This is a genomic window from Chromatocurvus halotolerans, assembly GCF_004340525.1.
GTDB classification, from domain to species: Bacteria; Pseudomonadota; Gammaproteobacteria; order Pseudomonadales; family Halieaceae; genus Chromatocurvus; species Chromatocurvus halotolerans.
The window spans coordinates 1-57,482 of the sequence record NZ_SLWX01000011.1; the positions used below are offsets into that span (position 1 = coordinate 1).

At 63.1% G+C, this 57,482-nt stretch carries 52 protein-coding genes and 1 rRNA gene; 15 read left to right on the forward strand and 38 right to left on the reverse strand.

Annotated elements, in window-relative coordinates; translation table 11 throughout:
• The 3 genes from EV688_RS12185 to ilvY all read right to left on the reverse strand — a co-directional run.
• Nucleotides 1-275, reverse strand: a 16S ribosomal RNA gene (locus EV688_RS12185); the annotation flags it as partial.
• A 302-nt stretch (nt 276-577) separates the two neighbouring features.
• On the reverse strand, nt 578-1,357 hold the full coding sequence (gene pssA / locus EV688_RS12190) for a CDP-diacylglycerol--serine O-phosphatidyltransferase (RefSeq protein ID WP_240624408.1): 780 nt from the start codon (nt 1,355-1,357) through the stop codon (nt 578-580).
• 165 nt (nt 1,358-1,522) lie between these two features.
• On the reverse strand, nt 1,523-2,434 hold the full coding sequence (ilvY, locus tag EV688_RS12195) for an HTH-type transcriptional activator IlvY (protein WP_117318874.1): 912 nt from the start codon (nt 2,432-2,434) through the stop codon (nt 1,523-1,525).
• 104 nt (nt 2,435-2,538) lie between these two features.
• On the opposite strand from ilvY, the gene ilvC reads away from it, so the two are divergent.
• Nucleotides 2,539-4,014 (forward strand): ketol-acid reductoisomerase, encoded by a 1,476-nt coding sequence (gene ilvC / locus EV688_RS12200; RefSeq protein WP_117318875.1) that lies wholly within the window; start codon nt 2,539-2,541, stop codon nt 4,012-4,014.
• Between the two features lie 421 nt (nt 4,015-4,435).
• Here the strand turns inward: ilvC and ilvN are convergent, their stop codons facing one another.
• Together ilvN and EV688_RS12210 are read right to left on the reverse strand one after the other, a co-directional pair.
• A complete protein-coding gene (gene ilvN, locus EV688_RS12205; RefSeq protein WP_117318876.1) occupies nt 4,436-4,927 on the reverse strand; it encodes an acetolactate synthase small subunit in 492 nt (163 codons plus the stop codon).
• Nucleotide 4,928: 1 nt separating this feature from the next.
• The gene (locus tag EV688_RS12210) at nt 4,929-6,680 is read right to left on the reverse strand and encodes an acetolactate synthase 3 large subunit (RefSeq protein ID WP_117318877.1); all 1,752 of its coding nucleotides are present in this window, start codon (nt 6,678-6,680) and stop codon (nt 4,929-4,931) included.
• 574 nt (nt 6,681-7,254) lie between these two features.
• Between EV688_RS12210 and EV688_RS12215 the strand changes: the two genes are divergently transcribed.
• Nucleotides 7,255-7,701 carry a DUF4124 domain-containing protein gene (locus tag EV688_RS12215; protein WP_240624398.1) on the forward strand — a complete coding sequence of 149 codons (447 nt, stop codon included), beginning with the start codon at nt 7,255-7,257 and terminating at the stop codon, nt 7,699-7,701.
• Between the two features lie 107 nt (nt 7,702-7,808).
• On the opposite strand, the gene clpB is transcribed toward EV688_RS12215, so the two are convergent.
• The 3 genes from clpB to rluD form a co-directional block, all read right to left on the reverse strand.
• On the reverse strand, nt 7,809-10,406 hold the full coding sequence (gene clpB / locus EV688_RS12220; protein WP_117318878.1) for an ATP-dependent chaperone ClpB: 2,598 nt from the start codon (nt 10,404-10,406) through the stop codon (nt 7,809-7,811).
• A gap of 114 nt (nt 10,407-10,520) precedes the next feature.
• On the reverse strand, nt 10,521-11,267 hold the full coding sequence (gene pgeF / locus EV688_RS12225) for a peptidoglycan editing factor PgeF (RefSeq protein ID WP_117318879.1): 747 nt from the start codon (nt 11,265-11,267) through the stop codon (nt 10,521-10,523).
• On the reverse strand, nt 11,257-12,228 hold the full coding sequence (rluD, locus tag EV688_RS12230) for a 23S rRNA pseudouridine(1911/1915/1917) synthase RluD (protein ID WP_117318880.1): 972 nt from the start codon (nt 12,226-12,228) through the stop codon (nt 11,257-11,259). The genes pgeF and rluD overlap by 11 nt, the downstream gene beginning before the upstream one ends.
• 109 nt (nt 12,229-12,337) lie before the next feature.
• Between rluD and EV688_RS12235 the strand changes: the two genes are divergently transcribed.
• Nucleotides 12,338-13,252 carry an outer membrane protein assembly factor BamD gene (locus tag EV688_RS12235; protein WP_240624399.1) on the forward strand — a complete coding sequence of 305 codons (915 nt, stop codon included), beginning with the start codon at nt 12,338-12,340 and terminating at the stop codon, nt 13,250-13,252.
• A gap of 18 nt (nt 13,253-13,270) precedes the next feature.
• On the opposite strand, the gene EV688_RS12240 is transcribed toward EV688_RS12235, so the two are convergent.
• Nucleotides 13,271-14,905 carry an NAD+ synthase gene (locus EV688_RS12240; RefSeq protein WP_117318882.1) on the reverse strand — a complete coding sequence of 545 codons (1,635 nt, stop codon included), beginning with the start codon at nt 14,903-14,905 and terminating at the stop codon, nt 13,271-13,273.
• Between the two features lie 210 nt (nt 14,906-15,115).
• Between EV688_RS12240 and EV688_RS12245 the strand changes: the two genes are divergently transcribed.
• The gene (locus EV688_RS12245; protein WP_117318883.1) at nt 15,116-16,693 is read left to right on the forward strand and encodes a sensor histidine kinase; all 1,578 of its coding nucleotides are present in this window, start codon (nt 15,116-15,118) and stop codon (nt 16,691-16,693) included.
• Between the two features lie 6 nt (nt 16,694-16,699).
• The gene (locus EV688_RS12250; RefSeq protein WP_117318884.1) at nt 16,700-18,076 is read left to right on the forward strand and encodes a sigma-54-dependent transcriptional regulator; all 1,377 of its coding nucleotides are present in this window, start codon (nt 16,700-16,702) and stop codon (nt 18,074-18,076) included.
• 10 nt (nt 18,077-18,086) lie between these two features.
• Here EV688_RS12250 and EV688_RS12255 read toward each other — a convergent pair whose 3' ends face one another.
• The 17 genes from EV688_RS12255 to EV688_RS12335 all read right to left on the reverse strand — a co-directional run bounded on the left by EV688_RS12255 (nt 18,087) and on the right by EV688_RS12335 (nt 35,662).
• Nucleotides 18,087-19,337, reverse strand: coding sequence for a pilus assembly protein (locus EV688_RS12255; protein ID WP_117318885.1), 1,251 nt, complete (start codon nt 19,335-19,337; stop codon nt 18,087-18,089).
• Nucleotides 19,334-19,870: a pilus assembly PilX N-terminal domain-containing protein gene (locus tag EV688_RS12260; protein WP_117318886.1), complete on the reverse strand. Its 537-nt coding sequence runs from the start codon at nt 19,868-19,870 to the stop codon at nt 19,334-19,336. Before EV688_RS12260 ends, EV688_RS12255 begins: the two co-directional genes overlap by 4 nt.
• The gene (locus tag EV688_RS12265; protein WP_117318887.1) at nt 19,857-20,840 is read right to left on the reverse strand and encodes a PilW family protein; all 984 of its coding nucleotides are present in this window, start codon (nt 20,838-20,840) and stop codon (nt 19,857-19,859) included. The genes EV688_RS12260 and EV688_RS12265 overlap by 14 nt, the downstream gene beginning before the upstream one ends.
• Nucleotides 20,837-21,406, reverse strand: a complete 570-nt coding sequence (pilV, locus tag EV688_RS12270) for a type IV pilus modification protein PilV (protein ID WP_117318888.1) — start codon at nt 21,404-21,406, stop codon at nt 20,837-20,839. Before pilV ends, EV688_RS12265 begins: the two co-directional genes overlap by 4 nt.
• Complete coding sequence (locus EV688_RS12275) at nt 21,403-21,942, reverse strand: GspH/FimT family pseudopilin (RefSeq protein WP_162883951.1); 540 nt, start codon at nt 21,940-21,942, stop codon at nt 21,403-21,405. The genes pilV and EV688_RS12275 overlap by 4 nt, the downstream gene beginning before the upstream one ends.
• Nucleotides 21,943-22,033: 91 nt before the next feature.
• Nucleotides 22,034-22,456 (reverse strand): type IV pilin protein, encoded by a 423-nt coding sequence (locus EV688_RS12280; protein WP_117318890.1) that lies wholly within the window; start codon nt 22,454-22,456, stop codon nt 22,034-22,036.
• A 170-nt stretch (nt 22,457-22,626) separates the two neighbouring features.
• On the reverse strand, nt 22,627-23,574 hold the full coding sequence (ispH, locus tag EV688_RS12285; protein ID WP_117318891.1) for a 4-hydroxy-3-methylbut-2-enyl diphosphate reductase: 948 nt from the start codon (nt 23,572-23,574) through the stop codon (nt 22,627-22,629).
• Nucleotides 23,574-24,038 carry an FKBP-type peptidyl-prolyl cis-trans isomerase gene (locus EV688_RS12290; protein ID WP_117318945.1) on the reverse strand — a complete coding sequence of 155 codons (465 nt, stop codon included), beginning with the start codon at nt 24,036-24,038 and terminating at the stop codon, nt 23,574-23,576. The genes ispH and EV688_RS12290 overlap by 1 nt, the downstream gene beginning before the upstream one ends.
• 88 nt (nt 24,039-24,126) lie before the next feature.
• On the reverse strand, nt 24,127-24,609 hold the full coding sequence (lspA, locus tag EV688_RS12295) for a signal peptidase II (RefSeq protein WP_240624400.1): 483 nt from the start codon (nt 24,607-24,609) through the stop codon (nt 24,127-24,129).
• Nucleotides 24,602-27,406: an isoleucine--tRNA ligase gene (ileS, locus tag EV688_RS12300; protein ID WP_117318893.1), complete on the reverse strand. Its 2,805-nt coding sequence runs from the start codon at nt 27,404-27,406 to the stop codon at nt 24,602-24,604. Before ileS ends, lspA begins: the two co-directional genes overlap by 8 nt.
• Nucleotides 27,403-28,374 carry a bifunctional riboflavin kinase/FAD synthetase gene (ribF, locus tag EV688_RS12305; RefSeq protein WP_117318894.1) on the reverse strand — a complete coding sequence of 324 codons (972 nt, stop codon included), beginning with the start codon at nt 28,372-28,374 and terminating at the stop codon, nt 27,403-27,405. The genes ileS and ribF overlap by 4 nt, the downstream gene beginning before the upstream one ends.
• Nucleotides 28,375-28,471: 97 nt before the next feature.
• Nucleotides 28,472-30,058 carry a murein biosynthesis integral membrane protein MurJ gene (gene murJ, locus EV688_RS12310; protein WP_117318895.1) on the reverse strand — a complete coding sequence of 529 codons (1,587 nt, stop codon included), beginning with the start codon at nt 30,056-30,058 and terminating at the stop codon, nt 28,472-28,474.
• On the reverse strand, nt 30,055-30,705 hold the full coding sequence (locus tag EV688_RS12315) for an NUDIX domain-containing protein (RefSeq protein ID WP_117318896.1): 651 nt from the start codon (nt 30,703-30,705) through the stop codon (nt 30,055-30,057). The genes murJ and EV688_RS12315 overlap by 4 nt, the downstream gene beginning before the upstream one ends.
• Nucleotides 30,702-31,718 (reverse strand): aspartate carbamoyltransferase, encoded by a 1,017-nt coding sequence (locus tag EV688_RS12320; protein WP_117318897.1) that lies wholly within the window; start codon nt 31,716-31,718, stop codon nt 30,702-30,704. Before EV688_RS12320 ends, EV688_RS12315 begins: the two co-directional genes overlap by 4 nt.
• Before the next feature lie 118 nt (nt 31,719-31,836).
• On the reverse strand, nt 31,837-33,288 hold the full coding sequence (sbcB, locus tag EV688_RS12325; RefSeq protein ID WP_117318898.1) for an exodeoxyribonuclease I: 1,452 nt from the start codon (nt 33,286-33,288) through the stop codon (nt 31,837-31,839).
• Nucleotides 33,289-33,306: 18 nt separating this feature from the next.
• Entirely contained in the window at nt 33,307-34,830 is a 1,524-nt protein-coding gene (locus tag EV688_RS12330) for a fumarate hydratase (RefSeq protein WP_117318899.1), read from the reverse strand.
• Nucleotides 34,831-34,843: 13 nt separating this feature from the next.
• Complete coding sequence (locus tag EV688_RS12335; RefSeq protein WP_240624401.1) at nt 34,844-35,662, reverse strand: hypothetical protein; 819 nt, start codon at nt 35,660-35,662, stop codon at nt 34,844-34,846.
• A 286-nt stretch (nt 35,663-35,948) separates the two neighbouring features.
• On the opposite strand from EV688_RS12335, the gene EV688_RS12340 reads away from it, so the two are divergent.
• The 3 genes from EV688_RS12340 (at nt 35,949) to EV688_RS12350 (ending at nt 37,407) form a co-directional block, all read left to right on the forward strand.
• A complete protein-coding gene (locus tag EV688_RS12340; protein WP_117318900.1) occupies nt 35,949-36,530 on the forward strand; it encodes a superoxide dismutase in 582 nt (193 codons plus the stop codon).
• Between the two features lie 311 nt (nt 36,531-36,841).
• Complete coding sequence (locus EV688_RS12345) at nt 36,842-37,039, forward strand: type II toxin-antitoxin system VapB family antitoxin (RefSeq protein WP_117318901.1); 198 nt, start codon at nt 36,842-36,844, stop codon at nt 37,037-37,039.
• Complete coding sequence (locus EV688_RS12350; RefSeq protein ID WP_117318902.1) at nt 37,036-37,407, forward strand: type II toxin-antitoxin system VapC family toxin; 372 nt, start codon at nt 37,036-37,038, stop codon at nt 37,405-37,407. Before EV688_RS12345 ends, EV688_RS12350 begins: the two co-directional genes overlap by 4 nt.
• Nucleotides 37,408-37,534: 127 nt before the next feature.
• Here the strand turns inward: EV688_RS12350 and groL are convergent, their stop codons facing one another.
• The 3 genes from groL to EV688_RS12365 form a co-directional block, all read right to left on the reverse strand.
• On the reverse strand, nt 37,535-39,184 hold the full coding sequence (groL, locus tag EV688_RS12355) for a chaperonin GroEL (RefSeq protein ID WP_117318903.1): 1,650 nt from the start codon (nt 39,182-39,184) through the stop codon (nt 37,535-37,537).
• Between the two features lie 61 nt (nt 39,185-39,245).
• Nucleotides 39,246-39,536 carry a co-chaperone GroES gene (groES, locus tag EV688_RS12360; RefSeq protein WP_117318904.1) on the reverse strand — a complete coding sequence of 97 codons (291 nt, stop codon included), beginning with the start codon at nt 39,534-39,536 and terminating at the stop codon, nt 39,246-39,248.
• A gap of 233 nt (nt 39,537-39,769) precedes the next feature.
• A complete protein-coding gene (locus EV688_RS12365; RefSeq protein ID WP_240624402.1) occupies nt 39,770-40,207 on the reverse strand; it encodes an FxsA family protein in 438 nt (145 codons plus the stop codon).
• A gap of 143 nt (nt 40,208-40,350) precedes the next feature.
• Here EV688_RS12365 and EV688_RS12370 point away from each other — a divergent pair, with 143 nt between their 5' ends.
• On the forward strand, nt 40,351-41,133 hold the full coding sequence (locus EV688_RS12370; protein ID WP_117318906.1) for a sulfite exporter TauE/SafE family protein: 783 nt from the start codon (nt 40,351-40,353) through the stop codon (nt 41,131-41,133).
• Nucleotides 41,130-41,441 (forward strand): MGMT family protein, encoded by a 312-nt coding sequence (locus tag EV688_RS12375; protein WP_117318907.1) that lies wholly within the window; start codon nt 41,130-41,132, stop codon nt 41,439-41,441. The genes EV688_RS12370 and EV688_RS12375 overlap by 4 nt, the downstream gene beginning before the upstream one ends.
• Before the next feature lie 7 nt (nt 41,442-41,448).
• Here the strand turns inward: EV688_RS12375 and EV688_RS12380 are convergent, their stop codons facing one another.
• Nucleotides 41,449-43,485, reverse strand: coding sequence for a TonB-dependent receptor family protein (locus tag EV688_RS12380; RefSeq protein WP_117318908.1), 2,037 nt, complete (start codon nt 43,483-43,485; stop codon nt 41,449-41,451).
• A gap of 243 nt (nt 43,486-43,728) precedes the next feature.
• On the opposite strand from EV688_RS12380, the gene dgcA reads away from it, so the two are divergent.
• Both dgcA and EV688_RS12390 read left to right on the forward strand, forming a co-directional pair.
• Nucleotides 43,729-44,703 carry an N-acetyl-D-Glu racemase DgcA gene (gene dgcA / locus EV688_RS12385; protein WP_117318909.1) on the forward strand — a complete coding sequence of 325 codons (975 nt, stop codon included), beginning with the start codon at nt 43,729-43,731 and terminating at the stop codon, nt 44,701-44,703.
• A 5-nt stretch (nt 44,704-44,708) separates the two neighbouring features.
• Entirely contained in the window at nt 44,709-45,734 is a 1,026-nt protein-coding gene (locus EV688_RS12390) for an N-acetyltransferase DgcN family protein (RefSeq protein WP_117318947.1), read from the forward strand.
• Here the strand turns inward: EV688_RS12390 and EV688_RS12395 are convergent.
• From EV688_RS12395 to EV688_RS17905, 4 genes are all read right to left on the reverse strand, one after another.
• Nucleotides 45,721-46,470: an RES family NAD+ phosphorylase gene (locus EV688_RS12395; protein WP_117318910.1), complete on the reverse strand. Its 750-nt coding sequence runs from the start codon at nt 46,468-46,470 to the stop codon at nt 45,721-45,723. The genes EV688_RS12390 and EV688_RS12395 overlap by 14 nt on opposite strands.
• Complete coding sequence (locus EV688_RS12400) at nt 46,467-46,847, reverse strand: MbcA/ParS/Xre antitoxin family protein (protein ID WP_240624403.1); 381 nt, start codon at nt 46,845-46,847, stop codon at nt 46,467-46,469. Before EV688_RS12400 ends, EV688_RS12395 begins: the two co-directional genes overlap by 4 nt.
• A 77-nt stretch (nt 46,848-46,924) precedes the next feature.
• Entirely contained in the window at nt 46,925-48,220 is a 1,296-nt protein-coding gene (locus EV688_RS12405) for an AmpG family muropeptide MFS transporter (protein ID WP_240624404.1), read from the reverse strand.
• Nucleotides 48,217-48,477, reverse strand: a complete 261-nt coding sequence (locus tag EV688_RS17905; RefSeq protein ID WP_117318912.1) for a type II toxin-antitoxin system RelE/ParE family toxin — start codon at nt 48,475-48,477, stop codon at nt 48,217-48,219. Before EV688_RS17905 ends, EV688_RS12405 begins: the two co-directional genes overlap by 4 nt.
• Nucleotides 48,478-48,703: 226 nt before the next feature.
• On the opposite strand from EV688_RS17905, the gene EV688_RS12415 reads away from it, so the two are divergent.
• The gene (locus EV688_RS12415) at nt 48,704-50,734 is read left to right on the forward strand and encodes an alkaline phosphatase family protein (RefSeq protein WP_162883945.1); all 2,031 of its coding nucleotides are present in this window, start codon (nt 48,704-48,706) and stop codon (nt 50,732-50,734) included.
• 75 nt (nt 50,735-50,809) lie between these two features.
• Here the strand turns inward: EV688_RS12415 and EV688_RS12420 are convergent, their stop codons facing one another.
• The 3 genes from EV688_RS12420 to EV688_RS17450 form a co-directional block, all read right to left on the reverse strand.
• Nucleotides 50,810-54,085, reverse strand: a complete 3,276-nt coding sequence (locus tag EV688_RS12420; protein ID WP_162883946.1) for a TonB-dependent receptor — start codon at nt 54,083-54,085, stop codon at nt 50,810-50,812.
• A gap of 281 nt (nt 54,086-54,366) precedes the next feature.
• Nucleotides 54,367-55,071: a sulfotransferase family protein gene (locus EV688_RS12425; protein ID WP_162883947.1), complete on the reverse strand. Its 705-nt coding sequence runs from the start codon at nt 55,069-55,071 to the stop codon at nt 54,367-54,369.
• A gap of 1 nt (nt 55,072) precedes the next feature.
• The gene (locus EV688_RS17450; protein ID WP_162883948.1) at nt 55,073-55,897 is read right to left on the reverse strand and encodes a hypothetical protein; all 825 of its coding nucleotides are present in this window, start codon (nt 55,895-55,897) and stop codon (nt 55,073-55,075) included.
• A gap of 78 nt (nt 55,898-55,975) precedes the next feature.
• Here EV688_RS17450 and EV688_RS12430 point away from each other — a divergent pair, with 78 nt between their 5' ends.
• Together EV688_RS12430 and EV688_RS12435 are read left to right on the forward strand one after the other, a co-directional pair.
• Nucleotides 55,976-56,740, forward strand: a complete 765-nt coding sequence (locus EV688_RS12430) for an acyltransferase (RefSeq protein WP_117318916.1) — start codon at nt 55,976-55,978, stop codon at nt 56,738-56,740.
• Between the two features lie 6 nt (nt 56,741-56,746).
• Nucleotides 56,747-57,208, forward strand: coding sequence for an acyltransferase family protein (locus EV688_RS12435; protein ID WP_117318917.1), 462 nt, complete (start codon nt 56,747-56,749; stop codon nt 57,206-57,208).
• 67 nt (nt 57,209-57,275) lie between these two features.
• On the opposite strand, the gene EV688_RS12440 is transcribed toward EV688_RS12435, so the two are convergent.
• Nucleotides 57,276-57,473 carry a hypothetical protein gene (locus tag EV688_RS12440; RefSeq protein ID WP_131917646.1) on the reverse strand — a complete coding sequence of 66 codons (198 nt, stop codon included), beginning with the start codon at nt 57,471-57,473 and terminating at the stop codon, nt 57,276-57,278.
• Nucleotides 57,474-57,482: the final 9 nt, after the last annotated feature.

Genomic DNA, 57,482 nt, shown 5'->3' on the forward strand with positions numbered 1-57,482 from the left:
GATCGTTGCCTTGGTAGGCCTTTACCCCACCAACTAGCTAATCCAACGCAGGCTCATCCGATAGCACGAGGTCCGAAGATCCCCCGCTTTCCCCCATAGGGCGTATGCGGTATTAGCTCGAGTTTCCCCGAGTTGTCCCCCACTACCAGGTAGATTCCTACGCGTTACTCACCCGTCCGCCGCTCTACTCAACCCGAAGGCCTTTCGCGCTCGACTTGCATGTGTTAGGCCTGCCGCCAGCGTTCAATCTGAGCCATGATCAAACTCTTCAGTTCAATCTTTTACCTCCACCTCTCGGCAGGAGGGCCGGGTTGCGCAAAACCTGCGAACCCCGACAAATCTCGGCTCAGACACAATTCGAAATCATTTATCCATCTGCATGAATCGATGAGTCACTTGTTGTGTCTGAATAGTCATCAGCAACTATCCCAACAAGTGCCCACACATCTGTCTTCATCTGATTGTTAACTAACACCTGACCGCCAGGGGCAGGTTTGTCCCGGTGGGCTATGCCCGACCGAGGAGGCGCATTATACGCAGGTCGGATGACCCCGCAAGGGCTTTTCGGAAAAAAGATTTATTTTTTTTCGTCAGCCCCAGAGGGCCTGCCCCGACGCGCCAGCATCACCGGCCCTGAAATGGCATATGCCAGGAAACCGATGAGGAAAACACTCGGCGGATCCACGGTCACCAGACCAAACACGAGCACGATAAGCAGTATAACAACGAACGGCACGCGCCCATGCAGGTCGACCATCTTGAAGCTGTAGTAGGGGATGTTGGCAACCATCAGCAGCCCCACCACCGCGGTCAGAACTGCCATCAGCACGGCGACCTCCTCGGGAAGACCCGGTCCAACCCAGCCGAGATCATGGGACACCCAGACGGCACTGGCAATGATACATGCGGCAGCGGGACTGGCCAGTCCCGTAAAATAGTTGCCGTCTGTCGTGTCGACCTGGGTATTGAAGCGGGCCAGGCGCAATGCCGCGCAGGCCACATAGATGAATGCGGCGCTCCACCCGAACTTGCCCAGGTCACCGAGCGCCCAGCTGAACATCACCAACGCTGGCGCAACGCCGAAGGACACCATGTCTGACAGACTGTCGTACTCGGCGCCGAACTTGCTGGCCGTGTTGGTCAGGCGCGCTATTCGTCCATCGAGACCGTCGAATACGAGCGCGAAGAAAATCGCGATCGGGGCGCTCTCGAAATCACCGCGCATCGCCGCCACCACCGCATAAAACCCACAGAAAAGCGCCCCCGTGGTGAACAGGTTGGGCAGCAGGTAGACGCCGCGCCGCTTCACGGTCCGGCCACCCTCGGAAACCTCTTCCTCGTGATCATCCACCAACATGTCAAAACTTGCCGCAACGCGAGCCGCGTCGATTTCAACTGGCTCTGTCACCACGGACTCAGTGGGCAGTGGCGGCGAATCATCACTTTCCTTCCGGACATCGTCGCTTGCGTCATCGCGCTCAGTCATGCCGTGCGCTCCTCCCTTGTTGCGTGACCCATCATATCAAACCGGCAGGTCGTACGTCCGGGCCGCAACCCGCCACAAGGATCGGACCAGCGGACTTCTGAGTCGGCGCCGCAGCGCGCATAGCCCGATCCGCAGGTCCGGCAACGGCGGGTCCAGCGGCAACCGCTCGATGCCCGCCTCAAAACCACTGTTACGCACGACGATCTCGGGCGCAAAACCCACCCCCAGCCCCAGAGCCACCATCGCCACAATCGCCTCGTGCCCCGCTACCTGCGCGTACAGGCGGGGCCGCGTGACACCGCGCCCGATAAACCAGGCATCGATCATGTCACGGGTAATGCCGCGCTCGGGAACAATGAACGGCACGTCCGACCAGAAGTCTGGCGCCGCGAGCTGCCCGTCAAGCTTCAACGCCTGCCGTGTGGCGCAATCTGCCGCCGGGATACACAGGCACATGGACGATTCTGTCAATGTCAGGAAGTCGAGACGGGCGGCGAGGGTGTCGGGGCGCACCGTGACCGCAACGTCATCGCGACCCTCCAGCACACGGCCGACGCCATCCGCCTGGTCGCCGGCATGGAGCATGATATGAACACCGGGATGCGCCTGGCGAAAACTCTCCAGCACCGGTGAAAGTACGCTGAAACTGGCGGTCACCGAACAGAACAGACTGACCTCGCCGACCAGATCGCGCTCGCTCGTCAGATCACGTCGCACACGATCCCAGTCGTCGACCGCCTGCTCGGCATAGTGCTTCAGGGTTGATCCGGCGGACGTCAGGCGCATGCTGCGACGGTCGCGCTCAAACAGTGACTGGCCAACAGATGCCTCAAGGCGCTGCACACAGCGGCTGACCGCAGACACGCTCATGTGCTGGAGATCCGCCGTCCGGCTGAAATTGAGTGTGCTGCAGACTGACAGAAAAACCGTTAAAGATTTTGTATCCATAAACCTGATTTGCGGTTAAATCAAAACAGTTTTGATCATATAGCGTTTTACGCAAATAAAAACCTGATCTATCCTCGCGGTCCACGCAAAAAGGAACACTCACCATGGGTCAGAATTACTTCAACACGCTCCCGCTGCGCCTGCAGCTGCAGCAACTGGGCAAGTGCCGCTTCATGCAGCAGTCAGAATTTGCCGATGGCGTGGAACGCCTTCGCGGGAAAAAACTGGTGATCGTCGGCTGCGGCGCGCAGGGCCTGAATCAGGGGCTCAACCTGCGGGACAGCGGCCTCAATGTCGCCTACACCCTGCGCGAATCCGCCATCAAGGAGCAGCGCCAGTCCTTCAAAAATGCAGACGGCAACGGTTTCACCGTCGGCACTTACGAACAGATGATTCCCGATGCCGATCTGGTGCTCAACCTCACGCCGGACAAGCAACACAGCGCCGTCGTCGCCGAGATCATGCCCCTGATGAAGCACGGTGCCTGCCTGGCCTACTCCCACGGCTTCAATATCGTTGAAGAGGGCATGCAGATCCGGGAGGACATCACGGTCATCATGGTGGCGCCGAAATGCCCCGGCACCGAGGTCCGCGAGGAATACAGGCGCGGTTTCGGCGTACCGACGCTGATTGCCGTGCACCGCGAAAACGATCCACGCGGCGAGGGCCTGGAAATCGCCAAGGCCTACGCTGCCGGCACCGGTGGACATCGCGCCGGCGTGCTCGAATCTTCATTCATCGCGGAAGTGAAGTCCGACCTGATGGGGGAACAGACAATACTTTGCGGCATGCTGCAGACCGGCTCCCTGCTCTGCTTCGACAAGATGATCGAGAAGGGCATCGACGAAGGCTATGCGTCACGCCTGATTCAGTACGGCTGGGAAACCATCACCGAAGGGCTGAAGCACGGCGGCATCACCAACATGATGGACCGGCTGAGCAATCCGGCCAAGATCCGCGCCTTTCACCTCGCCGGGGAGCTGAAGACGCTCATGCGGCCGCTTTACGAAAAGCACCAGGACGACATCATGACCGGCCACTTCTCGAAGACCATGATGGAAGACTGGGCCAACGACGATGCCAACCTGCTCAAATGGCGCGCCGCCACCGCAGAGACCGCCTTCGAAAAATCCGTCACCTCGGACCGGGAGATCCCCGAGCAGGAGTTCTACGATCACGGCATCCTGATGGTCGCCATGGTCAAGGCCGGCGTGGAACTGGCCTTCGAAGTCATGGTCTCCGCGGGCATCATCGCCGAATCCGCGTATTACGAGTCGCTGCACGAAACGCCATTGATTGCCAATACCATTGCGCGCAAGAAACTGTACGAAATGAACGTGGTGATTTCGGACACGGCGGAGTACGGCTGCTACCTCTTCGACCACGCCTGCCGCCCACTGCTTGCGGATTTCATGCAGGACATCGAGACGGATGTTATCGGCAACGGGATTGGCGGCGACAACACGGTGGACAATCGCGAGCTTATCGAGGTGAACGAGTCGATACGCTCGCACCCGGTAGAGACGGTTGGCAAAACACTGAGGGGGTATATGACGGCGATGAAGCGCATCGAGCGCTAGTCGGAGACGCTCCTTTACCAGTTCGGGGCGATACGTCAACTGGGAAGGGGGGTGGCGGACACGCTGCGAGGGCGTCCTGCCCGCTCGGCGCCGGCCATCCATGGCCGGCGACGGTCCGCCACCCCCTTCCCAGCCGACGTATCTTCGCGTCGGCGAAGGTGCGTTCGTCAGCTATCGCGTTTTTCCGCATCATTGAGCGGGAGTAGCACAACCGCCTGCCACATAGCACTTATGGCCAGTTTGCGCCTCCACACCCCAGACGTTTTCGGCGGCACGCTGTGGGAGGGGAAGAGCGCGGCGTGGTTTCCCGCAACGGGACCGTCGACGGCCATGGATGGCCGGCGCCGAGCGCACAGGGATGTGCTTGCAGCGTGTCCCGTTGCGGGAAACCACGCCGCGCTCGCCACCAAACCCGAAAAAACTAAAGCCGCAACACTCGATCCCCACGCGATATCCCCGCCACCCCGGAGCGCACCACCTCGAGAATATCCATCTCCGCCATCGCAGAGACAAAGGAGTCCAGCTTGTCCGTCGTCCCCGTCAGCTGAATCGTGTAGACATTCGGTGCCACATCAACCACCTGGCCGCGGAAGATATCCGTGGTTCGCTTGATTTCCTCCCGCTGCGCGCCCACGGCCCGCACCTTGATCAGCATGAGATCACGCTCGACGTGGGCGCCGCCGGTCAGGTCTATCACCTTCACCACATCCACCAGGCGATGCAGATGCTTGGTGATCTGTTCTATGTGTTTGTCGTCACCGACGGTGGTCAGGGTGAGACGCGACAGCGTGGGGTCCTCGGTCGGGGCCACGTTCAATGTCTCGATGTTGTACCCGCGCTGGGAAAACAGGCCGACAACCCGTGACAGCGCACCGGGCTCGTTCTCCAGAAGGATCGCTATGATACGCCGCATGTCAGCTCCTCTCGTTCTTGCTTAACCACATGTCCTTCATGGAGCCATTCGGCGCCACGTGCATGGGGTAAACGTGTTCCATGGGATCGACAAAGACATCGAGAAACACCAGCCGATCGCGCATGGCGAAGGCTTCGTCCATCGCCGCATCAAGATCGGCCAGCTTGCGCACCTGCATGCCGACATGGCCATAGGCCTCTACAAGCTTGATGAAGTCGGGCAATGAATCCTCGTAGGTGCTCATGGCGTATCGGCCTTCATACTGCATGTCCTGCCACTGTTTAACCATGCCGAGATAGTTGTTGCGCAGGTTGATGATCTTGATTGGCGTGTTGTACTGCTTGCAGGTGGAAAGCTCCTGGATGTTCATCTGGATGCTGCCCTCGCCCGTCACGCAGGCCACATCGCTGTCGGGGAACGCCAGCTTCACGCCCATCGCGGCGGGCAGGCCGAAACCCATGGTGCCAAGCCCCCCCGAGTTGATCCAGCGTCGCGGCTTGTCAAAGCGATAGTACTGCGCGGCAAACATCTGATGCTGGCCGACATCGGAGGTGACATAGGCATCGCCGGCGGTTGCGCGATACAGGCTCTCGATGACCTGCTGCGGCATGATGTAGTCGCTTTCGCCGTAGCGACGCCCGCTCCACAGGCCATGTTTGCCCCGCCACTCCTCTATCTGCTGCCACCAGCGCGCGAGCGCATCGGGATCGGGCAGGGGCTCGGGCTCACCGGCCTGAATCTTGTCCAGCTGGGCGATAAGTTCGGTCAGCACCTCCCTGACCGGCCCCACGATCGGAATGTCCGCCGGTACCGTCTTGGAAATGGACGCCGGGTCGATATCGATATGAATGATCTTTGCGCCGGGGCAGAACTTGCTCACGGTGTTGGTGACCCGATCATCAAAGCGGGCGCCCACGGCGAGGATGACGTCCGCGTTGTGCATGGCCGTATTCGCTTCGTAGAAGCCGTGCATGCCGAGCATACCGAGGAACTGCGGGTCGCTGCCCGGGTAGGCGCCAAGACCCATGAGGGTATTGGTCACCGGATAATTGAGGTGTTTTGCCAGCGCGACCAGCAGGTCGCTTGCCTCGCCAAGAATCACGCCGCCGCCACTGTAGATCATGGGACGCCTGGCGCCGAGCAGCATGCGTGCGGCTTTCTTGATCTGCCCCGTGTGCCCACGCTGCGCCGGCGAATAGGAGCGCATGCGCACGGACTCAGGGTAGTGATACTCGAATTTCTCGTCAGGACGCGTGATGTCCTTGGGAATGTCGATCACAACAGGGCCGGGCCGACCGGTCGTGGCGAGCGTAAAGGCCTTCTTGATGGTTTCGGGCAGCTCGCTGGCGTGCCGGACCATGAAACTGTGCTTCACGATAGGGCGCGAGACCCCCACCATGTCGGTTTCCTGAAACGCATCCTCACCAATCAGGTGCGAGGCAACCTGACCCGAGAAAACCACCATCGGGATCGAATCCATGTAGGCCGTCGCAATACCGGTGATGGCGTTGGTGGCGCCGGGACCGGAGGTCACCAGCACCACACCCGGCCTGCCCGTGGCGCGCGCGTAGCCATCCGCCGCATGCGTCGCCGCCTGCTCGTGCCGCACCAGTACATGCGGAACGCCGCCGTCTGACTTGAACAGGGCATCGTAGATGTGCAGGACTGCACCGCCCGGATACCCGAAAATAAACTCGACGCCCTCGTCTTTGAGGGCCTGGGCGATCATCTCACCGCCTGACAACAGCTCCACTGTATCTCTCCCGTTCGCAAAGCCACACGCGTATCCCTCGCGGGCAAGTGCCTGAAAGCGGTATGGCAGGAGGGATCAGAGAGGATGTCACTGTGCCCTGCCACTCCCGGGGGTCGACGCCGGCCGCTTGCCGGTGATGCGCCTCAAAGGAATGACAGTCACGAAAACCCGTGCATGTGTCGCCCTGCGGGGTAGCGCAGTGTCGAACCCGTGACTGTCGGCAAAGGCCGGACAGCCACTTACGGGACATGCCAGCAGCCTCACCCGCTATCATCCGCGGGTGCGGTGGACCAGGGGCCGAGGGTACTCGGCAGTGATCGTTGCCACTTGCATGACTTCCCCGATTGTCTTGACAGATACCGTGGAAGTCAAACCCTCATGCGCCGTTATGTGACTTATTCCCGGCCACAGATGACGTTGCGCGCCCTGCGTATGTCAGGTATTTTGACAGTCAACCTCTACTCATCCCGGAGTCACCGTGCGCTATCAGCCTGCTCAGGGTTCCGCATTCGCCTCAATCGGTCGCCTCGCGCGCCGGGCAGGATGCTCCACTCGTCTATTTTGCGCGTTACTGGTGCTGGCCGCAGGTGTCAGCACCACACTCCACGCCGCCGACAGCTACTACCGCTGGAAAGATGAGCGCGGCAACATGGTCGTCAGCGATCGCCCTCCCGAAGCGTCAATCGAGTACGAGGTCTTTTCCACCGGGTCGAGCCGATTCCGACGGGTTTCCCCCGGTGAGGGTGCGGTGCCGGCTGAGATAAGTTCGCGACCCGGCAACCGCTTTGAGACCCGTGATAACGCGGACGAAAACGGCAGCATGGATACCGTCGCTGTGGAGGTTCTGCCGGAAAAGGACCCGGAAATCTGCGATCGTGCGAGGCAGAACCTTGAAACACTGGAAACCGCGGCACGTATCCGTGTCCGCGACGAAGCCGGTGAGCTGCGCTACCTTACGGAGGACGAAATCGCGGTTCAGCGCCAGAACGCGCTGGATAACATCGACGTGCACTGCGAATAGTACACACGACGTCACGCAGACTGACAAGCAGTGCGCCACCGCCCCTGAACGCCTCGGCAGCGCGCCCAGGAATCGATTGAGCGGCTAGCTAGCAGGCCCCCCAACTGTCACGCAGCGGCGTCAGTGGCGCGAGCGCTGAAGACGCTCGCATCGTCCTGCAGGTCAACAACAATCACATCGCCGGCGCTGAACTCCCCGGACAGAATACGCTGGGCCAGAGGATTTTCGAGCTCCTGCTGGATGGCCCGCTTGAGCGGTCGCGCACCATACACCGGGTCGTAGCCCGCCGCGACCAGCCTGTCCATGAACGCATCGCTGATCTCGATCTCAAGCTCGCGTTCCCGCAGTCGACTGCGCAGGCCCTTGAGCTGGATATCGGCAATACCGCGTATCTGCGATTGCTGCAGCGGATGGAACACCACGGTCTCGTCGATGCGGTTGATGAACTCCGGCCGGAAGTGACGACCTACCACCTCCATCACGGCGGACTTCATGCGATCGTAGTTTTCCTCGCCAGCGAGCTCCTGAATGACGTCCGAGCCCAGATTGGAGGTCATTACGATCACCGTGTTGCGAAAGTCCACGGTGCGCCCCTGGCCGTCGGTCAGGCGACCATCTTCCAGCACCTGCAGCAGGATATTGAAAACATCCGGGTGGGCTTTCTCCACCTCGTCCAGCAGTAGCAGTGAGTAGGGACGACGGCGCACGGCCTCGGTCAGGTAGCCGCCCTCCTCGTATCCCACATAGCCCGGGGGCGCACCGATCATGCGCGCCACGGAATGCTTCTCCATGAACTCGGACATATCGATACGGACCATGGCCTGCTCGCTGTCGAACAGAAATTCGGCAAGCGCCTTGCACAGCTCTGTCTTGCCGACGCCGGTGGGGCCCAGAAAGAGAAACGAGCCATTCGGTCGCATCGGGTCGGAAAGCCCGGCGCGGGAGCGACGCACGGCATTGGCCACGGCGCCGACGGCTTCGCCCTGACCGACAACCCGTTGATGCAGGGAGTCTTCCATGCGCAGCAGTTTGTCGCGGTCGCCTTCCAGCATCTTGGCAACCGGAATTCCTGTCCAGCGGGAGACAACTTCGGCCACTTCTTCTTCGGTCACCTTGTTGCGCAGCAGCGTACGCTCGACATTCTCCGCTTCCTGCGCCTGTGTCAGCTGCTTTTCCAGTTCCGGCAGACGACCGTACTGCAGCTCGGACATCCGCGTCAGGTCACCACTGCGACCCGCCGCCTCAAGCTCCAGCTTGGCCTGCTCGATTTCGCTCTTGATCTGCGCGGCACCCTGCAGGGACGCTTTCTCGGCCTTCCAGATCTCTTCCAGGTCGGAATATTCCCGACCCACTTTCTCGATCTGCTCGTTCAGCAGCTCCAGCTGCTTCACGGCCCCGGCATCCTCGTCCTTCTTGACCGCCTCACGCTCGATCTTGAGCTGGATCAGGCGCCTCTCAAGACGATCCATCGCCTCGGGCTTGGAGTCGATTTCCATGCGAATGCGGCTGGCCGCCTCATCCACGAGATCGATGGCCTTGTCGGGCAGCTGGCGATCGGTAATGTAGCGCTGCGACAGCTTGGCCGCAGCGATGATCGCGCCATCCGTGATGTCGACACCGTGGTGAACCTCATAGCGCTCCTTGAGACCGCGCAGAATGGCGATGGTGTCTTCCTCGTTGGGCTCCTCCACCAGCACTTTCTGAAAGCGCCTCTCAAGCGCCGCATCCTTTTCCACGTATTGCCGGTATTCGTTGAGCGTGGTCGCTCCCACGCAGTGCAATTCACCGCGGGCCAGGGCGGGCTTGAGCATATTGCCGGCATCCATCGAGCCCTCCGCCTTGCCGGCACCCACCATGGTATGCAGTTCGTCGATAAACAGAATCACGCGGCCCTCCTCCTTGGAGAGCTCGTTGAGAACCGCCTTCAGACGTTCCTCGAAATCACCGCGGAACTTGGCGCCCGCAAGGAGTGAGCCGAGATCCAGCGAAAGAATGCGCTTGTCACGCAGGCCCTCTGGCACCTCGCCGTTCACCACCCGCTGGGCAAGGCCCTCGATAATGGCGGTCTTGCCGACGCCGGGTTCGCCGATCAACACCGGATTGTTCTTGGTTCGCCGCTGTAGTACCTGGATGGTCCGGCGGATCTCGTCATCACGACCGATTACCGGATCGAGCTTGCCGTCACGGGCACGCTCCGTGAGATCAATGGTGTACTTTTCCAGCGCCTGGCGCGACTCTTCCGCCTCCGGGTTGTCCACCGACTGGCCGCCGCGAACAGAGGCGATCGCCTGCTTGAGTCCTTCGGGTGTAACACCGGACTGACGCAGCAGCTTCGAGACCTCTGAACCGCTGCTCTCGAGCATTGCCCGCAGCACGAGCTCACTGGAGACGTAGGCATCGCCTGTCTGCTGCGCAAGCTTGTCAGTCATGTTCAGAATGCGGCTGAGCTCATTGGAAATGTGAATATCACCACCGCTGCCTGACACGGTCGGCAACGCGGCGATGGCACCGGCCACGGCCGCCCCCAACGCCGTCGTATCAGCACCCGCCTTCTGTAGCAGGGGTCGTGCTGAACCACCCTGCTGGGTCAGCAATGCCGACAGCAGGTGCGCCGGCTCTATGAAGTTGTGGTCCTTGCCCAGTGCCAGCGACTGGGCGTCGGCCAGTGCGTTCTGCAGCTGGTTGGTCAGTTTGTCCATTCTCATGCGTCTGTCTCCTGTCCGACAACCCCCGAAAAACGGCAATTGCAACGGCTCTGTTGATACTCAGGTTATGGGGACAGGATAGACCGCTTTCAAGCAGGGTTACCGGACAATGCGTCAGGGATTGACCAGGATCAAGGACGCCATGCGGCCGGTTTCACCGTCACGGCGGTAGGAGAAGAAGGACTCGGGCGATGACCGGGTGCAGCGCGCGTCAACGGTGATGTGACTGACCCCCAGAGCTTCCAAGCGCTGGCGGGCAAGTGATTGCAGGTCGGCCAGGTAATGGTTCGGCCGATGGGACGGCTGGAAGCACGCACGGACGGCGGCAACGTCCGCGGTCGCCGCGTGGTCGCAGAACGCCGACAGCACCTCCGGACCCACCTCGAATGCCGCGGGACCGATACAGGGGCCAAGCCAGGCCATCAGTTCCGCGGGCGCGGCTTTCATGGCAGCCACGGCGGCCTCAAGCACACCGTCGGCGAGTCCTCGCCAGCCGGCGTGCGCGGCAGCCACAACCGTCCCGGCGCGATCGCAAAGCAGAACCGGCAGGCAGTCCGCCGTCAGAATCGCACAGGCAATACCCGGCTCCTGACACACCGACGCATCGGCAGGAACCCCGGGATGGCTCGCCGCGTCGATCACGTTCGTGCCATGTACCTGGTCGAGCCAGGCTATGCGGGAACCGGCTGGCAGAGACGACCGCAGCGTCTCCCGATTCAGCACGACGGCTTGACGATCATCGCCAACATGGGAGGCCAGATTGAAACTCCGCCACGGTCCGCGGCCGACGCCGCCGCCGCGCGTCGTCGTCAGCGCGGTGAGGGTGCGCGGGAACCCTGCCGCTACCCGTTCAACCGACAAGACCGTCCACCGGGTCCTCGGTCGCCAGCACCGCAAGCAGTTCCTGCATGTCGTCGGGCAGCGGGCATTCGAACGTCATCTCCCGCATCTCGCGGGGGTGGACGAGCCGCAGCTTGCGAGCATGCAGGGCCTGCCGCGGAAATCGCCGCAGGGCGTCGACCAGCGACTGCGAGGCACCCGCAGGTATGCGGGGCCGTCCCCCGTACACCGGGTCGCCGATCAGCGGATAGTGCCGGTGAGACAGGTGCACACGTATCTGGTGGGTGCGACCGGTCTCGAGGCGCACTGTAATGTGGGTATGATGCGCGAAGCGCTGCGCGACCCGGTAATGCGTTACCGCATTCTTGCCCCCCTGGGCGACAACCGCCATTTTCTTGCGCTGCCGGGGGTGGCGCCCCATCGGCGCGTCGACGGTGGCACCGCCGGTCATGGCGCCGACGCACACGGCATCGTATTCGCGACCAACCGTGCGGGCCTGCAGCTGCTCCACCAGGTGGGCGTGGGCCTGCAGGGTTTTCGCGGCAACCATGATACCGGAGGTATCCTTGTCGAGGCGGTGCACAATGCCGCCCCGGGGCAGCTGGCTCATCGCCCCATGGTGGTTGATGAGGGCATTCACCAGTGTTCCATCGTGATGGCCCGCCGCCGGGTGAACCACCAGCCCTGCAGGCTTGTTCAGCACCAGGATACTGTCGTCTTCATGGACAATGTCGAGTGCGATCGGCTGGCCCTGCCAGCCGACTGCATCTTCCAGCTCCGCTGAAATCCTGAGAGTAGCTCCGGCTGCCACCTTTTCGCGCGGGCGGAGCAAGGCGCCGTCCACGGTCAGGGCGCCGTCGCGAATCCAGGCCTGCAGGCGGGACCGGGAGTAGTCCGGAAACAGACGTGCAGCCACCTGGTCAAGGCGCTCTCCCGCCGCGACCTCCTCGGCGACAGCACTCAACTCTATACGCTCAATCATTCACGCGCCTGCCCATCTTTGCCTGCCTGCCTCATACCCGCTGCGGTTTCAGCAGGCCAGTGTCTGTGATTAAATGGCGACCCGCTTGAATCATGGTAACACGCAGCCTGTGAGTACATTACCCGACCGCGTCGCGACGCCGCTACGGCACACACCGCGCGCCCTGCTGGCATCTCTGGTACTGGCACTGCTGGCCGCCTGCGCTGGCAATGACGAGATGCCCGATATCGCCGCAGACAGCGGCGAGGCGCAGATCTACCGCCAGGCGGAACGTTTTCTCGACAGCCGCAACTACAACATGGCCGTGCGCAGCCTGCAGGCGCTTGAGTCGCGCTATCCGTTCGGCAAGTACGCCGAACAGGCGCAGCTCGAGCTGATCTATGCGCATTACGGGGCACTCGAGACAGAAGCGGCGATAGAAGCGGCCAACCGCTTCATTCGCCTGCACCCTCAGCATCCCAACGTCGACTACGCCTATTATATGAAAGGCCTGGCCGCCACCGCCGCCGACCAGGACATCCTGTCCCGCTTTCTGCCCCTGGACAAGACCACGCGTGACGTGACCTACGCCCGAGAGGCCTTTGCCGAGTTCTCCCAGCTGGTATCGCGCTATCCGGACAGTGCCTACGCCGCTGACGCGAAGGCGCGCATGGTCTACCTTCGCAACCTGCTGGCCCGCCATGAGATCAATGTCGCCAACTATTACTTCCGGCGCGGCGCCTATCTCGCCGCCGCCAACCGGGGCCGCTACGTGGTAGAGAACTTCCAGCGAACGCCGGCGGTGGCCGACGGGCTGGCGGTCATGGCACAGGGCTACATCCTGCTGGGCAAGGACGACCTGGCGAAGCAGGCAACGGAAACGCTGGCGCTGAACTTTCCGGACCATCCGGCGCTGGAGAAGGGCGGCAGCCTGCGCAGCGAGTACACCCTCGAAGGCGAGCAGCGGTCACTGATCAACCGGCTGTCTTTCGGCCTGTTCGATCCACCGCGCCCACCACAGTTTGACAGCCGCGATTCCGATTGACGGACATCGCCGCGTCGCTCAATCACCCACGACCCAGCCTGAGGTAATCGGATAGCGGCGATCCCGCCCGAAGCCCCGGCGGGTGATACGCACGCCGACCGGGGCCTGCCGCCGCTTGTATTCATTGCGGTCCACCAGCCTCACCACGCGCTCGACATCCTCACGCTGGAAACCGCTGCCAACAATATCGTCGGCGCTTTCATCGTTCTCGATATAACGCTCGAGTATCGCGTCCAGTACCGGGTACGGCGGCAGGCTGTCCTCGTCCTTCTGATCCGGCGCCAGCTCCGCAGAGGGCGCTCGCTCAATGACCCTTTCGGGTATACAGAGACCCCGCTGATTGCGGAAGCGGCTGAGCTCATAGACCAGGGTCTTGGGCACGTCCTTGATCGGGTCAAAGCCGCCCGCCATGTCGCCGTAGAGAGTGGAGTAGCCGACCGCGAGTTCACTCTTGTTGCCCGTGGTCAGCACCAGGCTGCCTGTCTTGTTCGAGATCGACATCAGGATGACGCCGCGACAGCGCGCCTGCAGATTCTCCTCCGTGGTATCCGGCGCGCGCCCGGCAAAGGCGTCGGCAAGGCTATTCATGAAAGCGTCGTAGATCGCCTCGATGGAGATCACCGAATGCCTGACACCCAGCAGGCGACTCTGCTCCGCGGCGTCGTCAATACTCATCGCCGCCGTGTAACGAAATGGCATCATGATGGCCTGAACGCGCTCTGCGCCGAAGGCATCCACAGCAATGGCAAGCGTCAGCGCGGAATCGATACCGCCGGACAGCCCCAGCACCACACCGGGAAAGCCGTTCTTGTCGATATAGTCCCGCAGTCCCAAAACCAGGGCCTGGTAAGTGGCATCCAGTTCATTATCCGGCTGGGGCGCGCGCAACCCGTCGACCGCCACATCGCCCGCCGGGTCCAGGGTGACGCCAACCCAGTGCTCCGCCTCCACAAAGCGCGGGGCGACGACGCGCAATGCCCCCTTCGCGTCAACGGCAAAAGAGCCACCATCAAACACGAGTTCATCCTGCCCGCCCACCTGATTGACGTAGACGATGGGCACGCCCGCAGACTGCGCCCGCCGCGCTACCAGCGCCTCGCGCTCTGCTTGCTTGCCGCGGTGGTAGGGCGAGGAATTCAGGTTCAGCACCAGCTGTGCCCCCGCCGCCGCCGAGTCCGCCACCGGGGCCGACTCCCAGATATCCTCACAGATACTCAGCGCAACCTGCACCCCTCCCAGAGGCACGACGACGGCCGATGCTCCCGGAGCGAAATACCGCTTTTCATCGAAAACCTGGTAGTTGGGCAGGCAGCGCTTGGCGTACTCGGCCACGACCCCACCGCCGCTGATCACGCCGGCGAGGTTCATCAGCGCTCCGCTGCGAAAGGCCGGATAGCCCAGCACCACAGTCACGCCCGGCGGCAGCTCCCGGGAAAGCCGGTCCAGCGCCCGCTGCACGCGTCGCTCGATACTGGGGCGCAGCAGCAGATCCTCGGGGGGATACCCGGTGAGCGTCAGTTCGGGGAACACGCAGATAGCGTCGGGATGCGTGTCGGCCGCCCGCTGTGCCACCGCCAGAATGCGCGCCACGTTGCCATCAAAATCGCCAACGCGCGTATTGATCTGGGCCATGAGAATATTCAGGGTTGCCATAACTCGCTGCCGCCGGAAAAAAGGACGTATTGTGGTGGAAACACCGGAGCAAGACCAGTGGGCCCGCACCCCGCGGAACGCACATCGTGGCAACAGCGTGGACGTCATCCGGCTGGTACACTTGCCGCTGATTTCAATCGCAGGCAGAGCAACGTGAGCACCCCGGCTACCCTGACCCGACCAGGCCCGAAACCGCCGCCGCAGAACCGCATGCTCTACCGCATCTATATCGGCTATCGGTGGCTGCTGTCGGCCGTCTTCCTGCTGCTGATGATCATCCCCAGCGCGCGCGAACTTGTGGGCAGTCTCAACCCGGGGCAATACCTGTTCACCACCGTCCTGTTCCTGTTCAGCAATATTTTCCTGCTGCTCACGCTGAGCCGTGACTGGCAGCGATCAAACACCTTTCTCGTGCTGCTGTTCAGCGTCGACATGGCCGGCATCATGCTGCTCGCGGATGCCAGCGGCGGCATGAGCAGCGGCCTGCCGCTGCTGCTTGCCATCACTGTGGCCTCGAGCGCTATCCTGATCAGCAAACGCACGCTGGCGACGCTGGTCGCGGCCCTCGGCGTGATCGCCATCCTGGCCGACACAGTGCGGCTGATATCCATCGACAAGCAGACGATCAACGACCTGCTGCCCGCGGGCCTGCTGGGACTGCTGCTGTTCGTCGTTTCCACCCTGGTACAGATTATCGCCTCACGTCTTGGTCGCGCGGAGGCGCTTGCCCAGGAGCGCACCTCGGATCTCTACAGCCTGCAACGGCTGAATGAGCTGATAGTACAGAACCTGCAGACCGGCATTCTTCTGGTGGACGAATCGGACCGGGTGCGGGTCATGAATCAGGCCGCCACCGGATTGCTGACGGCGGAGCGACCGCGATCGGTCGAGCAGGGACGGCAGCTGCGCGACTACAGTGAAACCCTGCAACAGCGTCTGCAGACCTTTCGCGACCGCAATACGCAGAATCGCGCGCCATTTCGGATAGAGCCGGATGGTCGCGAAGTCGTGCCGCGCTTTCGCGCCCTCGATGCGGGCACAGGACCCTCCAGCAGGGAGACACTGGTGTTCCTCGAGGACTACACGCCGGTTGCCCAGTATGCCCAATCGCTCAAGCTGGGATCACTCGGCAGATTGACGGCCAGCATCGCACACGAGATACGCAACCCGCTCGGCGCGATCAGTCATGCCGCCCAGCTGCTGGTAGAGTCGCCGCACGCCGATGCCGCTGACCGGCGCATGATCGACATCATTGTTACCAACAGCCAGCGGGTGAATGATATCGTCGAAAGCATTCTGCAGATCTCCCGACGCGAACCCCCCCGTCCGGAGCTGCTGCAAATGCCGGACTGGCTGCACACACAGCTTGACCGCTACCAGTCGACGCGGGGGTTGCGCGGGGCACTGCGCTGCGAGGTCGCAGAGCCCATGCAACTGGAATTCGATCCCGAGCATCTGCAGCGAATCCTGACCAACCTGCTCGACAATGCCTTGCGGCACAGTGCACAGAAAACCGGGCGCGAAACCGCAAGCCTGGGCCTGCGTTCGGACACGGCCCGCAACCTTGCCATTATCGATGTTGTCGATGAGGGCGACGGCGTTGCCGCAGATGACGTGCCGCGCCTGTTCGAGCCATTCTTCAGCCGCAGCAAGGGTGGCAGCGGCATGGGCCTTTACTTGTGCAGGGAACTCTGCGAACTCAACCACGCCGACCTTTTCTACCATCCCACCGCGACAGGCGAGAGCTGCTTTCGCATAAGCGTCGCCCTGCACGCAAGCCAGCAGTAGTGTGCCATGACTGAAAAAACCGTACTCATCGTTGACGACGAACCCGATATCCGCGAACTACTCGAGATCACCCTGAGTCGCATGGGTCTGTTGACGCGGTCCGCGGCAAACCTGACCGAGGCCGTTGCGCTCCTTGCGGAGGCCGCGCCCGACCTCTGTCTGACGGATATGCGCCTGCCCGACGGCAACGGGATAGACCTGGTCGCGCACATTCAGTCCGACTATCCACAGGTTCCGGTCGCCGTGATCACTGCCCATGGCAGCGTGGATGCGGCGATTGCCGCGCTCAAGGCGGGCGCCTTCGACTTCATCAGCAAACCGGTGGAGCTGGAGAACCTGCGCAACCTTGTGCTTTCTGCCCTGGAGCTCGGCGCGGAATCCAGCGACGGCGTCGACGACGACCACGGCGGCCTGATCGGCGAAACACCCCAGATGCAGCGCCTGCGCCAGCAGATCGACAAGCTGGCCCGCAGCCAGGCGCCGGTGCACATCCACGGTGAGTCGGGCACGGGAAAAGAAGTTGTCGCGCGTCTGATACACCGCCGGGGACCGCGCGCCTCGGGCCCCTTCATTGCCGTCAACTGCGGCGCCATTCCGGCGGAGCTGATGGAAAGCGAGCTGTTCGGGCATGTGAAAGGCAGTTTCACCGGTGCGCATCGTGACAAATCGGGCCTGTTTCAGGCGGCGAGCGGCGGCACCCTGTTCCTGGATGAGGTCGCCGACCTGCCCCTGTCCATGCAGGTCAAATTGCTGCGTGCCATCCAGGAAAAAACCATCCGTCCGGTGGGCAGCAGTGAGGAAACCGGTACCGACATACGCCTGCTGAGCGCCACCCACAAGGACCTGACTGGCGAGGTGGAAGCGGAAAGATTCCGGGAAGACCTGTATTTCCGCATCAACGTCATCGGCCTCAAGGTACCCGCTCTGCGCGAACGTCTGGATGACATCCCCAGGCTGGCAACAACGCTCCTGCAGCGTATTGCGTCTGACATGGGCATCAGCGCGCCGGTGCTTCAGCCGGCCGCCATCGATCGGCTTCAGGCCTATCACTTTCCCGGCAATGTGCGGGAACTGGAGAACATTCTCGAGCGTGCACTGGCGCTGGCAGAGGGCAGCGAACTGACCGCCGACGACCTGCAGCTGCAGGCGGCACCGCGCGCGCCCGGGGGGCAGCAGCTGAATCGTCGCCGCGACGATCGCGACCGGTTGCAGGCGGTCGCAGGTGATCTGCCCGGCTACATGGACAGCATTGAACGCGAGGTGCTTGGCGCGGCGCTGGAGCGCTACCAGTGGAATCGCACCGAGGCGGCGTCGGCACTGGGGATATCCTTTCGCAGCCTCCGCTACCGGCTGAAAAAACTGGGACTCGATCAGTCGGATTAAGCCGGCGCGCTCAATCAGCGTCGAGCAGTAAATTGCGCCAGTATGCGACTCTGGCAAAGACCCCTTCGGCCGTGAATCGTGACCGGAAACGCCGAGTGCCATCGTCAGCGGTCGCTGGCAGCGCAATTCCGAGTCCCGGCAGAATGATCTCTCTGCCAGTTACCGTCGGCCCGCTAAGGGGCCCCACGCCGGCAATCGAGCCCGGAATCGTTTTCTCGAAGGGCCGGCCATCGGACAGATTGAAGACATAGGTCAGGGCGAGCGGCGGTTCATCGCATCCGGCCGCCCATGACGCAGTGACGAGAAACACCCGCCCCCCGTCGGTGACGGGACGGCTGCGCGCCACCTCGGCAGCATTCCGGAAAGGCGCAAACCATCCGGCACCCACACCGCTTGCCGACTGCGACTGTGACAGCGACAGGTCCGGCCAGGTGATCACGCCGCGGGACGCCTCCTCGGCGTCGCGCGTCTGCACTGCGTAGTCGCGCAGAAAGAACAGACCGTTGCCGAGCTCATCCGAAAGCTCGGACACCGAAGGCTCGGACACTGTCCCCTCAGACGTGATCAGTACCCCGTCGAACGGCGTACCCTCACTATCCATGCTGCGCACGAGGTCGGGCGCCATACGGAACTGTACCGCCCCGGCGGTGCCCACCGGCGTGAGATCAGCCAGCAGCGTTACCGGCGAGGCCGATACGGCCGGCTGAGACCCGGATTGCGCCGATCCGGCATGCCACCGCGTGGACAGCAGCGGCAGATCAATGCGCCACACGCGCGACGCACTGTCTCCCACATAAAGCCGCTGCGCCAGGCCATCCGCTCCCCGCAGAATGGCAGCCGCCCCCAGTGCTGCGGTGAGGCGCGGATCACTCGTGTCGGCCCCGTCCGCCGCCGCGTGTGGTGACTGCATCAGCTCCCAGATCGGCAGACCCGTATCCAGCGCCACCAGCATCAGTCGAGTCTGTGGTTGAAAGACAGGCCAACCATCGCCCAGCTCATCTCGCGCCGCATCGGTCACGACGGCGACATCAATGCGTTCATCGCCAACCTGCAGCCGCATCCGGTTCAGCGCTGCGCTCTGCGGAAGACGCCCCGCCGCAACGTCCTCAAGCGAGTAACGCAGCGATGGTGCATCGTCGTCGAGTGCGGGACAGCTTGCGCGGACAGACGACACCGCAATGCCGCACAGCATCAGCAGCATTGCCGTGACGATGCGGCGCCTGAGGCGCTGCACCCGGCACGCGGGGCTCACTGGTATCATTCTCTTGCTCTCCCTGATGACGAGACGTCGAGACCCACCGCGGCGCGCGCCAGCGTGGCATTGTCGACTCGCCGACGCACCCGGATATCGACCTCGAAGGCCGCCGACTGATAGTGCACGTGACTGGAGACCGCAGACTGCGCCACCCGGTCTGCGCTGCCCGCCGAAAAAACCCCGCGCCTGCGGGTCTGGTAACTGACCTGATACCGCTCATCTTCACTCATGGTGACCCAACCTCGCGCATCGTCGCAGAATCCGGCCTCATGGCAGACAGGGACATCTCCGTCGGCAAGGGCCTGCGGCAGGCGCATCCGCTCGCGCCCCACCACCGCGCGGAGGGCACCATCGAGCAATGTCCGCGCTTCGATGCGGACGCGCAGCGCATCCGCCATGCGGGCCTCCACCACGGCCATATCGACCGCCGACAGCGCGATATAGGTCATCAGAAAGACGAATGCGCTGGCCAGAACCAGAATGGAACCGGACTGAAACCCCGGCGGCGAAGATGACCCCGACTCCTCACGGCAGGACATGCGCGTTCGCCTGGGCCCTGAGATTGTGCAAGGGCACTGTGGCCGAGAACACCCGTCGCAGATAGCGGTCGGCCGGCAGGTCGACGGCCGTGGTACCGAGCTGCAGCGACTGCGCGCGCGGCAGACGGTGAACGGGGTTCAGACTGCGGATAAGCACATGCACGTGCGCTGTTGTGGCCGCGCTGAGCTGCCCGGGTCCCGGCGCGCGCAGCAGGGATTCCGCCACACCGTCGCCATCCGCGTCGATGGCAAACTCGGCCTGCAGACCCTCCACTCCCTCCACCAGGCAGACGCTGCGCATGGTACTCCCCAGGCGCTCGTCGCACAGGGCTGGAATACCGTCTCCGGGCTCCTGGGAGTAATCCCTGAGGTAAAAAATATGCGTGTGCAGCTCCCACCAGCGACTCCCGTCAGACATGGACCGGGAGGAATGTCCCGCAGCATCGACCAACGCCATGTCCGATGATCCCGCAGCCGCGATAACCAGATACCAGCGCGCCCACCGCAGGGGACGCAGCTCAGGCTCCCGGCCGGTGGTCAGGCTCGGCAGCGCCGAGCTGCGCTTGATCACCAGTGCATCCGCGCCTGTCACGAGTCGCGACTCCGGGAGACACGCCAGGCGCGCACCGCTGCTGAAGCGCGCAGCGCCACCGCTGAAGTCATCCAGCATATCCAGCGGCGTGTGCAGGTCCAGCGCCCAGCCTGGCACGTCGCCGCAGGCAGGAGCGGCGGTGACAGGCGCAGGCAGGTCCGGCATTGCCTCGCGCGCGAAAAATCCGACCATGCGCAGTTCCCGCACCAGCAGGCCCAGGGCGTGTCGTCCGCTCTCTTCCATGCGCGCCACCTCTACCTGCCAGCGCAGCACTGCCTTGCCAATGCGATAGACCTGCAGAACCGACGCCACAAGCAGCATGGCCAGCGTGATCGACAACAGCAGTTCCACCAGCGTTACGCCCCCTGCCCGCTTCACGGTGCCGACCCCAGCGGTGCTGTCAACGTTAGCGCCCGGCGTCCCTCCGATGCGTCTCCGCTCGTGCAGAAGTTTGAAGACGGCGGGGCCAGGACGGCACGGGATACCCAGCTCACGCCAACCCGCAGCGTCGTCGCGTCACGACTCACACAGGCGCGGGGCAGCGCCAGAGCGCGCTGCTCACTTAGCGCCAGCCAGGCGGCTATGCCGCGTTCCGCCCACGCCGGTGGGTCACACGTGGCGCCGTCGAGACAGGCCGTAACATCACCGCCAGTCATGGCGTTACTGCCGTCCAGCGCCTGCGCGTAACGGTCGATCGCGCCGGTGTCCGACAGCAGCCGCTGCGCAAGGTCCTCCGCCAGCATCAGCGCCGCCGCGGATTCGGAGGCGGAGCGCGTTGCCTGCACCGCCCCGAACTGCATCGCCGCTACCGCCAGCGCGCCGAGTGAGAAGACCAGCAGCGCGACCAGCAGCTCCACCAGCGTGTAGCCCCCGCCACACCCCGCCGCAGCGCACTTTCCCGCGACAGATGCAGGGGCCCGGCGTCGTCCAGCGAAAAACGTCATAGCAGACAACTCCCCCAGTCGCGCGTCAGGCGCGGCCTGCCCACATGATTGAGCACCAGGCTCCAGGGCTGAACGCGGGCGCCCGTCGGCGGGCAGACCTGCAGTGTCATGCTGCGTCGACTGCTGCCATCCGGCCAGAATGAAAGCCGCTCATCAATACGTCGTGAGCCCGCGCGGTTGTAGAGCCCGAACCCGCTGGGCATGGCCGCAAAGCGGCGCAACGGCGTGTCGTTGCCGGGGTCGAATACCCCGTCCCCATCGCGGTCGAGGTAGACAAACCAGCCGTCCTCGTAGCGGCGGCCACAGGCCGAGAACGGATCGGAACCCGGAGTGACCGGACAGACACCGGTACGCTGGTTGTTGGCAATGGCCTGCGCACGCGCCAGCTGCAGACTGGACAGCAGGCGGTCTGCCTCGGCCCTGGCCTGTGCTGCCTGCAGAAAATCGCGCAGGCCCGGGAGCACGATAGTCAGGCTGAGCGCCAGCAAGGCACAGACAACCAGCAGTTCGATCAGGGTAAAGCCGCGGCTTTGCATGGGAGTGGCCCCGTCGTGATTCGACAGGAAAAGCCTAGAATGCTCTGGCACTCCCGCCAGTGAATGCCTGTATTTGCCGGAAGACGAGACGCTACCAGCAGCTGTCCGCGTCGATTCCCGTAGCCCCGCGCCTGCCGCGTGCATCCAGCGTCAAGGCAGCGCAGCGCTCGTCCCTGGCCTGCGGAGATGCAGGCAGCGGCGTTGCCGTCAGCAGGAAGCACAGAGCCAGTGAGGCATCGGGACAGGCATCGATACGGATGCGGTAATGGCCCTCCCCGGTGACAAGCGGATCGGCATCATAGCCGAGCTCGCGCAGGTCGTCGCTGTAGCGATCAGAGACGAATCGCCACTGCTCCTGCCGGCCAGCCACCTCGACCAGGGTCGCCATCGCGTCTGCGCGGCGACTCTTGATCAGGCTGGACTGGTACGCGGGCAGCGCAACGCCGAGGAGAATCCCGACAAGGCACAGAACGATCATCAGCTCGAGCAGGGAAAACCCACGAGAAAGCCGCATGCTTGATAACCCCGGCACGGAAACAGGTTCGCTGGACCGGGATGCTGGAACGCGGCCACTGTCCTGTAAACGTCAGGGGCGGTGTGTTAACGCTTTGGATGAAACGGCGCGATCGAAACGGGCCGGACAGGCTGGCCTTGACGGCGTGGCGCGCTGAAAGCGCGCGGCCATCAGGTGATCTCGGTCAGGCGCAGCTCGCGCGGCATGGAGAACGTCACGTTCTCGGGCTGGCCGTCGAGCTCACTCACGGCATTCGCACCGAGGTCGCGCAGGCGCTGTATCACCTCCAGCACCAGGACTTCCGGCGCCGAGGCTCCCGCGGTGACACCGATCCGGGCCTTGCCCTCGAGCCAGGCGGGGTCAATGTCATCCGCGCCGTCGAGCAGGTAGGAGGTGGCCCCCATGCGCTCGCCAAGTTCGCGCAGACGATTGGAGTTGGAGCTGTTGGTGGAGCCGACCACCAGCAGCAGATCGCACTTCGCCGCCAGCTGCTTGACCGCATCCTGGCGATTCTGGGTGGCATAGCAGATATCGTTCTTGCGCGGGCCGAGTATGTCCGGAAAGCGCTCGCGCAGCACATCGATCACCCGCGCCGTGTCGTCCATGGACAGCGTTGTCTGGGTAACGTAGGCCAGCCGTGACGGGTCGCGGACCGACAGCGTTGCCGCCTGCTCCTCATCTTCGACCAGGTAGATATCGCCGCCCCGGCTGCGATCATACTGGCCCATCGTGCCCTCAACCTCGGGGTGACCGGCATGCCCGATGAGAATGCACTCGCGGCCTTCGCTACTGTAGCGGGAGACCTCCAGGTGCACCTTGGTCACCAGCGGGCAGGTGGCGTCGAAGACCTTGAGACCCCGGTGATCGGCGTCCATGCGCACCGCCTGTGAGACGCCGTGGGCGCTGAATATGACGATACAGTCGTCCGGCACCTCGTCGAGCTCATCGACGAATATAGCCCCGCGAGCGCGCAGATCATCCACCACAAACCGGTTGTGCACCACCTCGTGGCGCACATAGATCGGTTTGCCGAACACCTCCAGGGCCCGGTTGACGATATCGATGGCGCGGTCGACGCCAGCACAGAAGCCACGGGGGTTTGCCAGTTGTACGTCCATCAGTGCAACTCCGCCGGTTCAACCCGGTGTACGAGAACATCAAACAGAATGGTACGCCCCGCCAGCGGATGATTGAAGTCCACCGTGACCTCACTGTCATCCACCGCGACAACCAGTCCCGGCAGCTCGCCACCCGCCGCATCGGCGAAGGAGCACACCAGACCGACCTCCAGCGCCAGGTCCTGATCAAACTGGTCGCGCTTTATCACCTGAATATTGTTGTCGTTGGGCTGACCGAAGGCCTCCTCCGGCGAGACCGAGAAAAGCTGCCGCTGTCCCGGCTGCATGCCGAACAGCAGTCGTTCGAAGCCCGGCAGGAGACTGCCGTCGCCGATGGCAAAATCCACCGGATCGCCGCCGAAGTTCGAGTCGATCTCGGCACCATCCTCCAGCGTCAGGGCGAAATTCAGGAATACCCGGGTACCCTCGCCAACCCCGACCTCGCTCTCGTTACTGTTCGTCATCATGTTCATGCTCCATGGCTCATCGCGCCCGGTTCACTGTTATACAAAACGCGATCGTAAAACCCAAGTGCCAGGCTCTGCCCCTGGCTCAGGCACGGCCGGAGCCGCGAAAACCGTCCAGCAGCAGCAGAACGGCGCCTACGCTGATAGCGGAGTCGGCGATATTGAAGGTGGGAAAATAGCGGCCGGCGTAATGCACGGAAATGAAATCGACGACGTGACCGAGCAGCACCCGGTCAATGGCATTGCCCAGGGCGCCACCGAGAACCAGCGCCAGCGCCAGCGCCAGCAGACGCTGTTCGCCCGGCAGACGCCAGACCCACACGATGAGCGCGCCACTCACCACCAGCGCCAGCCCCGTAAACAGCCAGCGCTGCCAGCCGCCGGCGTCGCTCAGGAAGCTGAAAGCCGCGCCCTCGTTGTAGTGCAGCGTCAGGTTGAACCAGGAAAACACCGGCACCGGCCGCGCATACTCCAGCAGGGACTGCGCCAGGACCTTGCTGCCCTGATCGAGCAACAGCACCAGCAGCGCCAGCGCATAGGCGCCCCAGACCGTCGCGCGCTCAGGCAAAGTGGCGCTGCTCGCCGCTGCCGTCCACGTTGATAACACAGCGCCCGCATAAAGTCGGATGTGCCGTATGCTGGCCGACATCGGCACCGCGGTGCCAGCAGCGCTCGCACTTGTCGTTGCCCGATACGGCCACAGACAGCTTCAGGCCCTCAATGCCGGTCTCGGTGGCGTCGGCCGGGGCATCGGCCAGAGCGGCGACGCTGGCACCCGAGGTGATCAGGGCAAAACGCAGCTCATTGCCAAGCGCATCGAGAGTCGACTGCAGCGCAGCATCACAGTAGAGCGTCACCTCGGCATCCAGCGACCCGCGCAGGTTGCCAGACGCACGCTGCGCTTCCATCTCGCGGTTGACCGCCGTGCGCACGTCCATGACACGCTGCCAGAAATCACGGCCCATGCCCGCGCTGTCCTCCAGCCGCGGCAGGTCCGCCGCCCACTCGACCAGAAAGACCGAGTCGGCGCGCTCTCCGGGCAGATTCTCCCAGATTTCCTCGGCGGTAAAGCTGAGAATCGGCGCAATCCACCGCACCATGGCGTCGGCGATATGATACAGCGCCGTCTGTGCAGAGCGGCGGGCGATGCTGTCGGCCTGGGTTGTGTACTGGCGATCCTTGATGACGTCCAGATAGAAACCGCCGAGGTCGATGGCGCAGAAATTGTGCAGGCGGTGATAGATGGTGTGGAACTGGTAGCTGTCGTAGGCGGCGAGGATCTCGTCCTGCAGCAGGGCCGCACGGTCCACCGCCCAGCGATCCAGCGACAGCATGTCCGCTGCGGGGACCGCGTGCCTGGCGGGATCAAAGCCGGCAAGATTGGAAAGCAGGAAGCGCGCCGTGTTGCGGATGCGTCGGTAGGCGTCCGCGGTGCGCTTGAAGATCTCATCGCTCACCGCCAGCTCGCCGCGGTAGTCGGATGCCGCCACCCAGAGGCGTACGATGTCCGCACCCAGATCATTCATGGCCTTTTTCGCGGGCAGAATGTTGCCGCGGGACTTGGACATCTTGTGACCGTCGCCGTCGACGGTAAAACCGTGGGTGAGCACCGTGCGATAGGGTGCCTCGCCATAAGCGCCAACGGCGGTCAACAGGGAAGACTGGAACCAGCCGCGATGCTGGTCGGAGCCCTCCAGATAGATATCCGCAGGCGAACGCAGGCCATCGCGACGCCGCAGGACGCAGGCGTGGGTAACACCGGAGTCGAACCAGACATCCAGGGTATCGGTCACCTTCTCGTAGGCGGCAGCCTCGTCACCGAGCAGTTCACTGGCGTCAAGGTCGTACCAGGCGTCGATGCCGCCGGCTTCCACGCGTTTCGCCACGTCCTCTATCAACTCGACGCTGCGCGGATGCAGCTGCGCCGTCTCGCGATGGACGAACAGCGCGATCGGCACGCCCCAGGTGCGCTGTCGCGACACACACCAGTCCGGGCGACTGGCAAGCATGCCGTCGATGCGCGCCCGGCCCCATTCCGGCAGCCAGCGCACGCCGTCAACAGCGGCCAGTGCGTCCCGCAGCAGGCCATTCTGGTGCATGCTGACAAACCACTGCGGCGTGGCGCGGAAAATGATTGGCGTCTTGTGCCGCCAGCAGTGCGGGTAAGAGTGGCTGTAGTCCTCGGCGTGCAGCAGCGCCCCGTGCTCGCGCAGCAGCTGCACGATACCGGCATTCGCCTTGAACACGTGCTCGCCGGCGAAATGTGGCGTTTCCGGCAGATACACGCCATTACCGCCCACCGGGTTATAGACCTCGATATCATAGATCGCGCCCACCACGAAATCGTCCTGGCCGTGGGCCGGGGCCGTGTGCACAGCACCCGTGCCCGCTTCGGTGGTCACGTGGTCACCGAGAACCACCAGGATATCGCGGTCGAGATAGGGGTGGCACAGGCGCTGGCGCTCCAGTGCGCTGCCGGTGCAGCGCCCGAGAATCTCGATGCGATCCAGACCAAAGCGGGCCGCGCAGGCCTCGGCCAGCTCCGTTGCCACCAGAAGCTGGCGGTCGCCATCGGCCAGCAGCACATACTCGAGTTCCGGGTTCAGGCTCACCGCCATGCTCGCGGGAATGGTCCAGGGTGTGGTGGTCCAGATGGCCACGGCAATATTGTCGGCCCCCGGCGCGCCGCAGGCGTCGGCAATGGCCGCGCTGTCACGGGCCGCATAGGCGACGTCGATCGCGGTCGACACCTTGTTCTCGTACTCAACCTCCGCCTCGGCCAGGGCGGAACCACAGTCGGTGCACCAGTGCACAGGCTTGAAGCCCTTGTGCAGGTGGCCATTATCGATCAGACGGCCGAGGGTGCGAATGATGTCCGCCTCGAAACGCGGGTCCATGGTGAGGTAGGGATTGTCCCACTCACCGAACACGCCCATGCGCACGAAGTCCTCGCGCTGGTTGTCGATCTGTTTGCGCGCGTAGTCGCGGCAGTGATCGCGGAACTCGGCGGCGCTGACCTTCACGCCGGCCTTGCCGACCTTTTTCTCCACGTTCAGCTCGATCGGCAGGCCGTGGCAGTCCCAGCCTGGCACATAAGGCGCATCATAGCCGGCCAGCGTGCGCGACTTGACGATCATGTCCTTGAGAATCTTGTTCACCGCGTGACCCACGTGCAGTTCGCCGTTGGCATAGGGCGGGCCGTCGTGGAGTATGAACTTCGGCCGACCGGCGCTGACGTCGCGAATGCGCGCGTACAGATTCATGTCGCGCCAGCGAGCCAGACGCTCGGGCTCCCGCTGGGCCAGCCCCGCCTTCATCGGGAAGTCCGTCTGTGGCAGATTCAGTGTCGCTTTGTAGTCGCTCATGTGTCGCTGCTGTCCATGCTGTGGTGAGGCGCCAGCGAATTCTGCTGGAACCAGCGCCGCGCGGTGTCAATGTCAGTCTGGATAGCGTCGCGAAGCGCTTCCAGGGAATCGTACTTCTTCTCGGCGCGCAGACGATGCACAAAATGCACGTCGATGCGACGGCCGTACAGGTCGGGCGAACCCTCGAGCAGGTGCACCTCGAGGTTGGCGCGGGTGCCGCTGCTCACCGTGGGTCGCGTGCCGACGTTGGCGACGCCGGGATCGGCGGCCAGTGCGCCGCCGTCCACCCGCACCGCAAACACACCGGCCAGCGGCGAACGCAACCGCCTCAATTCGACATTTGCCGTCGGCGCACCGAGCTGGCGGCCGAGCTGATGGCCGCGCACCACGCGACCGCTGATGGCATAGTCCCGCCCGAGGAGCCGAGCCGCCAGCGCAAGATCGCCCGCCGCGAGCGCGTCACGAACGCGTGTGCTGCTGACCCTCTCGCCGCCCAGTGCGAAGGTCTTTGTCGGCAGGGTGCTGAAACCCTCGCGCTGGCCGAGCTCGCGGAGAAAGGTCGCATCCCCTTCGCGCTCGCGGCCGAAGCGGAAATCGTCCCCCAGCACCAGCCGCTGCACGCCGAGGCCCCGCACAAACAGGGCCTGCGCGAAATCCATCGCCGACATGCCACGCAGCGTTTCATCAAAACGGATGCACAGCAATCGGTCGACGCCCAGCTGCGACAGCCGCAGACACTTCTCCCGGAAACTCATCAGTCGCGCCGGGGCTTCCTCGGGGACCAGATACTCCCGGGGCAGTGGCTCGAACACGATCACCACCGATGGCAGGGACGACGCTACTGCCTCATCGAGGAGCTGGCCGAGCACCGCCTGATGGCCCAGATGCACGCCGTCAAATGCCCCGATAGTCGCGACGCAGCCGCGATGGCGGGACCGCAGATTATGCAGACCTCGGATCAGCTCCATCGATGTTCAGGGACACTTTCAGCGCAAAAACGGCAGTATATCGAAAACCGGTGAGCGGGCATACGCCCAACGGGCTTGCGCCGCGCGGAAGGGGACATCACGGGCTCCGCGGGGTGCGCAGGTGCGCCAGCCGCGTTCCGGTCAGCACGTGGACCAGCAGATACACCAGGCCACCGGCACCGCAAAGCAGGGCAAGCTGCAGACTGCGCTCCGCCCAGGACCAGGCCAGCCATGTCCCGGCAGGCGACGCCAAGAGCAGCAGCACCGCAAGCATCGCCAGCGTCGCCAGCAGCAGACGGCCCGCATAGGCACGCCAGGCAGGGCTGAACCGGTAGACCGACTCGCGCACGAGCCCGCGCCAGAGCAGTGCCGCGTTCAGGCAGGCAGCCACGCTGGTTGCGAGCGCCAGCCCCACATGCCCGAGGTTGAACCAGAGCATCAGCGGAATGACGAAAATCACGTTCAGCACCATGTTGGCAAGCATGGCGCGGATACCGATGGAAACCGGCGTCATCATGTCCTTGCGCGCATAGAAGCCGGGAGCCAGCACCTTGATCAGCATATAGGCGCACAGCCCCAGGGCATAAGCACGCAGACTGTAGGCGGACATGCTGACATCCTGCGGCGACAGAGCACCGTACTGGAACAGGGTAATGAGAATCGGCTCGGCGAGGACGACCAGCGCAACCGTCGCCGGCACCGCAACCAGGAGCACGCCGCGCACCGCCCAGTCCAGCGTCAGGGCGAAGCGGTCGCTGCGCGCCGCGGACTGGTCGGCGGACAGGCTGGGGAGTATGACCGTGGCGATGGCAATGCCGAAGACGCCCAGGGGCAGCTCCGTGAGGCGATCGGAGTAGTACAGCCAGGAGACGCTGCCGGTGGGCAGAAAAGAGGCCAGCACGGTATCCAGCAGGAGATTGATCTGACTCACGGAAACGCCGAACAGTGCCGGCACCATGAGCACCAGGATGCGACGCACACCGGGATGCCGCGTATCCCAGCGCGGTCGCGGCACCAGGTCGAGCCGATACAGGAAAGGCAGCTGGAACAGCAGCTGCACCAGGCCCGCGAAGGCCACGCCCCAGGCCAGGGCAAAGGCAGGCTCGGCAAAGGCGGGCGCCGCCAGCGTCGCGGCGCTGATCAGCGACAGGTTGAGCAGCACGGGCGTAAACGCGGGCACCGCAAAGCGGCCATAGCTGTTGAGAATAGCGCCGCATAGCCCGGTCATGGAGATAAGCATCAGGTAAGGAAAGGTGACGCGGATGAGATCGCCAGTGAGCGCGAACTTCTGCGCGTCGCGCAGGAAGCCCGGGGCGAAGACCGCGGCCACCACCGGCGCCGCAAGAATCGTGATCAGCGTCAGCAGCACGAGGGTGCCACCGAGGACGCCGGCAACGCGGTCGATCAGGTCGCGCACCGCCGCCTGCCCGCCCTGTTCACGATAGTCACTCAGCACCGGCACGAAGGCCTGGGCAAACGCCCCCTCGGCAAACAGCCGACGCAGGAAGTTGGGTATCTTGAAGGCGACAAAAAAAGCGTCTGCGTTACCGCTGGCGCCGATAAAGGAGGCCAGCACCACATCGCGCACCAGGCCCAGCACGCGGGACAGCATGGTCATGCTGCCCACCACCGCGCTGGAGCGCAGCAGCCCCGGAGCCGGCCTGACGCCCGGGGCTTCGCTCATTCGGGCGTCTGCTGGCCAGACGTCTCTGCCGCCAGCCAGCGCTGGCGCAGGCGGTCGCCGTGCAGCGCCAGCCACTGCAATGCAATCAGTGTGTGGCCATTGGCAATGCGATCGGCACCGAGCAGCCCCAGCGCTTCGCGGCGCGGGATACGGTGCACGAGGATATCCTCGCCTTCACTGTCGAGGCCGTGCACCTGCCCTGCTCCGGCGCGCAGAACGCGGCCACAGAAAAGACGCACATGCTCCGAACAGGCGCCGGCGCTCGGAAAAAAACTGGCCACAGGCACCAGCTCCGCCAGTTCACAGCCGGCCTCTTCCATGGCCTCTCGCTGCACAACGTCGGCATCGGACTCTCCCGCCTCCACAATGCCGGCCACCAGCTCCAGCATCCACGGCGAGGACTCGCCGCGCAGTGCGCCGGGCCGGAACTGCTCCAGCAGGATAAGGGAGTCCGTCTCGGGCTCATAGGGCAGAACGCCGACAGCGTCACCGCGGTGAAACACCTCACGGGTGAGCGGCGCACTCCAGCCACCGCTGAAACAGCGATGTTCGAGGGTTACACGCGCAACGCGAAAATGCCCGCTGAACGCATCCTGCTCATCGAGAATGCGAACATCGGCGGCCCCGAAGCGCAGGCGAAAGCTCACAGCTCGCGCCTGCCCGTGTACCATGTTACCGGGGTTGAGCAGGCATCCACCTGATCGACAACGTCCAGCACCAGCGCAAACAGGGCCATGCGAACCAGCAGGCCGTTGTCGGTCTGGCGGAAAATGGCCAGGTTCGGATTGTCGTTGAGATCGTCATCCAACTCACGGGCATTCTCCCGCGAATCCCGCGGCAGCGGATGCATGATGACCGTATTCGGCTCGCAGTGCGCCGTGTAGATGCTCTGGTTCAGGCGAAAACGGCCGCGGTAGAGGTCGGCTTCCTCGCGCGTGGTAAAGCGCTCTTCCTGGAGGCGCGTACTGTAGACAATGTCGACATGGGAGATGCTCGCTTCCAGGGTGTCCGACTCGACCACTTCATGGCCACGGGCCTTGAGTGTCTCGACGATCTCCGCGGGCATGCGCAGCTCGGTGGGCGATACCAGAACCAGCTGCACCTGCTCGAAGAGCCCCAGCAGTTTGCACAGCGAATGCACCGTGCGCCCGTAACGCAGATCCCCGAGCATGGCGATGCGCAGCCTGTCGACACCGCGACCCCGCCCCGCCAGCTCAGCCTTGATGGTGTAGAGATCCAGCAGGGCCTGGCTGGGGTGCTCATTGCTGCCATCTCCCCCGTTGATCACCGGCACGCGGCTGGCAGCGGCGAACTCCGCCACTGAGCCCGATACCGGATGGCGCATGGCAATCACGTCAGAGTAGCCGCTGAGCACCCGCGCCGTGTCATACAGGGATTCGCCCTTGGCGATGGCCGACTGTTCAAAGCCGGTGGTTTCGCGAACCTCACCGCCAAGCAGATTGAAGGCGCTGCCAAAGCTGACCCGGGTGCGGGTGCTGGGTTCGAAGAACATGGCGCCGAGAATCGCGCCGTCAAGCACACGGGTGCGGCGACGGCGGCGCGCGTAGGGCTCCATATTATCGGCCACCGCGAAGACTCGCTCGACATCCGCGCGCTCGAACTGGCTGATGGACAGAATGTGGCTTCCGGCAAACTGCATGGCTCTTCCCTTAGAGTTACACTCCTCCCGACGCCGTCCCGTCCCGACGCTGCGCGGCATGTCCGGACTCAGACCCCTGCCGCGCGGCGGGCATTATACACGCGCCTCACCCGATGATTCAGGCCAGCAGCGAATCACCCCAGGCCTGCAGCGCCTCCAGAATCGGGCGCGCCGCAGACCCCGGCGGCAGCGACTCACTGCGCTGCTGCAGATCCGCCTGATAGTCCTCAAGCCCCAGGGGAAAGCCCGGCGCTTCACCGGACAGCCGGTACAGCCGGAACTCGTCCCAGCGCTCGCGCTCCTCACCGTCCAGCGTGTGCGGGTAATTGCGCGCCCGGTAGCGAAAAAACATGTCGGACAGGCGCGGATCCTCGAACACGGGCGTCGCCCCGGCCAGCGCATCCGCAGGCAGCTGGCGCAGGCTGTCCATGGCGCGCCGGTCACTGTCACTGAAAAACCCGCCACCGTACAGCTGCGTATCCGGGTCATTGTCTTGCGGCCAGTCCCGCGGCGCATGGATGGCTGCCAGCTTGTCGTTGAATGCCTGGGGGTCGCTGTCCCGCCAGTGCCGCAGCATCGCCAGGTGCCGGCGACAGCGTTCGCCGTCAAGGCCCAGTCGCGCCGCGGTCTGCGCATCAGCCATGCGCGCCGTTACCAGCACCGGACTGCGGTTCACGTGCACGGATTTCAGCCCGGGCCGCTGCGCGCCCTCGGGCAGGTCCTCGCCGCGACTGAAGAGATGTTCGCGCAGCGTATCCGCGTCCAGCTCGATAAGCGCGCCGGGGTCGACATCGAGGTCGTAGCAGAGAATTTCGTTGCGGTTGGTGGGGTGGGCCATCAGCGGCGCAATCAACCCGATGTTGTGCCGCGCGGCGCCGAACTTGCCCGACACATGCAGCACCGGCTTCATCGCCCGGACATCCAGCATGGCAGTGGCGGCCGGCTTGCGGCGCAGGCGCAGCATGTAGTCGTACAGTCGGGGCTGGCGCTCCCGAAGCAGGCGCGCCACCGCGATGGTCGCCGTGACATCGGACAGCGCATCATGCGCGGCCGCATGCTCGATGCCATTGGCAGCGGTCAGTTCCTCGAGGCGAAAACTGGGCAGGCCATCCTCACGCAGCGGCCACTCGATACCCTCTGGCCGCAGGGCATAGGCCGCGCGCAAAGGGTCGATAATGTCCCAGCGGGAGTTGCCGTTCTGCCACTCCCGTGCGTAGGGATCAAACAGGTTGCGATACAGCGTGTTGCGGGTGAACTCGTCGTCAAAACGTAGGGAGTTGTAGCCCACGCCGCAGGTGCCCGGCGCGGCAAGTTCGTGGTGAATATGACCCATGAACTCGCACTCGGGCAAGCCGTGCTCCAGCGCATGCTGGGGGGTGATTCCGGTGACCAGGCAGGCCCCCGGCTGCGGCAGGTAATCATCGGCCGGCCGCGCATAGATCACCAGCGGCTCACCGATCAGGTTGAAATCGGCATCAGTGCGCTGGCCGGCAAACTGCACCGGCCGGTCGCGAACCGGATCGGTCCCGAAGGTCTCGTAGTCGTGCCAGTAGAAGGTCTCGTCAGACATGCCGCGCGCGCCGCCGGTTCACATGAGCTCCAGCGCCTGCGTTTCGATTTTCTCCCGCCAGATTTTCGGGCCGGTGTCGTGCACCGAGATGCCTCGACTGTCCACGGCGACGCTCACCGGCATGTCCCTGACCTCGAATTCGTAGATTGCCTCCATGCCCAGCTCCGGGAAAGCGACCACTCTCGATGAGGTAATGGCCTTGGAAACCAGATAGGCCGCGCCGCCCACTGCCATCAGGTAAACCGCGCCGTGCTTCCGGATGGCCTCGATGCCGGCGGGACCGCGCTCGGCCTTGCCGATCATCCCCAGCAGACCCGTCTGCTCAAGAATGAAATCGGTAAACTTGTCCATGCGCGTGGAGGTTGTGGGACCGGCGGGACCTACCACTTCATCGCGCACCGGATCCACCGGGCCCACGTAGTAAATAAAGCGGTCGCGCAGGTCGACCCCGTCCGGCAGGCCTTCGCCGCTGCTGATCAGTTCCTGCATTTTCTTGTGTGCCGCGTCGCGGCCGGTCAGCATCTTTCCCGACAGGAGCAGGGTGTCACCCGGCTGCCAGCTCGCGGCCTCTTCCCGCGTCACGTGGTCGAGATTGACCCGGCGCACGCCCTCGCCCACCTCCCAGGTAATGTCGGGCCAGTCGTTGATATCCGGAGGGGTCTGCAGGGCCGGACCCGAGCCGTCGAGAACAAAATGCGCATGCCGCGTGGCGGCGCAGTTGGGAATCATGGCCACGGGCAGCGAGGCTGCGTGGGTCGGAAACTCCTTGATCTTCACGTCGAGCACCGTGGTCAGGCCGCCGAGACCCTGGGCGCCGATACCGAGGCGATTGACGGCATCCATGATCTCGAGGCGCAGTTCCTCGCCGCGATTGGACGGACCGCGCTCGCGCAGTTCGTGGATGTCGATCGGATCCATGAGCGATTCCTTTGCCAGCACCGCAGCCTTTTCCGCGGTACCGCCGATGCCGATGCCCAGCATGCCCGGCGGGCACCAGCCCGCCCCCATGGTGGGAACCGTCTTCACGACCCAGTCGAGCACGGAGTCCGAGGGGTTGAGCATTGCCAGCTTGCTCTTGTTCTCCGAGCCGCCGCCCTTGGCCGCCACACGCACATCTACCGTATCGCCCTCAACCACCTCCATGTGGATCACCGCCGGCGTGTTGTCGCCGGTGTTGCGGCGCTTGCCGGCAGGGTCCTCCAGGATGGAGGCCCGCAGAACATTGTCCGGATGGGTATAGGCGCGGCGCACGCCCTCGTTGACCATGGCAGCCACCGACAGGGTTGCATCCCAGCGTACGTTCATGCCGATGCGCAGAAACACCGTCACGATACCCGTGTCCTGGCAGATAGGGCGATGACCCTGGGCACACATCCGCGAATTGATGAGGATCTGCGCCATGGCATCTTTTGCGGCCGGGTTCTGCTCCATCTCCCAGGCCTTGTGCACGCCCCAAACAAAGTCCAGCGGGTGGTAGTAGGAAATGAACTGCAGCGCGTCGGCCACGCTGTCGATGAAGTCATCCTGGCGAATGGTCGTCATGCATGTCTCCCTGTCAGGCACCGGGCTGCTGCAGCGTGCGCACCGCACTTTGCAGCTCACTGATACTGCCGTTGATCTGGCGGCGGAAATTGTTGATGGACTCGACCCACTCCTCATTGCTGGTAACACGCTTGTTGAGACGGGCGACGTCGAGATTCAGCTTGTTCACCGTATCGGCAACGCGCTCCATGCTGGCCTGGTTTGCCTTGGCGTTGCTCATGAGGCGATCGAGGTCACCGGCGACGCTCTTGAGCCGGGTCACGTCGTTCTTGAGGCCGGCCAGGTCGTTGGTGGCGCTGCTGATGGAGCCGTCAAGGCTGGAGATCTTCTTGTCAAGATTCGTTGTGGTGCCCTGCAGTTCCTCGATACTGGCCTTGTTGCGCCGCCACGCGGAGGCCCAGAGCTTGTCGACCTCGGAGTACAGCTCCTTGATCTTCACCGCCATCTGCGCCGTGTTCTGGCTCAGGCCCTGGTCGGTGTCCGACAGGCGGTCTTCGAGGTCGCTGATGCGCTTGACGTAGCGCTCGGTCTCGAACGATGCCTGCGTCAGCTTTTCCTCCAGCTGCCAGGCCCAGGCGCAGGCGACCACCGCGACCACCAGTGACACGGTCACGATCAGTCGCATGAGCAAGGGACTGCCACTGCCGCCACCACCGGGGCTCGCTCCGGAACCTCCACCTGAGCCACCGTTACCGCCGCGCGAGCCGCCAGTGCGCTCCCGGCGCGGTGCGCGACGGCCACCGCCGCCACCCGCCGCGGGTCGCCCTGAGGGATCATCATCGCGGCTCGGCACAATGGAAGGGATATCGTCTAGATCGTCGTCTCTGGCCATGATCGCTGCACCGGAAGTATGAGAGGCCATTATACGCAGTGCCGGCGGCACCCTTAAAGCAATGTCCGCGTTATCCCGGACGCCCTGGCCTCCATGACCGCCGCTGCCTCCCTGTCGGACATTGCGGTGTCACGCAGCCAGTGCCACTCGTGTTAAACTAGGCGCGACAAACAGCAGCGGGAAAGGCATCGGACACCGGACTTGGCCCGTATAGTCCACTGCCAATACCCGGCGCGGCACGTAGCGCCGTGCAGCATTTTTACACAGGAAAAGAAAGGAGACTTTCATGGCTTTTGAACTGCCCGAACTGCCTTACGAAAAGAACGCGCTGGAGCCGCACATCTCGGCCGAAACGCTGGAATATCATTACGGCAAGCACCACAAGACCTATGTCGACAAGCTGAACGGCATGGTCGAAGGCACCGACATGGCCAACAAGTCCCTCGAGGACGTGGTCAAGGCAGCCTCCGGCGGCATGTTCAACAATGCGGCGCAGGTGTGGAACCACACGTTCTACTGGAACTGCCTGTCACCCAACGGTGGCGGTGCCCCCGATGGTGAGCTGGCCGCGAAAATCAGCGAGGCCTTCGGTTCCTTCGACAAGTTCAAGGACGAGTTTACCAACAGCGCCATCGGCAACTTCGGTTCCGGCTGGACCTGGCTGGTGCAGAAGCAGGATGGCTCCGTTGCCATCGTCAACACTGACGACGCCGACACACCGCTCACCGACGACAGCGTCACACCGCTGCTTACCGTCGACGTGTGGGAGCACGCCTACTACATCGATTACCGCAATGCGCGCCCGAAGTACCTGGAAGCCTTCTGGGCGCTGGTCAACTGGGATTTTGTTGCTGGCAATATGTCCTGAGGCATAGCCGCACAATCCTCACAACTACCGGTCCTTCCCCCAAGGCCCGGTAGTTTCCTAGACAAATGGCACAGTGACTGCGGCATTGCCGTAACCCTTCCCCACCGCAGTGCGGACAGCATCCCACTTCTGGCGTTAGCCAACACTTATCCAGGCCATCAGATAGCCTCGTTCAGCTAGTGGGCCACGCGGTATGGTGAGTTGCCATCTTTACCATTGGCCGCGCCGGCTCGAAAGATCGCAGAGGCATACATAACGTCATCAAATGATGTACATTACTGCGCATGATGGGGCTATCATGGACAGCAGCTATGCGCACGACTCTTAACATTGACGATCAACTTCTCGCAGAGGCACAGAGGCTCTCAGGAATGACGGAAAAGACTGCCATCGTTCGAGAAGGTCTACGAGCACTGATACAGCGGGAGAGCGCCAGGCGACTGGCGCGACTCGGTGGAAGTGAACCCGGGTTGAGGAATATCCCCAGACGCAGGGCCGCAGCAGATTGATTCTTGTCGATACATCAGTCTGGGTAGACCACCTGCGCCGCAGTAACACCGTATTGGTGGGCCTGCTGGAGAACGACCAGGTACTGATGCATCCGTTCGTCGTGGGTGAGATTGCCTGTGGCAATCTGGGCAACCGCGAGACGATTCTTTCACTCATGGATAGTCTTCCCTCAGCGATCGAGGCCTCGCATCGTGAGACAAGACTTTTCATCGAGCAGGCCGCTTTCATGGGAAGTGGACTTGGCTTTATCGACCTGCACCTCCTCGCCTCCGCGCGACTGACACCCAACGCCTTGCTGTGGACCGAGGATCGACGCTTGCATACAGCGGCCGACGCGCTGTCCTTGGCTTGGCAACCTCCAGGTTAATGGTGGTCCACAAGCCACCGAAGGCCATCTTTATTAAGCCAAAAAAAACCCCGGATCGAATCCGGGGTTTCTCCATTTCTGAATAGGGAAAACCGCGCGATGCGCGTCTTCCCGGGGCTGGAGCGGCTTACATCATGCCGCCCATACCGCCCATTCCACCCATGCCGCCCATATCCGGGGCGCCACCACCATCCTTGTCTTCCGGCGAATCCGCAATCATCACCTGGGTGGTGATCATGAGACCGGCGACAGAACCGGCAGCCTGCAGGGCTGTGCGGGTTACCTTGGCGGGGTCGATGATGCCCGCTTCGAACATGTCGACATATTCACCGGTCGCCGCATCAAAGCCGTTGTTGCCAGAGCTCTGGCGCACCTTGTCGAGCACCACGGAGGCTTCGCCACCGGCGTTGCTGACGATGTGACGCAGCGGATTTTCCATCGCACGCAGGGCAGCGGCAATACCGATGTCCTGATCGTGGTTATCACCTTTCAGGCCCTTGATCGCGTCGATGGCACGAATCAGCGCAACACCGCCACCGGCAACCACGCCTTCCTCAACGGCGGCACGGGTAGCGTGCAGCGCATCTTCAACGCGGGCCTTCTTTTCCTTCATTTCGAACTCGGTGGCCGCGCCGACCTTGATCACCGCAACACCGCCAGCCAGCTTGGCCACGCGCTCCTGCAACTTCTCGCGGTCGTAGTCGGACGAGGTGTTCTCGATCTGGACACGCACTTCCTTCACGCGCGCCTCGATGGCCGCACCATCGCCTTCGCCGTCGATAATGGTGGTGTTGTCCTTGTCCATGGTCACGCGCTTGGCCGTGCCCAGGTGCTCCAGAGTCGCTGACTCCAGATCCAGACCCACTTCCTCGGAGATCACGGTGCCGCCGGTCAGGACGGCAATATCCTGCAGCATGGCCTTGCGACGATCGCCGAAGCCCGGCGCCTTGCAGGCCGCAACCTTGACGATACCGCGCATATTGTTGACCACCAGGGTCGCCAGCGCCTCACCTTCCACGTCTTCGGCAATGATAACCAGCGGCTTGGATGACTTGGCAACCTGCTCCAGCAGCGGCAGCAGTTCACGGATGTTGGAGATTTTCTTGTCCACCAGCAGGATGTAGGGCGAGTCAGACTCGACCATCATGTTGTCCTGGTTGGAGATAAAGTACGGGGACAGGTAGCCGCGATCAAACTGCATGCCTTCAACCACGTCCAGTTCGTTTTCCAGGCCGGAACCTTCCTCAACCGTGATCACGCCTTCCTTGCCCACCTTGTCCATGGCGTCGGCAATGATCTTGCCGATGGAGTGGTCGCTGTTGGCGGAAATAGTGCCCACCTGGGTGATCGCCTTGTTGTCTTCGCAGGGGATGGACGCCTTCTGGATTTCCACAACGGCCGCGGCGATGGCCTTGTCGATACCGCGCTTGAGGTCCATCGGGTTCATGCCGGCGATAACGGCCTTCAGGCCCTCGCTGACAATGCCCTGGGCCAGGACGGTAGCGGTGGTGGTACCGTCACCGGCAGCGTCGGAGGCCTGTGACGCCACTTCCTTCACCATCTGCGCGCCCATGTTCTCGAACTTGTCCTTCAGCTCGATTTCCTTGGCAACAGAGACACCGTCCTTGGTGACGGTGGGCGCACCGAACGACTTGTCGAGCACCACATTGCGGCCCTTGGGTCCCAGGGTTGCCTTGACGGCATCCGCCAGGACGTTCACGCCCCGCAGCATTGCCTGTCGGGCTTCATCGCCAAAATATACATCTTTAGCAGCCATGATTTTTTCCTTTACCTTTACTGTTTGCGATTGATTGGTGGTGAGTCGTGCTTATCCACACTTACTCGACGACAGCGTAAAGCTCGCTCTCGCTCATGATGATCAGCTCTTCGCCTTCAATCTTGATAGTGTTGCTGCCGGCGTACTGACCGAAGACCACGGTGTCACCCACCTTGACTGCAACCGGGCGCTGCTCGCCGTTGTCCAGTACCTTGCCGTCACCAACTGCGACTACCTCACCCTGGTTCGGCTTTTCCTTGGCTGAACCCGGCAGCACGATGCCTCCGGAGGTTTTCTCTTCTTCTTCCTTGCGACGAACGACCACGCGGTCGTACAGCGGACGGATTTTCATGGATTACGATCTCCAGTTCATTCAGTGTTATCAACTCCCCCATCGGGGCCTGCGCAGTGTATTGGGGTGGTCGGCAGGGAATTCAAGAGAGAATTAGCACTCTTTTTGCGAGAGTGCTAAAAAAGTTTTCGACAGGGGCTGTGAAGCGTGCTGGAGGAACGGTGAAAGCTGCGGCTCGCGGGTGTGCAGTGCCATTCACCGGAAGCAGGCATTATCGCTCTGGAAACAGACAGCTAGCGCTTTTCTTCATCGACCCGACGGTATTCACCTTCAATGGTGGCGGGCGCTTCCGGACCCGGCTGATCGGGCCCCCGGGATTCCGGTCCCGTGGCCGACCCGCCCCCGAACAGCCAGCGTGACACGCGACGACGCAGCGGCCCGAACAGCACCAGCAGTGCGGCGACGTCGGTGATCAGACCGGGAATCATGAGCAGCAGCGCCGCGAGCCCCACCGCCATGTCATCCACGAGAATCTGCGGTCCGAAAATCCGGCCATCCTGCGCCTCGCGCAGCCGCATGAACATGTCCCGCCCCTGGAAGCGCAGCAGCATGATGCCGGCGACCAGAGTCAGAAAGACGTAGGCCAGCGCGGTCAGCGCGCCTACAGCCACACCCAGCTGGATCAGCGTCAGTAATTCCAGCCAGGGCATCAACAGTATTACGTATCTCATCCCCTCAGTATGGGGGCTCAAAAAGGCTTTTCAAGCGCAGGCCATGCGAGGCGCGTCCTCTGGCACAGTTTGCACCCGCATGAAAGGCTGCTACGGTTGCCGCCTTTTCGCCCCCGCAACCCGGGACAGGAGCGGCGTTGCCCATGGAACTGCTCGTGATCGGCACCGCGGCGCTGTTAGCTGCGACACTGACTTTCTTCTCCGGCTTTGGCGTCGGCACACTGATGACGCCGGTGTTTGCCCTGTTCTTCCCCCTGCCGCTGGCGATTGCCGCCACGGCGGTGGTGCACGTGGTAAACAACCTGTTCAAGCTTGGCCTGACGGTGCGCGATGCCAGCTGGCGGGTTGTAGCCGCCTTCGGCATACCGGCAATGCTGGCGGCCTTCGCCGGTGCCGGGCTGCTGCAGTCGATCAGTGGGGTGCGGCCCTGGTTCTCCTACACGGTGGCTGGACGCGAGCTGGCGGTGGCGCCGCTGAACGTTGTGATCGGCCTGCTGATCGCCGCTTTTGCGCTGCTGGAGCTTTGGCCGCGCTTCCAGGCACTGGCGGTAGCGCCTCGCTGGCTGCCGGTCGGTGGCCTGCTGTCGGGTTTCTTCGGCGGGCTCTCCGGACACCAGGGAGCCTTCCGCTCCGCCTTTCTGCTGAAGACCGGCCTGCCCAAGCAGGCCTTCATCGCCACCGGTATCGTCTGCGCCGTGATCGTGGATGCCGCGCGACTGTCGATCTATGGCAGCGGCCTCCTCGCCAGCGGCTCTGGACCCGACGGCCCGCTGCTCTGGCCGGTGCTGGTGGGGACGCTGTGCGCCTGCGCGGGCTCGCTGCTCGGGCGGCGACTGCTGAAAAAAGTCACCATGTCCGCCGTGCGCCTGACGGTCTCCATGATGATGCTGGTGATTGGCCTCGGACTGATGAGCGGGTGGATATGACTGATCCGGCCAGTCTCAATGAACGCATCTGGCTTGCCGTTGCCGCCATTCCCGCCGGGCGTGTGAGCACCTATGGCGCCGTCGCCAACGCCGCCGGTCTGCCGCGGGGCGCCAGACGCGTCGGTCGCGCGCTGGGAGCGCTGCCCCCGGACAGCCAGATTCCCTGGTATCGGGTGATCAATGCACAGGGGCGGATTGCCATACCACAGGGCAGCAAGGCTGCCCGGGAGCAGTGGGACAGACTTCTCGGCGAGGGCGTAATTCCCGATGCGAACGGCCGTATCGACCTGCGTCGCTACGGCGTCTGATCCGCCATCAGAGCTGGTAGCGCAAACCGACTTCGAAGCTGCGCTCGGGCCCCACGTAAATGCCCTGGCGCAGGCCGGTGATATAGCGCCGGTCCCCGATATTCTTCACGGCACCGAACACCGTCAGCTGGCGGTTGACCGTGTACCGGGCCATGGCGTCGAACAGGGTGTACGACGGCATGAGTCCACCCCACAGCCCCCCGGCAGCGCCTTCGGGGAAGGCTTCCTGATTGGTCGGGTCGCCGAACTGCTCGCCCCGATAATGCGCCGTGAGCGCGGTACTCAGGGCGCCGTCACTGTAATTCAGCGAGGCGTTCGCCAGATACTCCGGCGCGTAGGGCAGGCGATTGCCGCGGTCGGGACCTGAACGGAATTCCGATTCCGGCACCCAGGTGAAGTTGGTATCGAGACTGAAACCGCCACCGAGTTCGTAGCCCAGGACCAGCTCCATGCCCTGATGTATGGTTTCACCCGCGTTGCTCTGGGACAGGTTCGGATCGGTGTTACCCGTAACCACCTGGTTCTCGAAGTCCATGTAGAACAGCGCCAGTTCATAGTTCAGCGCGCCCTGCAGTCCGCGGATACCCAGTTCGTAGTTGACCGACTGCTCACCCTCGAGGTCCTGGTCCGTCAGTCCATCCAGCGCCACCCCGTTGGAGGCAGGCGAGAACGCCCGGTAGACACCGCCATACAGCTGTGCAGCGTCCGTGATCTGAAACGTCGCGCCGAGGCCGGGGAGGAATTCCGTATTGGAGGTGTCCTCGGAGGCGTTGTTCTCCGTCAGGATGACGCGCTTCTGCTTATAGGCTTCCACACGCAAGCCCGGGGTGACCGCCAGTCTGTCAGTCACCTCAATCCGGTTGTGCACATAGGCCGCGACGCTGTCTGCCGAATCCACGCGATGGCGGTCATTGATACCGGTGCGATCCGCCGCGCGGGTGGCGCGGATCCGCGTATCGTCGGATTCTTCCTGCATGAAGCGCAGTCCGAACTCGGCATCGCTGGCCATGCCGAACAGGCTGTGCTGCAGGTTCAGCCGGGTCTCGACGCCAAAACGCTCGAAGGACCGGTTGTTGCCGGTGAGATCATCCATATAGACCCAGCGCCCCGCCGCGTCCGACGCAGCGGTATCGACGTTGTAGCGCCAGTAATCCCGCGTAACCTCGCTCCAGTAGGCCAGCGTCTTCAGCGTTGCGCGCTCGCCGAGCTGCCATTCATGGCTGAGGTCGAGGCTGATACGGTCGGTCAGGAAATAATCGTCTGGCGCGGGATTGTAGGTTCTGCCCTCACGATAGTCCTCGAGCAGCAGCCCGCGATAGGAGATGTTCGCATCGTTCTCGTGGTAGGAGAATTTGACACCGAGCGCGTGCTCGTCGTTGACCTGCATGCCCGCCTTGAGCATCAGGTCATTCATGTCATAGCCCTTGTCCATGAAACCATCACTCTGGGCGTGGGTGGCAACGACGCCGGCAAAGGCATCGCCGGACTCCGAGCGCGTACCCGCCTCAATCGTGGCCTCCCGTGTCCCGAAGGATGCCAGCCGCGTCGCGACCGCAACGCCCTCGTCCGGAGTTCGTGTCTGGTAGTTGATAACGCCGCCGATCGTCGACGGCCCGTAGCGCAGGGATGCCGAGCCCTTGAGCACCTCTATGCGATCGACGCGCTGGATCCGCGGGTTGAAATAGCGCTCATTGCCAATGAAGAGACCGGGAGCCACGGGGACACCGTCCTCGAGGATAAGCGACTTCGACTCACTGGCCGACAGACCGCGCAGACCGACGTTGGCGACGATCGAGGTTTCCTCCTCGCTTTTGGTATTGATGCCGGGAACGCGACGCAGCGCGTCCTCCGTCGACATGGGCAAGAGCACGTCGAGGCGTTCGCGATCAATGATAACCACCGACCCGGTCTGACGTGACACGGCGTCTTCTCTTTTTCCGATAACCTCGATGACCGGTAGCGTCACCAGACGATCGCTGTCGGCGACCACTGCCACCGGCTGGAGGATGGCAGCGACTGCGGCGGCCATGAGTGTGCGTTTCATGTTGTTTTCCTGAGAGGAGTCGATTGGTGGCGCGAATAATATTGCGAACCATTCCTGTTAACAATCCCAAATGAGACGTATTAATGCGCAGAGTCCAGAGAAAATTGATCAGGCGAGGCAGACGACATACGCCCACACCAGCTGGCGGACAGTCATCTCGCCGTCGGGATTGCGATTCGGCACCGGTTCTTTGAGAATCACCTGCCGCTGCGTAACTGGCCGCAGACGCCACAGGAGACTCACGTGCGCCAACTGACATGCTCTGTCGAGAACTGGTCGCTGAAGCGCCCTTTCCACATTACCGGCTACACGTTCAGTGAGGTGGCGGTACTCCACGCCAGTATTTGCGAAGGTGATCAGATGGGCCAGGGAGAAGCCACGGGCATCTATTATCTGCAGGAAACCGGCAGCAGCCTTCTCGCGCAGGCGCAGAGTGTCAGCGGCGCCATCGCCGACGGCGCCTCGCGCGACGATCTGCTGCGGCTGTTGCCGGCCGGCGGCGCGCGCAACGCCCTGGATGCTGCACTCTGGGACCTGGAAGCCAAACAGGCTGGGAAACGGGTCTGGGAGATGCTGGGTATTCCCATCCAGCCCGTGGTGACCGTCAACACGGTGGGCATCGGGTCGCCGGCGGACATGGCGACCGTGGCAAAATCGCTGGATACCGACCATATCAAGGTCAAGCTGAACGACGACATGCCCCTCGAACGTCTCCGTGCCGTGCGCGCCGCGCGACCGGACGCGGTGATTGTCGTGGACGTCAACGCCGGCTGGACCTTCGCCCAGCTGCAAGCCCTCGCCCCCCGCTTCAGGGATCTGGGCGTTGCCATGATTGAGCAGCCGCTGCCGCGCGGCGCCGACAGTGAGCTGGAAGGCTACAAGGCGCCCCTGCCCCTGTGCGCCGACGAGTCCTGTCTCGATACCACGGAGTTCGAGCAGGCCGCGAAGCGCTACCAGATGATCAATATCAAGCTGGACAAGACGGGCGGACTCACCGAGGCGCTACGCCTTGCCGCGATGGCTCGCGACCGCGGCATCGACCTGATGGTCGGCAACATGGTGGGCACGTCTCTCGGCATGGCGCCGGGTTTCGTCATCGCCCAGCAATGCCGCTTTGTCGACCTGGATGGCGCGCTGCTGCTGCGCCGGGATCGCGACCATCCCATGAGCTATACCGGTGGCGTAGTCATGCCGCCTCCAGTCGAATTGTGGGGCTGAACCGGATGACGACGACCCTGACGCTGCGACCGCCCTACCTGATCTTCCTGGGCGATGAAACGCGCAAGACCTACGGCAAGACGGGCCAGGGCATTGCCGACTGGCGACCGGAACGCTGCGCCGGACAGCTGCGCCTGACGCCGGACACACTGCGCATCGGTTTGCCCGACCTCAGCGTGGAGGAGGCGATGGCCGCGGGCGCCGGCTCGCTGATTGTCGGTACGGCGCTGGTAGGCGGCAGTCTCCCGGCGGCGTGGATAGACACCCTGTGCCGCGCCGCGCGGGGTGGCATGGACATCGTTGCCGGCCTGCACTCGCGGCTGGACAGCATCCCCGCGCTCGTGGCCGCGGCAAGTGAAGGCGGCGCAAGGCTGATCGACGTGCGCACCCCGCCCGCCGACCTGCCCGTGGGCAGTGGCAGAAAGCGCCGCGGCAGGCGTCTGCTGACTGTCGGCACCGACTGTGCGCTGGGCAAGAAGTACACCGCGCTGCAGCTCGAACGCGACATGCTCGCGCAAGGCCTCAACGCCAGCTTCCGCGCCTCGGGACAGACCGGCATCATGATTGCCGGCAGCGGCGTGCCCATCGATTGTGTAGTGGCAGATTTCATCTCCGGCGCGGCCGAAGTCCTGTCACCGGACAACACCGACGACCACTGGGACATCATCGAGGGCCAGGGCGCCATCTTTCATCCGGGATACGCGGCGGTCACCCACGGTTTGCTGATCGGTTCACAGCCGGATGCCTTTGTCGTCTGTCACGAGGCGCACCGGGACGTCGTGAGCGGCTGGCCGCACATCCCGCTGCCCACTATCGGCGAGGTCATCGAGCGCACCGTGGCCATCGGCAGACTCACCAATCCGGCCATTCGCTGCGTGGGAATCAGCGTCAATACTTCACACCTGCCAGGCGCGGAACGTGCCGACTATCTGCAGTCGCTGTCTGACCGCTACGGGCTGCCCTGCGTGGACCCCATGGCCGGGGGGACGCAGGCGCTGTTGACCGGATGGGAGCGGCTTACGCTGGCATAGGGAGACGCCCGCCAACGAGGAAATCCTCCACCGCGAAACGCTGCACGTCGCCGCTGCGCTGCTGTCGAAATGCCACGGCAGTGGCGCGCAGCTCGCAGAACCACTCACTGCTCGATTCCGGTTCTCGACTCGCAAGGGCGAGCGGGGTGAACAGACCCGCGCAGAGACCTCCCTGGGCGTCACGGGCAGACGCGTATTCAAACCCGTCAACGCCCGACCCGCGCATGTCCGACCCCAGAGCCTGGGTTTCCGTGTAGTCTTCGGCATGGGTAATCACAGCCTGCGCTGCATCAAAGGGAGCCGCCTGCAGTTGCACCCCTTGCCTGCACTGATAGCGGACTGTGAACAGCGTGTGCTGACTGCGCAGGACATTGCGCGGAGGCGTGCCGCGCATGGAATACCAGAAGACGAGGCGATAATAGGCCGACTCTGCCAGCGCTGACTGACTTGATAGGCCACCATAAAAAATGCCCCGCTCATGCACGCGACCGAAGCGGGAACCCCAGCGCAGCGGAGGATAGCGGAAAGGCGTGGCAAGAAGATAATGATAGCCGGACGTCTCCGGGGGCAGCGGTGGCTTTGCGTCTTCCAGCATGGACTCGAGCAGTGTCTGCTCCTCCAGCGTATCAACATAAGCCAGTGTGGCCACCTGCTCCTGGCTTTCCACCAGTCGATGCAGCTCTCCGGAAAGCGTCCTGGTATGCGCCTGTCCCTGATACTGCGACCAGATCGTCACAGCTTGCCGCGGATACCATCAACGAAGGTGAGCACCGAAACGAGCCCCTGGATTGTGGTTATCTGCTGCAGAGGGACGCCTCCCGTAGCCACATTCTCGCTGTGCATGAAATGACGCATCCAGCTGTCGTCACCACCGGTGAGTGCAAAGAGCGCGCGCGCCAGCCGCACCACAAGGAGCGCCAGCTCTCCCTGCTTGGTCCCGGGGTCCAGAGCACCATTTCGGCCCAGGCGGCTAACGGCGCTTCGATGCATGCCGAGGACAGCGCCGAGCTCCGACTGATTCATGCCGAGCTGTGCCGCCGCGCGCAGCACGGCTTTTGCAAGAACCGCGTCTCTTGCCGGGAACCTGTCCATGCCTGCCGGTTGAACAGTCACTGGAACCTCTCTGTGCAAAAATCACAAAAATAGAATATTTGTGAAAATAGCACATGGCCAGGGGTTCCACAATCGTATTAGAGTGTCTCGGAATCCGGCGGTCGAGGCAGCGGGTCATCCCCCCAGGGCGCCACCCAGAACAGCAGCAGCATGCCCGGCACGGCCACCGCCGCGCAGAACAGGAAAAACGTCACCCAGCCCATGTTTTCCACCAGCACCCCGGTACTGGCGTTAGCGAAGGTCCGCGGCAGGGAGGCGAGCGCCGTGAACAGGGCAAACTGCGTGGCCGCAAAGGTGCGGCTGGTCTCGCGGGCGATGAAGGCCGTGAAAGCGGCGGTGCCCATGCCGACGCCGAGATATTCGAAGCTGATCACCAGCGCCAGCAGCCAGAGCACATGGCCCTGCTGGGCGAGGACGGCGAACCCGAAAATGCTCACCACCTGCACGACGCCGAACACCCACAGTGCCCGGTTGATGCCGAGCCGGATCATCACCAGACCGCCCAGCAGGCCACCGATAATCGCCGGCCACAGCGCCGCGTGCTTGGCGGCCAGGCCGATCTCCGTCATGCTGAAACCCATGTCCAGGTAAAAGGGTGTTGCCAGCGCCGTGGCCATGTTGTCGCCGATCTTGTACATCACCATGAAACCGAGCACCAGCAGCACCCCATGCCAGCCGCGCCGGGACAGGTACTCGGCAAAGGGAGCGACCACGGAATCCCGGATACTCAGCTTCTTCGGCGGCGCACTCTCCGGTTCGCCCACCGCCAGAGTCATGGCGATACCGACGCCCATGAAGGCAGCGGTTATGAGAAAGACCGTCTTCCAGGGCAGCGTGTCGGCGAGAATCAGCGACAGCGAGCCCGGGACCAGGCTGGAGATCCGGTAGGCCTGCACATGGATGGCGTTACCGAGGCCCAGCTCGCTGTCCGGCAGGATCTCACGCCGGAAGGCATCGATGGCGACATCCTGACTGGCACTGAAAAACGCCACCGCCACAGCGAATACCGCCACCAGGGCGGTATTCTGCGCCGGCTCGAGAAAGCCCATGCTGCCAATCGCCAGCACCAGCGCCAGCTGGGAGAGCATCAGCCAGCCGCGGCGCCGGCCCATGCCCATCGGCGCAAAGCGGTCGAGCAAGGGCGCCCACACGAATTTCCAGGTGTAGGGCATGCCCACCAGCGCGAACAGGCCGATCTCCGCCAGCGACACGCCCTGGTCCCGCAGCCAGGCCGGCACCAGCTGTATCAGCACGTACAGCGGCATGCCCGACGCCAGCCCCGTGAACACGCAGATGAGCATGCGCCGGTTGAGGATGGCACGGGAGAAAGATGGCCGACTGGCCGCTGCTGGAGCCCCGTCTGCGGCAGTCATTGGCTTGCGTTTTGCTCCAATGCCGACGGCGTCAACGGTTGCCAGCGGGACCGGACCGTCAGAATCTCAATGTCTCGCCGCATACTGTAGATAACGCGGTGATTACCCGGAATAATTTCACGGATTCGAGAGACACCGATCTCGGGCGCAACCCACCCGCTCATCGGAAACTTATCCAGACGCACAACTGAGGACAAGGCATTATCCAGCCAGGCCTCTGCGGCCCGGGGATTTTCTTCGGAAAAGCAACTGACGATTTCCCCAACAAGAACCGCGACCCCGCTGGGTCAACACCATGGGGCGTCTCCCGGCCTGCAAACGTGCACATCAAGGTACATCTTAAAGTACGCGCCTGAGAACCGAAAGCCTCAATCGCCAGACGCTTGTTTCGTCATATTGATCCCCTATCCTGAAGTCCCCATTCAGCCATGAACCGCTCTGCGGCCTGTGAGCATGCTCGCCGGGGGCAAACGAGAGGAAGCCATGCCAGAAAAGCACCAGCGCACCGCAGGTCCGGGACGATTGCGGCCGGCAAGAAAAACATTACCGCGGCTTGTGCTGTGCGCGAGCCTGGTGTGTGCGGGGAATACCTTCGCAGCAGAGACCACGCCGGCGCAGAAGCGCGCCATCCTCATCAGCGTGGATGCCTTGAACGAAGCCGTCCTGCGCAAAACGCTGACAGCCGAACAGGCCCCTGCCCTGTTCGAGGTGTTTGATCACGGCAGCTGCGCCCGCTATGCCACGCCGGCCTTCCCCTCCCTTACCGCCCCGGGTCACTCCGCCATCTGGACCGGAGCCTACGGCAATGTCACGGGCATTTCCGGAAACTCGCAGCATCGGCTGCCGCGGGACGCGCATACCATTGCCGAAACCGTATCGGGCTACCAGTCCGAGCCGCTGTCCGCCGAGTCCCTGTGGCTCGCCGCCGGGCGCAGCGGGATACGGGTTGCGGCACATCAGACCACCCAGTCACCCGGCGTTCCCGGCTACCTGCCGCGCACGGGAACGCGCAGCGAGAAACAGGAAGCGCGACGGCGCGAGGCAGCGGCCGCGCTCGCCGACCCCAACGTCAGCGTGGTCAACGGCTACAACCGGCTGATCGCCGGTGACGCCATCGTCACGGCGGATCAGGTCACGTGGACGCCGCTGGCGGACTGGCGCGGTCTCGAGTCACTCGAAACCGGGGTCACACCGAAGGCCTTCACGTTTGAAAACGCCGCCGGGGTCTTTCACGGCCTGCTGTACGGCTCGTCGCGTTACGACACCGCGCTGATCGCCACCGCGCCCGAGGTGTCGACAGCGATCCGCGCCGAGGCCATGCCCGCCGGACCTGCCCCGGATCGGGAGTCACTGGCACAGCACTTCTCCCGCGCGCTCGCCGTTCCGGTCGAGAACGGCACGGTATTCATGCGCGTCCGGCTGTTCGACGTGGCGGATGACGGCAGCGACTTCATGCTGTTTTACCCGCGCCTGCAGGTGGTGGAGGGAAACACCGTCGATGTGCAGGCCGACTATGACCGCGCCGTACGCGGATGGATCGGCAACTCCGCTATCGGCCTGTACCGCCAGGGTGCCTTCGGCCCGACACTCGTCGACGGCGGCGACGGCCTTGCCGAGCAGCGTTTCCTGGAAACCGCCGAGCTGGTGACGCGGCAGTTCATGCGCGGCGCCGACTGGTTCTGGAGCGTGGGTGATGCGCAGTTTCTGCTCGACTACTTCCCGCTTTCCGACGCCATCGATCACACCGTGCTGGGCTACCTCGACGCGTCGACACCAATGTACGATGCCAGACTGGCGCGCGATATCTCGGCGTTCCGCGCAGCTGTCTGGCGCTATACCGATATGCGCATCGGCCATCTCATGGAGCTCGCCGACCAGAAAGACGCGGCTTTTTTCATTACCGGCGATCATGGCATGCGACCCAGCTGGCAGGTGTTTCACCCCAACGTCGCCCTGCTGAAGGCCGGCCTGCTCAAGCTGGACGAAAACGGCGAGCTGGACCTGTCACGGACACGGGCCTATTCGCCCAACGGCTACTGGATCACCATCAACAGCGACGAGTGGCTGGGGGGAACGGTAAGCGCAGACGAGAAAGCCTCGGTCGTGGAGGCCATTACCCGCGCATTGACGGATGTCGACGAGGGTGGCACTGCATCGCCGGTCACGGCGGTCTATACGCCAGAGACACACCCGGGGCTGGGTCTGGGCGGCGCCGCGGGGGGCGATGTGTACTGGGGCGTGAAACGCGGTTTCCGCAGCAGCGCATCGCTGCGCGGTGACATCGTTCAAAGCGCTGCACTACGGTCCGGGCACGGCTTTCCCGCAACGGATGCCGACATGCGAACAGTGTTCTGCGCTCACGGTGCAGACTTTCCCACCGGGACGATTCAGGCCGTGCGAACGATCGATATTGCACCCACGCTGACCGAGTATCTGAACATGGCGGTGCCACAGGACGCGCGGGGTGCCTCCGTTCTCCAGAACCTCCAACGCGGACAGGCGGACGGGGCATAAAAAAGCCCCCTTGCGGGGGCTGAAACGTTCATCAATGGACCAGGCATCCCGGAACCGGGATGCCTGCGGGCCGGCTCAGAAGTCCATGCGGATGCCGAGGCGAATGCGGTATACCGAGTTTGACGGGCTGGTAAAGCCGGTCTGCAGGTCACGGAAGGTATTGTAGCGATACACGCAATCACCGGAAGAGACGCAAGTGGTGCGCGGCGCATCCCCCGTGAGCGCAATCGCCCCATCAACACCGTTAGCGGCCAGATCTGCCGCAGATACCAGATCTGCGCGCACAATGGCGGACTGGTTGTTACCCGGTCCGTTATTGAACTGGCCCCACTCATCGTTGATCAGGTTCAGCACGTTCTCGATGTCCAGCTGCAGCTTGAAGCGGTTCTCACCGACAAAGCGGTCCATGCCCGGAATTCCCGGCAATTCCTGCTGGATACGCAGGTCCCAGATATTGGTCCAGCTCGCCGTCTCACCGTTGACCTCGGCAATGCCTGAGCCCAGGCCCTTGCGGTCTATCCAGTCAAGAAAGCCGTCACGGTCGAAGCCCTCGGCATACACCACCGCGGAATCTCCAGCCCCAGTGGGGATGTACAGTGGGTTATTGTCGAAGGGATTCTCACCTGCGCCTGCACGACCAAACAGTGAATTACTATTGGAGACGTCAAAGGTCGGGGTGTAGTTGCCCTGGTGCAGCAGCTGACCGAACAGATCGATGCGCGTGTTCAGCCCGGCGAACAGCTCGCGTTCGTAAGCAAAATTGAACTTGAAGGCATGCTCGATCTGGAACGGCGAGGTGCGCGCCTGCGGGTTATTGCGATCCGGCGAAGTGATGCCGCGCCAGCTCGATATGCCCCGCGAGCTGGTGCCCTCGGCCACGGTTTCAACGTCCTGATAGGCATAACCAATCTGGAATTCAAAACCGTTATCGAAACGCTTGCCCAGGCTGAAGCTCAGTACGTGACTCTCCGCGCCGCTGGCATTGCCCAGCTCCGTCACGTTAAGAATGCCAAGATCAGACAGATCAGCGTAGATCGGACGACCATCGGGTGCGACGCCCAGCGGCTGAGCATCCGTCAGCGTGGTCTGGGACAGGTTGCGCCAGAGGAAGCCATCCTCCATTTGCGTGTACAGGTACTGGGCAGTGACGAAGTAGTCCTCACCCAAGTTGATGCCGCCGAACTTGGCATCAAACTGCTGATCAACGCGGAGGGAGGCCTTCCAGTCCGAGGGCAGCTCGAAGTCCTCGCTTATCACGTCGATCGGGATACCCGTACCGGCAGCGACCTGATTCTGCAGCTCCATCGGAACATTGAAGGGGTCGACATTGCTGAAGTCGCCGCGGGCAAAGACCGTAATCGGCTGGAAGGCATTGGAGATCCACACCTTCGGCTCACCACCCGCGAAACGTCCAAAGCCACCGGTCACGGTGGTGCGCGGCGCAGCATCCCAGCGGAAACCGACTCGCGGCAGCCAGAGGTCGGCACCATCGAGGTTATTGGAGGAATTGACGCCGTAATCACGCAGCACGTCCGCGCTGAACTGGGGCTTGTCATCCTGCACGAACTGCTCGTAGCGCATACCCAGCGTCACTTCCAGCACATCAGATACCTGCCACGTGTCCTGCAGGAACAGGGCCAGCTTGTCGTAGCCCCATTCGGCGGCACCGTCAGCAGCATTGTTGCTGTTGGCATTCAGATATTCCACGGTGGCATCGCGGTTGAGAAAGTCCTGGAAGTCGAAGAAACGGTAGCGACCGCGTGAGCTCTGCACAAACACGTTGAACAGCTCAAACTCTTCCCACTCACCGCCCATGGTGATCAGGTGATCACCTGCCTGGTAATCCGCGGATGCGAACAGCTGCAGACGCTCGTCAGAGAAATCGTTGGCATGCCGGAAGCGGTCACAGCCCATGACGATGTCAACACCGGTACGCGTCAGCAGGCCGTCAAGCGGGGTGCCTGCCAGCGTTTCCGGATCAAGATCGTTGAGTTCGATCGCACCCACGTCAGGGCCCGCGCGACAGATCTGCCCGCGCTCGAATTCCTTGAAGTTGGCGCGCAGCGTTGTCGACAGGTTCGGCGTCCAGTCGGAGAACAGCTGGGCGGTGTAGGCTTTCAAATCCACAGGAATGTCGTACCACGCCGACTGCAGTTCATTGCCGCCCACGCTGGTGCCGAATTCCTCGGTGCTCTGATACGTAAACGACGCGCGATGATCTGCATTGATGTTCCAGTCGATCTTGGTCAGCAGCCGTTCTGACGTTACCGGCGTATTGGCTGTGCCGGGACGTGTGCCAGGATCGTAGTCATAGGTATCAATGGTCAGCTGGCGCAAGGCATCAAAAAAGCCCGGCTGAATGCCATTGTTTTCATCGAAGTTGCGAAAGTCGCTGGCCGACGCGGATTCATACTCGTCATAAGACGCGAAAAAAAACAGACGATCCTTGATAATCGGGCCGCCCAGGGTAACGCCGTACTCTTTCTCCTCGAACTCACCTGGCTCAAACGTCTGGTCACCGGCAAAGGTGTCGCCGATAAAACTCTCGTCCTGGTAGTAATAGAAGGCCGAACCATCCCACTCGTTTGTGCCTGATTTGGTCGTGACGTTGACCAGTCCGCCGGTAAAACCGGAGATAATTACCGAGTAATCCGACGCCAGCAGAGAAGCTGACTCCACCGCGTCAAGGTTGATCGGCGATCGGGCCGTGGCATAGGTGTTTGAGCCCAGGCCAAAGTCGTCCTGCTGCAGGGAGCCATCAATGGACAGACCGTTAAAGCGCGGGTTGACACCGGCGACCGACAGGTTGCCCTCGCCCTGGGAATTGGCCAGCGGATCGCGGATCAGCGTGCGGATAAGGTCGCGCTTGGTCGCCGGCTGGTTGGAGATATCCTCTGCGGAGTAGTCCGAACCGACACCATTGGCGATATCGGAACCCATCGCCTGGGCGGTGACCAGCACTTCTTCAATGGCAGCGCTGCCCTCTCGCTCAAGCCGAAGCCGAAGCACTGGCTGTGAGCCGGGCTGGAAGTACAGGTCTTCTACCTGCTGCTCACGGTATCCCGGTGCCTTGATGGTGATGGTGTAGGGACCACCCACGCGCATGCCGCTCTGGAAAAACGAGCCGCGATCGCCGCTGGTGCTGCTCTTGGTCGCCGCGGTGGGCTCGTGCACGATGGTGACGGTGGCGCCGCTGATGGCATTGCCACTCTGGTCCACAACGGCACCGTTCACGGTTGCCGACGTGATCTGGGCCATGGATTGCTGACTGACCGTAGCAATGCACGCGTACAGCGCGCAGCGGGCAAGCAAGGGCTTCGCCACGCCGCGTTTCATCTTGGTTGTTCGCATTTGGTGTTCTCCCTGAGATTTAGCGGAACCGCTCGCGCCCGACTCGCCTGCCGACGCACCGGATTCGCGTAATGTCGATAGCAGCAGTCGAGCCCCCGACTGCTGACTGAACGGGATTCGCCCGAACGCACAACCTAAAGCAGAGGGATGACAGATATGTGACAGTCGGGGCACTGATGATTGGTAATATTGCCGGGAAAAGAACCAAAGGGTCCGGCTGCGGTCGCGGGCCTGCACCGGCCACGCGGAATCGCACACGGGGTCACCGCGCATCCGTCACATCAGCCGTGCAACATCCGGCGCTGACGACGCGCACAAGCCGCACGATACAGCGCCATATCGGCAGCGTGGTGCTGTTCGATGCGCGCACGCAATGACGCATCCGTCACGTAATGCTCCGGTGCTGCCGGGTTGACGTTGGCCGCTCCTCCGTCTGCACCACCGGCGCAGAGACCGTCAATGCCCAGAATGCGCCGGGCAAAATCATCGATATCGTCATCGAAATGCTCGGTGATGCCCACGAAATCAAACCGCCCCAGCGGCACCCCCCAGAGAAACTGCCGGTAGATATTGCGCAGTTCCGACCCCAGGCAGAAGCGCTCCAGCGACCAGTCCTCCTCCAGCATGCGCCGGTGTAGCGCTCCGGACTGCCCCGGCTCGTAGGTGCGCCGCCAATAATAATAGTGCGACGCCAGCCGCTCGACCGGATCGCGCAGCCAGGTGACGCGGCGCCAGCTGCGACCTCCACTCCACAGGCTGTACTTGATGGCAAGAAAATGTCCGTGCACGGCCTCAACATCCTGCAATCTGTGCGGCCGCAGCAGCAGGCCCGTGCCGGCGCGCAGGGCCTGAAGCCGACGCGCCGCAACCGTCTCATGCAGCGGGGCGTCGGCGTAGTCGGCAAGCAGGCGCTCGACAAAATGGGACTCGAGCAGACGGCGAAAGCGGGTGCCGGCGGTTTTCGGCAGGTGCAGGGAGATCAGCATGCTATGCCTGCTGGCGCAGCGCGGCGAGGCGCTGGCGGAATTGCTCAAGGTCGCGGCCAACGTCGGGAAGCGTAGCGATACGCCGGTCAAGCGCCTTGCCAGCGGCTGCATATAGCGCCAGGTCGTGCGCATTGTGCGCAAGCAGCGGCTCCCACAGAGGGCCCAGCTGTTCCCGGGCGCTTCCTGCGATATTGGCCACTGCCGCGGGACCCACACCCCGCGACACGTTCTGCGGCAGGTAGGCCAGATCCAGCTGGGGGAAAAACGGACGCAGCGCCGCTTCCAGCACCATCATGCTTGCATCGTAACGCTCCACGAGGCCCACCGGCGCACCCGCCTTCAGCCGCTGATGGGCAGCGGCAACGGCGTCCGATGTCAACGGCTCACTGCCATGGCGCACCGCGCCGCCCGCCAGAAATCGCGTCTGGAAATTGCGGATAACCGGGCGTACCTCGTCCTGCAGGCGCCAGGCAACATAGTCCTGAAGGTTCATGCGCTTCGCCGCCTGCGCACCCGGTGTCGTTGCCTGCTGCTGTCGCTCAAAGGCATAGACCGAGAGCGCACGCTCAATGGGATGGCGCAGCAGGAACACGGTGTAGAAAGCGATACCGTCGATTGACGGCGGCGGGCTAGGCAGATTGTGGCTGGAGAGTGCCACTATCGACGAATTCGCCACGCCCGCGGCCAGTGCATCCCGCGGCGCCTCGCGCATGGCAGCGTCATCCCGGTGTTCGCAGAATCCCGACCCGAAACAGCGGCGCAGGGACCAGTCCAGCGTGGAGCCCGCGTTCTTGAAAATGTGGCCGTGCAGGAGAATGTGGCGCATAGGGCAATCAGTGCTGTGTCAGGCCCGGAGCTTAGCGTTTGCGATGACAAGCGACAAACCCTCCTCTAGACTTCGCGCATGACAATCCTCGATACAGCCCGCTCCTTGATAGAAGATTTCAGCGTTGCCCCGGCGGACTACCCGGCGATTGTTGACCAGCAGGCACTCCCGTCGCGGTTGCACCTGTCCGGCAAGGGCCGCGACAACCACATTTACCTGCGCGGTAAACTGGCCGGCGATGTGGCTATTACCTTTGGCGATGTCAGCGGCTGTCGCGTCTTTCTGGGCGACAACCTGCAAGGCTCCCTGACCATCGCGCTGCGGAACAATAACGCAACGGTGTTCATTGGCTGCGACTGCGACTTCAACGACCTTACGCTGCGATCCCGCCAGCCAGACGACATGATCGCCATCGGCAACAGCGTGGCGGTGACCGGCCCCGGCACCTGGGTTTCCGGCCTGCGCGGCGGCGATGCCCGGCCGGGAATCGTCATGGGCGACTGCTGCGTGGTGGCCCGGGACGTGATTCTGCGCAATACCGACGGCCACCCGGTGTTTGATCGGGCAAGCCGCCGCCAGATCAACCAGCCAGCGGGCGATATCGTCGTCGAGCCACACGCCTGGCTTGGCGAGCGCGCTGCGATACTGAAAAACGTGAGAGTGGGCGCTTTCGGTGTGGTCGCACTGGGCAGCGTGGTGACAAGGGATGTGCCGCGCTACAGCGTCGCCAGCGGCGTGCCCGCGACCTGCAGCACGCGAGCGGACCGCTTCTGGGCATGGGACGACTCGCCCGAGGGTCTGGCAAGGGCCGAGTATTTTCTTGAGCGTTTTCCGCCGGAGTGACCACAGGTGAACTATCGCCCCGACATCGACGGCCTGCGCGCCATCGCCGTGCTCGCCGTGGTGATCTTTCATCTGGGCGTGCCGGGCTTCCAAGGTGGCTACGTTGGCGTGGATGTGTTCTTCGTTATTTCCGGCTACCTGATCACGTCGATTATTCTTGCGCAGCACGCTGAAGGCCGCTTTTACTTCACACAGTTCTACGCGCGGCGAGTGCGCCGTCTGTTTCCGCCGCTGATTGCCACGGTTCTCGCCACCACACTTGGCTGCGCCGTCATTCTCGAACCCTATGACATGATCGCCTATGGGCGCTCCGCGGTTGCGACGCTGTTCAGCGTTTCCAATATTCTGTTCTTCAGTGAAGCCGGGTACTGGGACAGCGCCTCCGAGCTCAAGCCGCTGCTGCATACCTGGTCGCTGGGGGTTGAGGAGCAGTTCTATCTCCTGTGGCCGGCTACGGCATTGACCTGACAGCTGCTGCCAGCGGGCTGCTGCACTACGGCGTGGAGCGCCGCTTCTACCAGCGTGACACTGCGGCCTACGCAACATCGGCAGCATCTTCAGCGCTGGGGAGCACGAGGCCATCGAAGACGGCATGCAACGCCGCTATACCCACGTACGCCGCGCCTGCCCCATCGACTAGCTGGCAACGCATGACGCCTGTGACCTCACCCGACCCCTGCAGGTGCTGGTGTTCGGCAACTCCCACGAGCCGGATGGCTTCAACTTCCTGCACGCCGGCTAC

Bases quoted from the DNA above. Each gene is read 5' to 3' on its own strand.
- pssA (WP_240624408.1), bottom strand. From the start codon at position 1,357: ATGTTGGTGGATGATCACGAGGAAGAGGTTTCCGAGGGTGGCCGGACC.
- ilvY (WP_117318874.1), bottom strand. From the start codon at position 2,434: ATGGATACAAAATCTTTAACGGTTTTTCTGTCAGTCTGCAGCACACTC.
- ilvC (WP_117318875.1), top strand. From the start codon at position 2,539: ATGGGTCAGAATTACTTCAACACGCTCCCGCTGCGCCTGCAGCTGCAG.
- ilvN (WP_117318876.1), bottom strand. From the start codon at position 4,927: ATGCGGCGTATCATAGCGATCCTTCTGGAGAACGAGCCCGGTGCGCTG.
- clpB (WP_117318878.1), bottom strand. From the start codon at position 10,406: ATGAGAATGGACAAACTGACCAACCAGCTGCAGAACGCACTGGCCGAC.
- rluD (WP_117318880.1), bottom strand. From the start codon at position 12,228: ATGATTGAGCGTATAGAGTTGAGTGCTGTCGCCGAGGAGGTCGCGGCG.
- EV688_RS12240 (WP_117318882.1), bottom strand. From the start codon at position 14,905: ATGGCAACCCTGAATATTCTCATGGCCCAGATCAATACGCGCGTTGGC.
- EV688_RS12245 (WP_117318883.1), top strand. From the start codon at position 15,116: ATGCTCTACCGCATCTATATCGGCTATCGGTGGCTGCTGTCGGCCGTC.
- EV688_RS12250 (WP_117318884.1), top strand. From the start codon at position 16,700: ATGACTGAAAAAACCGTACTCATCGTTGACGACGAACCCGATATCCGC.
- EV688_RS12255 (WP_117318885.1), bottom strand. From the start codon at position 19,337: ATGATACCAGTGAGCCCCGCGTGCCGGGTGCAGCGCCTCAGGCGCCGC.
- EV688_RS12260 (WP_117318886.1), bottom strand. From the start codon at position 19,870: ATGTCCTGCCGTGAGGAGTCGGGGTCATCTTCGCCGCCGGGGTTTCAG.
- pilV (WP_117318888.1), bottom strand. From the start codon at position 21,406: ATGACGTTTTTCGCTGGACGACGCCGGGCCCCTGCATCTGTCGCGGGA.
- EV688_RS12275 (WP_162883951.1), bottom strand. From the start codon at position 21,942: ATGCAAAGCCGCGGCTTTACCCTGATCGAACTGCTGGTTGTCTGTGCC.
- EV688_RS12280 (WP_117318890.1), bottom strand. From the start codon at position 22,456: ATGCGGCTTTCTCGTGGGTTTTCCCTGCTCGAGCTGATGATCGTTCTG.
- ispH (WP_117318891.1), bottom strand. From the start codon at position 23,574: ATGGACGTACAACTGGCAAACCCCCGTGGCTTCTGTGCTGGCGTCGAC.
- EV688_RS12290 (WP_117318945.1), bottom strand. From the start codon at position 24,038: ATGACGAACAGTAACGAGAGCGAGGTCGGGGTTGGCGAGGGTACCCGG.
- ileS (WP_117318893.1), bottom strand. From the start codon at position 27,406: ATGAGCGACTACAAAGCGACACTGAATCTGCCACAGACGGACTTCCCG.
- ribF (WP_117318894.1), bottom strand. From the start codon at position 28,374: ATGGAGCTGATCCGAGGTCTGCATAATCTGCGGTCCCGCCATCGCGGC.
- murJ (WP_117318895.1), bottom strand. From the start codon at position 30,058: ATGAGCGAAGCCCCGGGCGTCAGGCCGGCTCCGGGGCTGCTGCGCTCC.
- EV688_RS12320 (WP_117318897.1), bottom strand. From the start codon at position 31,718: ATGCAGTTTGCCGGAAGCCACATTCTGTCCATCAGCCAGTTCGAGCGC.
- sbcB (WP_117318898.1), bottom strand. From the start codon at position 33,288: ATGTCTGACGAGACCTTCTACTGGCACGACTACGAGACCTTCGGGACC.
- EV688_RS12330 (WP_117318899.1), bottom strand. From the start codon at position 34,830: ATGACGACCATTCGCCAGGATGACTTCATCGACAGCGTGGCCGACGCG.
- EV688_RS12335 (WP_240624401.1), bottom strand. From the start codon at position 35,662: ATGGCCAGAGACGACGATCTAGACGATATCCCTTCCATTGTGCCGAGC.
- EV688_RS12340 (WP_117318900.1), top strand. From the start codon at position 35,949: ATGGCTTTTGAACTGCCCGAACTGCCTTACGAAAAGAACGCGCTGGAG.
- EV688_RS12345 (WP_117318901.1), top strand. From the start codon at position 36,842: ATGCGCACGACTCTTAACATTGACGATCAACTTCTCGCAGAGGCACAG.
- groL (WP_117318903.1), bottom strand. From the start codon at position 39,184: ATGGCTGCTAAAGATGTATATTTTGGCGATGAAGCCCGACAGGCAATG.
- groES (WP_117318904.1), bottom strand. From the start codon at position 39,536: ATGAAAATCCGTCCGCTGTACGACCGCGTGGTCGTTCGTCGCAAGGAA.
- EV688_RS12365 (WP_240624402.1), bottom strand. From the start codon at position 40,207: ATGAGATACGTAATACTGTTGATGCCCTGGCTGGAATTACTGACGCTG.
- EV688_RS12370 (WP_117318906.1), top strand. From the start codon at position 40,351: ATGGAACTGCTCGTGATCGGCACCGCGGCGCTGTTAGCTGCGACACTG.
- EV688_RS12375 (WP_117318907.1), top strand. From the start codon at position 41,130: ATGACTGATCCGGCCAGTCTCAATGAACGCATCTGGCTTGCCGTTGCC.
- EV688_RS12380 (WP_117318908.1), bottom strand. From the start codon at position 43,485: ATGAAACGCACACTCATGGCCGCCGCAGTCGCTGCCATCCTCCAGCCG.
- EV688_RS12390 (WP_117318947.1), top strand. From the start codon at position 44,709: ATGACGACGACCCTGACGCTGCGACCGCCCTACCTGATCTTCCTGGGC.
- EV688_RS12405 (WP_240624404.1), bottom strand. From the start codon at position 48,220: ATGACTGCCGCAGACGGGGCTCCAGCAGCGGCCAGTCGGCCATCTTTC.
- EV688_RS12415 (WP_162883945.1), top strand. From the start codon at position 48,704: ATGCCAGAAAAGCACCAGCGCACCGCAGGTCCGGGACGATTGCGGCCG.
- EV688_RS12420 (WP_162883946.1), bottom strand. From the start codon at position 54,085: ATGCGAACAACCAAGATGAAACGCGGCGTGGCGAAGCCCTTGCTTGCC.
- EV688_RS12425 (WP_162883947.1), bottom strand. From the start codon at position 55,071: ATGCTGATCTCCCTGCACCTGCCGAAAACCGCCGGCACCCGCTTTCGC.
- EV688_RS17450 (WP_162883948.1), bottom strand. From the start codon at position 55,897: ATGCGCCACATTCTCCTGCACGGCCACATTTTCAAGAACGCGGGCTCC.
- EV688_RS12430 (WP_117318916.1), top strand. From the start codon at position 55,976: ATGACAATCCTCGATACAGCCCGCTCCTTGATAGAAGATTTCAGCGTT.